Here is a 57157-nt window from a genome sequence, read left to right as displayed (position 1 = left end):
CAGGCCCCCTCGCTGGGTGGCGTGCAGGTTCCCCGCGGTGACGGCAGCACGATCGTGCGGCTGCGCTTCGGGTCCTCGCTCAACGACTTCGCCGACAAGATCGACGCGAACCCCGCGAGCCTCGTGACGGTGCTGTTCCACCTCGGTGAGATGGCGACCGCCACGCAGTCCCTCGACGAGGACACGTTCAACACGCTGGCAGCCGAGCTCGGCTACCGGATCGAGATGGTCTCCGCCGAGGAGGAGGACCGCGAGCTGCTCGGGTCCTTCGACATCGACCTCGAGGCCGAGCTCGCCGAGGAGAGCGACGACCAGCTGACCGCGCGTCCGCCGGTCGTGACGGTGATGGGTCACGTCGACCACGGCAAGACCAAGCTGCTCGACGCGATCCGCTCGGCGGACGTCGTCGCAGGCGAGGCCGGTGGGATCACGCAGCACATCGGCGCCTACCAGATCCGCACCGAGCACGAGGGCATCGACCGCGCGGTCACCTTCATCGACACCCCGGGTCACGAGGCCTTCACGGCCATGCGTGCACGTGGTGCGCAGGTCACCGACATCGCGATCCTCGTGGTCGCGGCCGACGACGGCGTGATGCCGCAGACGATCGAGGCGCTCAACCATGCGCAGTCGGCCGGCGTGCCGATCGTCGTCGCGGTCAACAAGGTGGACAAGGAGGGGGCCAACCCCGCCAAGATCCGCCAGCAGCTCACCGAGTACAACCTGGTCGCCGAGGAGTACGGCGGCGACACGATGTTCGTCGACATCTCCGCGCTCAAGCGCACCGGTATCGACGAGCTCATCGAGGCCGTCCTGCTCACCGCCGATGCGGCGCTCGACCTGCGGGCCAACGCCGACAAGGACGCCCGTGGCGTCGCGGTCGAGGCCAACCTGGACAAGGGCCGCGGCGCTGTCGCAACCGTCCTGGTGCAGTCCGGCACGCTGCACGTCGGCGACTCGATCGTCGCCGGCACGGCCTACGGCCGGGTCCGTGCGATGTTCGACGAGCACGGCAACACCCTCACCGAGGCCACCCCGGCACGCCCGGTCATGGTCCTCGGTCTGACGTCGGTGCCCCGCGCCGGTGACACCTTCCTGGTGGCGCCGGACGACCGCACCGCGCGCCAGATCGCCGAGAAGCGAGAGGCAGCCGAGCGTGCTGCGCTGCTGGCCAAGCGTCGCAAGCGGATCAGCCTCGAGGACTTCACCCAGGCTCTGCAGCTGGGCAAGGTCGAGACGCTCAACCTCGTCCTCAAGGGCGATGTCTCGGGTGCCGTCGAGGCCCTCGAGGATGCCCTGCTCAAGATCGATGTCGGCGAGGAGGTCGATCTGCGCGTCATCCACCGTGGGGTGGGTGCCATCACGCAGAACGACGTCAACCTGGCGACCGTCGACAACGCGATCATCATCGGCTTCAACGTCAAGTACGCCGAGCGCGTCGAGGAGCTCGCCGAGCGCGAGGGTGTCGACGTCCGGTTCTACTCGGTCATCTACCAGGCGATCGACGACGTCGAGTCGGCCCTCAAGGGCATGCTCAAGCCGGAGTACGAAGAGGTGCAGCTCGGTACCGCCGAGGTGCGCGAGATCTTCCGGTCGAGCAAGTTCGGCAACATCGCCGGCTCGCTGGTGCGCTCCGGCACGATCCGGCGCAACAGCAAGGCCCGCGTCCGGCGCGGGAACGACATCGTCGCGGAGAACCTGTCCATCGAGTCGCTCAAGCGGTTCAAGGACGACGCGACAGAGGTTCGCGAGGGATACGAGTGCGGTATCGGGCTGGGGTCGTACAACGACCTCCAGGTCGACGACGTGGTCGAGACCTACGAGCTGCGCGAGAAGCCGCGCAGCTGACCTGAGGCCAGGGGGACGATGCCGCCATGTGCGTGGCGTCGTCCCCCTGGCGCTCGTACCGGACCAGCAGGAAGGAACGTCATGGTCGACCACCCCAGGGCCCGCAAGCTGGCCGAGCGGATCCAGAAGATCGTCGCGCAGATGCTCGACACCAGGGTCAAGGACCCGCGACTCGGCTTCGTCACCGTCACCGACGTCCGGGTGACCGGCGACCTGCAGCACGCGTCGATCTTCTACACCGTCCTCGGCGACGAGGAGGCTCGGACGGCCAGTGCGGCGGCGCTCGAGAGCGCCAAGGGGCTCATCCGCTCCGAGGTGGGCAAGCAGACCGGCATCCGCCTGACCCCGACGCTCGAGTTCATCGCCGACGCCGTCCAGGAGACCGCTCAACACCTCGAGGACGCGCTGCGGGCAGCCGCGGCGCGCGATGCCGAGGTCGCTGCGCTCGCCTCCGCGGCGACCTACGCCGGTGAGTCCGACCCGTACCGGCGTCCGGCGCCGGACGAGGACGAGTCGGGCGAGGACGAGTCGGGCGACGAGCCCGCCGACGGGTCCGGCCTCGCGCCGTCGATCGGCACCGTCGAGCCGTCCGCGCACTGACGTGGCGACCGACGGCCTGGTCGTGGTCGACAAGCCGGCCGGTCTGACCAGCCATGACGTCGTGGCACGGGTGCGACGGCTCGCCGGTACCCGCAAGGTCGGTCACGCCGGGACGCTCGACCCGATGGCCACCGGAGTCCTGGTGCTCGGCATCGAGCGGGCCACCCGGCTGCTGACCTTCGTCGTCGGCGCGGACAAGGAGTACCGCGCCACGATCCGCCTGGGTGTGAGCACCACCACGGACGACGCCGAGGGCGAGGTCCTGACCTGCGCCGATGCGTCCGGTGTCGACCGGGCGGCGATCGACGCGGGGATCGCCGTGCTGACCGGGGCGATCGACCAGGTGCCGAGCTCGGTCAGCGCGATCAAGGTCGACGGTCGACGGGCCTACGCCCGGGTGCGGGCCGGCGAGCAGGTCGAGCTCGCCGCGCGGCCGGTCACGGTGCGCAGCTTCGACGTCCACGATGTCCGCAGGGTCCCCGCCGAGCCCGGTGGCGGGTCACCGGCCGTCGACGTCGACGTCACGGTGGTGTGCTCGTCCGGCACCTACGTCCGGGCACTCGCGCGTGACCTCGGGGCCGGTCTCGGCGTCGGGGGACACCTCACGGCACTGCGACGCACGCGCGTCGGTGGCTACGGCCTCGACGTCGCACGCACGCTCGACGAGCTCGCTGCGGACTTCACCGTCCTGCCCGTCGCTGACGCTGCCCGGGCCATCTTCCCGGCCCGTGAGCTCGACGAGGCCGAGGCGCGGGCGCTGTCCTACGGCAAGCGCCTGCCGACCGCACCCTCCGGTCCGGCCGGGACGGCGACCAGCCCGGTGGCGGCGTTCGCCCCGGACGGCACCCTGGTCGCGCTGCTCGCGGACGACGGCGAGGGTTCGCGGCCGGTGCTCGTGCTCGCGCCCGCCTGACACACCGACGGCGGCCGGCCACGAGCGGTCGGTGATCGGTGGCAGGCTGGTGCCCGCCGCAGAGCCGTGCAGCCGCAGAGCCGTGCAGCCGCAGAGCAGTACCCCCACAGAGCAGTACCCCCGCAGGACGCGGCGAGGAGCCGCAGATCAGGAGCACGCGTGCAGCGCTGGACCGACCTGAGCCAGGTCCCGGCCGATTTCGGGCCGTCGATCGTGACGCTCGGGAACTTCGACGGGGTGCACCGCGGGCACCGGACCGTGCTGACCCGGATGGTTGCCGACGCCCGAGCGGTCGGCGGTGCCGCGGTCGCCGTGACCTTCCACCCCCACCCGGCCCAGGTGCACCGGCCGGAGTCCGCACCCGACCTGATCACCGGGATCGCCGACCGGCTCGAGCTCCTCGCCGAGACGGGCCTGGACGCCGTCCTCCTGCTCGAGTACAGCCTCGACTTCGCGCAGACCACGCCGGAGGACTTCGTCCGGCGCTACCTGGTCCAGGGCCTGCGCGCGAGCACTGTCGTGGTCGGTCACGACGTCCGCTTCGGTCGGGACAACGCCGGCGACCTCGCGACGCTGACCGCGCTCGGACGACGGTACGGCTTCGAGGTCGAGGTCCTGCAGGACGTGCACGGCGACCTCGCGGGTCCGGGTGCCCGACGCTGGTCGTCGACCTGGGTGCGCGAGCTGCTCGCCGAGGGGGACGTGGTCAGCGCCGCACGGATCCTCGGCCGGCCGCACCGCGTGCGCGGCGTCGTCGTGCACGGGGACGCGCGGGGCCGGGGCCTGGGCTTCCCGACCGCGAACCTGTCCCAGGACCTGACGGGCATGGTGCCTGCGGACGGCGTCTACGTCGGCTGGCTGCGGCGGGTCGACCATCCGTCGGACCAGCCGGACGGGTACCTCCCGGCGGCGATCTCGGTCGGGACCAACCCGACCTTCGACGGTCTGCAGCGCAGGGTCGAGGCGCACGTGCCGAACCGGACGGACCTCGACCTGTACGACGAGGAGGTCGTCGTCGAGTTCGTCGACCTGCTGCGGCCGACGGTCCGCTTCGACTCGGTCGAGGCCCTCGTCACGCAGATGGACCAGGACGTGGCTCAGACGGTGCAGCGCCTGGCCGGCGGGCCCCTCGTGGTGCACCCCTCGGTCGCTGACTGAGGTCATCGACTGGTAAGGTGCAAGCGCCGTCAGATCGGCCGCGGATACATAGCGCCCGGGTGGACATGCCCCGTAGCACCGCGCAACGAGTTCCCAAGGAGATCCTGTGCCCCTCGATGCCGCCACCAAGCAGCAGATCATGACCGAGTACGCAACGACGCCGAACGACACAGGTTCTCCTGAGGTCCAGATCGCGATGCTGACGCAGCGCATCAAGGACCTGACCGAGCACCTCAAGGAGCACAAGCACGACCACCACTCGCGTCGTGGCCTGCTCCTGCTGGTCGGCCAGCGCCGTCGGCTGCTGGGCTACCTGCAGAAGGTGGACATCAACCGCTACCGCAGCCTGATCGAGCGTCTCGGTCTGCGCCGCTGATCGTCCCGGACCAGCCCGGACCCGGACGGGTCCGGGCTGGTCCGGTGTCAGGCCCGGATGGGCCGCCGCACGGCAGCCGAACGCTGGACCACAGCTGGATGCTGCACCACAACTGAAACCAGTACAGCCCGGAACCGGCGTCCGGTCCTCGGTAGTGGCTCGCGGATCATGTGATCCGAGGACCTCGATCGAAGACCGCAACCTGAAGCCGGGCACTTCGATATGAGGAGGGGATCCCATGGAGGGACCCGAGATCCAGTTCGCCGAAGCCATCATCGACAACGGTCGATTCGGCACCCGCACCGTCCGTTTCGAGACCGGTCGTCTCGCTCGTCAGGCCGCCGGCTCCGCCGTCGCGTACCTGGACGGCGACACGATGCTGCTGTCGGCCACCACGGCCGGTCGGCACCCCAAGGAGCAGTTCGACTTCTTCCCTCTGACGGTTGACGTCGAGGAGCGCATGTACGCGGCCGGGCGCATCCCCGGATCGTTCTTCCGCCGCGAGGGCCGCCCGTCCACCGAGGCGATCCTGGCCTGCCGGCTGATCGACCGCCCGCTGCGCCCGACCTTCGCCAAGGGCCTGCGCAACGAGGTCCAGGTCGTCATCACGGTGATGGCGCTGCACCCGGACGACGCCTACGACACGCTCGCGATCAACGCCGCGTCGCTGTCCACCCAGCTCTCGGGCCTGCCGTTCACGGGGCCGATCGCCGGCGTGCGCATCGCGCTCGTCGACGGCCAGTGGGTCGCCTTCCCGCGGTTCAGCGAGAAGGAGCGCGCCGTCTTCGACATGGTCGTCGCCGGCCGCGTCGTGACCGCGGAGGACGGCACGCCGGACGTCGCGATCATGATGGTCGAGGCCGAGGCCACCGTCGGCTCCTGGAACCTGATCAAGAACGAGGGCGTTGCGGCACCGACCGAAGAGGTCGTCGCCGAGGGCCTCGAGGCCGCCAAGCCGTTCCTGCGTGCGCTGTGCGAGGCGCAGGCCGACCTCGCCGCGAGGGCCGCCAAGCCGACCCAGGACTTCCCGCGCTTCCTGGACTACCAGGACGACGTCTACGCGGCGATCGACGCCGAGGTCGCCGGCCCGCTCGCCGAGGCCCTGACCATCGCGGACAAGCAGACCCGTGAGACCCGCCTGGACGAGATCAAGGCCACCGCGATCGCTGCCCTGAAGGACGGGTTCGACGGACGTGAGAAGGAGCTGTCGGCCGCCGTCCGCGCCGTGACCAAGAAGCTCATCCGCCAGCGCGTGCTGCGTGACGGTGTGCGCATCGACGGTCGTGGCCTTGCCGACATCCGCACCCTGTCCGCCGAGGTCGAGGTGCTCCCGCGGGTGCACGGCTCGGCCCTGTTCGAGCGTGGCGAGACCCAGATCCTCGGGGTCACGACGCTGAACATGCTGCGGATGGAGCAGCAGCTCGACACGCTCGCGCCCGAGACGCGCAAGCGCTACATGCACAACTACAACTTCCCGCCCTACTCGACCGGTGAGACCGGCCGCGTCGGTTCGCCCAAGCGTCGCGAGATCGGCCACGGTGCGCTCGCCGAGCGGGCCCTGATGCCGGTGCTGCCGTCGCGTGAGGACTTCCCGTACGCGATCCGCCAGGTCTCCGAGGCACTCGGCTCGAACGGCTCGACCTCGATGGGCTCGGTCTGCGCGTCCACGCTGTCGCTGCTCAACGCCGGCGTGCCGCTGCGCGCCCCGGTCGCGGGCATCGCGATGGGCCTGATCTCCGACACCGTCGAGGGCCAGACGCGCTACGCAGCGCTGACGGACATCCTCGGTGCCGAGGACGCCTTCGGCGACATGGACTTCAAGGTCGCCGGCACGCGCGAGTTCGTCACGGCCATCCAGCTGGACACGAAGCTCGACGGCATCCCGGCCTCGGTCCTGGCCGGTGCGCTGACCCAGGCGCGCGACGCCCGGATGTTCATCCTCGACGTGATGAATGAGGCGATCGACGTCCCGGACGAGATGTCGCCGTACGCGCCGCGGGTGATCAGCGTGCAGGTTCCGGTCGACAAGATCGGTGAGGTCATCGGGCCGAAGGGCAAGATGATCAAGGAGATCCAGGAGCAGACCGGTGCTGACATCTCGATCGAGGACGACGGGACCGTCTACATCGGCGCGACCGACGGACCGTCGGCCGAGGCTGCGCGGACGATGATCAACGCGATCGCCAACCCGCACATGCCCGAGATCGGCGAGCGCTTCGTCGGCACAGTGGTCAAGACGACGACCTTCGGTGCGTTCGTGTCGCTGTCACCCGGCAAGGACGGCCTCCTGCACATCTCGCAGATCCGCAAGCTCGTCGGCGGCAAGCGCGTGGAGAACGTCGAGGACGTGCTGGCTGTCGGCCAGAAGGTCCAGGTCGAGATCGGTGAGATCGACCCGCGCGGCAAGCTCTCGCTGCACGCCGTGATGGACGAGAACGCCGAGGCCGACGCTGCAGAGCAGACCGAAGGCTCTCAGGCCTGAGGTGCCCCTCGACCTCCCACTGAGCGGCCCGGGGCAACCGGGCAGTGACGTGACCGCCGGGCAGGACGGCGGCGCCATCGTGCGCCGTACCGTCCTGCCCGGCGGTGTTCGCGTCCTGACCGAGTCGATGCCGGGCCTCCGCTCGGCCACCGTCGGGGCATGGGTCGGCGTCGGCTCGCGCGACGAGCGCGACGGCCACCACGGCTCGACCCACTTCCTCGAGCACCTGCTCTTCAAGGGCACGTCCCGGCGCAGCGCGATGGACATCGCCGAGGCGTTCGACGCGGTCGGTGGTGAGGCCAATGCCGCGACCGGCAAGGAGCACACCTGCTACTACGCGCGGGTGCTCGACGCCGACGTGCCGATGGCGATGGACGTGATCGCGGACATGATCACCTCGGCCCGCCTGGACCCGGACGAGCTCGAGATCGAGCGCGGGGTGATCCTCGAAGAGCTCGCCATGAACGACGACGACCCGTCGGACGTCGTGCACGAGCAGTTCTCCGAGGCCGTGCTCGGTGCGCACCCCCTCGGCAGGCCGATCGGGGGCACCCCCGGCACGATCAAGGCCGTGCCACGGGACGCCGTGTGGGCGCACTACCGCGAGCACTACGGGCCCACCAGCCTCGTGGTCACGGCGGCTGGCGGGATCGACCACGACGCCCTGTGCGGACAGGTCTCGCAGGCCCTGGCCGCCGGTGGATGGGAGCTCCCGGCCGACGGTGTGCCCGGCGGTCGGCGCGACCTGGTGGCCGACGCCTCGGCAGCGGCCGGCGTCCCCACGGCCGGTACCGAGCTCATCGTGCACCGGACCACGGAGCAGGCCAACGTGATCATCGGCGGCACGGGGCTCACGGCGACGGACGAGCGCCGGTTCACCCTCTCGGTGCTCAGCGCCGTGCTGGGCGGCGGGATGTCGTCGCGGCTGTTCCAGGAGATCCGCGAGAAGCGGGGCCTGGCCTACTCGGTCTACTGCTTCGCCTCGGGTCACGCCGACACCGGGATCTTCGGCCTCTATGCGGGCTGCACCCCGGCCAAGGTCGACGAGGTGCTCGACCTGCTGAGCCAGGAGTGGGAGCGGCTGGCCTCCGACGGGATCACGGCTGCCGAGCTGCAGCGCAGCATCGGTCAGCTGTCCGGTGGCCTCGTGCTCGGCCTGGAGGACACCGGCTCACGGATGAGCCGACTCGGCAAGGCCGAGCTCGTGCACGGAGAGCTGCTCTCCCAGGGTGAGTCCCTCGAGCGCATCCGGGCGGTCACCGTCGCGGAGGTCCAGGAGCTGGCCGCCGAGCTCGCCGCGCGACCGCGATCGATCGTCAAGGTCGGTCCGTTCGGTGCCTGAGCGCTGAGATCATCGTCGGATGGCAGCCGAGAGCGGCGGGACCCGCGGGTCGGGGACGGACGAGGAGCTGGTCTACCGTCGACGTCCGCCCCCGTCGGGGTCCGAAGACCTGATCGAGCACCTGTGGGTCGTCCGGGCGCCGGCGTCGGACATCCCGCGACGTGAGGTCCTCATCCCGAACGGCCGGCCTGTGGTCGCGGTGCCGCTGGCCCGCGCGGGTGTCCGGATCGACGTCCGGACGGGCCGAGGGCGTCCGAACGACGGGTTGGTCTCGGGTGTCGCCGTCGACCCCGTCGTCCTCGTGCAGCGGGGGCCGTCGTGGTACATCGGTGCGCAGCTCACGCCGACTGCCGTGGTTCGGCTCACCGGATCCGACCCGCTCGTGGACGCGGTCGCGCCGGCCTCAGACGTCCTCGGTGTCCTGCATCTCGTGGACCGGCTCCGAGCAGCGCAGGATCCGCTCGCACTGCTCGCGACGATGATCCTGGCCCAGGCAGCGCGGACGGGCGTGGCTGTGCCGGTGGCGCGCGCCGCCGCGGTCCGCGCTGCCGTCGCCCGGGCCGACGCCGAACGGGGGATGGTCACGGCCGTCGAGCTGGCCAGGACCGCCGCTGTGGCCCCGAGCACTCTGCGTCGCTGGTTCCTGCACGATGTCGGCGTCGGACCGAAGGCGTTCCTGGCGATCATCCGGTTCTACCACTTCGTCGGCGAGCTCATCGCACCGGACCAGGTCGGCACCGTGGCCACGCTCGCGGCACTCCAGGGGTATGCCGACGCCTCGCACGCCGCACGCGAGGTCCGCAGGTTCTCGGGCCTCGCACCGGGTGACCTCCGCCGACGGCAGCACGGGATCGCCGCGCTCATGCACGCACCCGGTTCGGGCGACCACGGTGCGACGCAGCACCCGCGCGATTTGTCCGCGCCTGGGCACGGCGACCCTTCCTAGGATCGAGAGGTCAAGCATCGAGGGTTGGCGGGTGACCCCGCAGGACCACGGTCCACGCCGTCCGTCGAACGTCGAGGCCCGTCCCGGTACGCCGCCGGACCGAATCAAGGAGGCCCCATGGGAACCATCGTCCACGTCGAGATCACCGCCGAGGACCCCGCCGCGTCGGCCCGGTTCTACGCCCACGCCTTCGGCTGGGCGACCGTCGAGTCGCCGTTTGCACCCGGCTACCACCTCGCGAAGACCGGCCCGGGGCAGGGCATCGACGCCGCCCTGATGTCGCGCAGCTGGCAGGCGCAGCCCGCGATCGCCTGGATCCAGGTCGACGACCTCGATGCTGCCCGGTCGCGTGTCGTTGCCGCCGGTGGCGGGCTCGCCGGTGACGTCGACGAGATCCCCGGCCAGGGCAGGGTCTGCTACGTCACCGATCCGGAGGGGACGGTCCTGGGGATCAAGGAAGTCGCGAGGAGCTAGGGCGTGTCTCCCTAGTTGAGCGGGTCTGGGCGTTGATGCTGGTCGGGTGAGTCGTAGGCAGGAACTCAGTGAAGCCCAGTGGGAGCGGATCGCACCGCTGATGCCGCAGGTCAGGGGCCGTTCTCGACCGTTTCGGGATCACCGGCAGGTGGTCGAGGGCATCGTGTTCCGGTATCGCTGCGGGCTCGCGTGGCGGGACGTGCCCGAGCGGTTCGGGCCGTGGCAGACGCTCTGGAAGCGCCACAAGCGGTTCAGCGCGGACGGCACGTGGGACAAGATCTTCACCTCACTGCTGGCCGAGGCCGACGCTGCCGGGGACATCGACTGGGCGGTCAGCATCGACTCCACGATCAACCGTGCCCATCAGCACGCGACGACCCTGCCGCGCCTCACAGGGGGATCTGCCGAATCACACGAATCTGCGGACCGAGCCCGGTGATCATGCGATCGGGCGGTCCCGCGGCGGGTTGAGCACCAAGATCCACCACGCCGTGGACGGCAAGGGACGGCCGTTGGCGGTCCTGATCGGCCCAGGTCAAAGCGGTGACGCACCGATGTGCCTGCCCGTGCTGAACGCGATCCGGGTCCCACGCCCGGGTCCGGGTCGCCCGCGCACCCGACCCGACGCGGTCCTGGCCGACAAGGCGTACTCCTCGCGGGCGATCCGCACCGAGCTGCGCCGCCGCGGCGTCGTGGCGGTCATCCCCGAGCCACGCGACCAGCAAGGCAACCGCAAGCGCCGCGGGCGCCGCGGTGGACGACCGGTTACCTACGACCCCGTTCTCTACAAGGGCCGCAACGTCGTCGAACGCGCCTTCTGCCTGCTCAAGCAGTGGCGCGGGCTCGCCACCCGCTACGACAAGCACGCCATCAACTACCGCGGCGCCGTCATCCTGGCCGCCATCCTCACCTGGCTACGCACGTAGACGCAGAGTCACCTGACGGTGGGCAGCCGTGGTCTGCAGCATCAGTCCGACCGGGTCGTCACGGTGACGGCGCCCCCTGTGAGGGACCGGTCCAGGCAGCCCAAAACCCGGCGGACATCCTCCTCACGCGCCCCACGTGTGAAGGTGGCCGTCGCACTGGAGGCGGGCATGTCGGCGGTCATCAACGCCTCTGCGACGGAGTCGTCCTCGAAACACCCGGCCCACTCGCCCTGCGGGTAGCCGATGCCGACGACCCAGACGTCGTCCTCTCCGGCTTCCGGTATCTCCGCCGGCACCCCCGCCGCGCATCCAGCAAGGAGCGCCACCACAACCATCAGCGGGAGTCCGCCCGCAGCGGCGACCTGCCGACGTCTGGCACGCATACCTACCTCCCGCCCTCACAGCATCCATGTTGTCGAACGCCGTCCGCTTGCAGCTACGCCACGCCGCACTTGGGAGACACGTCCTAGGTCGCCTCGTCCCCGCGCAGAGCACAGCCCCGGTCCCGGCCCGATCCGGTCCAGAGGTCCGGTCCCGGCCGGAACCGCTAGGGTCGTTCACCGTGAGCGAGCAGAGTGCTGAGCAGGCCGACCGGAAGGCACCGTCGCACACGGTGGCCCCGATCCGGGTCGCCGTTCTCGGTGCGGCGGGCCGGATGGGCAGGACCGTGTGCGCCGCTGTCGAGGCTGCCGCCGATCTCGAGCTCGTCGCCCGGGTCGACGCCGGTGACGACCCTGCCCTGGCCGCAGAGTCGGGAGCCACGGTCGCCGTCGACTTCACCGTCCCGTCCGCGACCGAGGCGAACGTGCACGCGCTGATCGACGCGGGTGTGCACGCCGTCGTCGGCACCACCGGCTGGGACGACGCCGCGCTGCGCCGGGTGCGCGTCCACCTGGACGGGGCGCCGTTCGTCGGCGTGCTGATCGCGCCCAACTTCGCCATCAGCGCCGTCCTGGCGATGGTCTTCGCGGCCAAGGCCGCCCCGTGGTTCGAGTCGGCGGAGGTCGTCGAGCTGCACCACCCGGACAAGGTCGACGCGCCGAGCGGGACGGCCCGCCACACCGCGACCGGGATCGCCGCCGCGCGACGCGCGGCGGGTCTCGGCCCGATGCCCGACGCGACCGCACAGCAGCTCGACGGGGCACGGGGGGCCGACATCGACGGCGTCCGGGTGCACGCCGTGCGGCTTCGCGGCCTGGTGGCGCACGAGGAGATCCTGCTCGGCAACGCCGGTGAGCTGCTGACCCTCCGGACCGACTCCTTCGACCGGGTCTCCTTCATGCCCGGGGTCCTGCACGCCGTCCGGCAGGTCGGTCGCCGGCCGGGCCTCACGGTCGGCCTCGAGCACTACCTCGACCTCGGCTGACCGGGCGGATCCTGCGATGCGACGCTCACTGCTCGGTGCCCTCGCCCTGACCGGCCTGCTGCTCGTCTACCTCGTGGCGGTGGCCGGCCGCGGTCTCGCGCTGGTGCGGACCGGCGAGCCGATCGGCGTCGCCCTCGGAGCCGCCGTCCTGATCCTGCCGCTCCTCGGCCTCTGGCTGATCGCCGCCGAGTGGCACCTCGCGGTCACGGTGCAGCGGATGGCCGACCGGCTCGCCGCGGACGGCGCCCTCCCGGTCGACGACCTGCCCCGCACCCCGGCCGGCCGGGTCGACCGCGCCGCCGCCGACGACGCCTTCACGCTCGCCCGGGCCGGCGTCGATGCCGAGCCGGGGGACTGGGCCGCCTGGTTCCGGCTGGGCTTCGCCTACGACGCCGCTCGCGACCGGCGTCGGGCCCGTGCGGCCCTGCGTGCGGCGGCACGCCTGTACCGCTCGGCCTGACCGTCGCCGGACACGCGGTCGGCCGTGGCGCCGCCAGGACTGTGCCTGCCACGATGACGCCATGACGATCCGGTACCCCGCCCCGCTGCGCCCTGGCGACCGGATCGGCGTCACCGCACCGTCGGCCGGGGTCGCCGCCGATCTGCGTCCGCGGCTGGACGTCTGCCTCGAGCACCTGCGGCGCCGCGGCTACGAGGTCGTCGGGACCTGCATGGACGGCACCGGGGTCGTCAGCGCGCCGGCACGGGAGCGCGCCGAGGAGCTGACCGCGATGCTGACCGACCCGCGGATCGCCGCTGTCGTACCGCCGTGGGGCGGCGAGCTGGCGGTCGAGGTCCTGCCGTACCTCGACCTCGCGGCGTTGCGCGCTGCGAAGCCGACGTGGCTCGTCGGCTACTCGGACATCTCGACGCTGCTGCTGCCGCTGACAACGCTGACCGGGACGGCGACGCTGCACGGTCAGAACCTCATGGACACCCCCTACCGTGTGCCGACGCCGCAGCTGTCCTGGCTCGACGTGGCAGCCGCGCCGGCCGGCTCGAGCCTCACGCAGGGGCCGTCGTCGCGTCACCGGGCACAGGGCTTCGACCGGTGGGAGGACGATCCGGAGATCGCCGCGTACACCCTGGACACCCCGGGGAGCTGGTGCCCGCTCGATCCCGGAGCGGGTGACCTGCAGGTCTCGGGCCGGCTTGTCGGTGGGTGCCTCGAGACGGTGTCGATGCTGGCGGGGACACCCTTCGGGGACCTGGGGGCGTTCGCGAGCGAGCACGCGCCCGAGGGCCTGATCGTCTACCTGGAGGCTGCGGAGGCGGGCGCACTGACGGTGGCCCGCGACCTGTGGCGGCTGCGTCTGGCCGGTTGGTTCGACCACGCGACGGCGGTGCTCGTCGGCCGGACGCGCGCGCCGGACGACGGCGGGTTCACGCAGCGCGACGCGGTCCGCAGCGCCCTGGGCGACCTGGACGTCCCGGTGGTGCTCGACGTCGACTGCGGGCACGTCCCGCCGCACCTCGCCCTGGTGAACGGGGCGCTCGCCGACCTGACCGTCGGGACGTCGGGCGCCGAGCTCCTCCAGCACCTGCGCTGAGGGACGGCGCTGCGCTGAGGGCCGAAGCCGCGTTGAGGGCCGGCCCTGCGCTGCGGGTCGGTGTCGGTCCGCCGGTCAGATCTCGGCGACCCAGCGCCGCTCGGTGACCGGCCGCGTCCGGTCGTCCGGCCCCGCGCCGACCCCGAGCTCGCGCTGGGCACCGTCGGGGCCGAGCCCGGCCCCGCCCAGGAACTGCTCGCGGGCGTCGTCGCCGTCGAGCACCCACGTCTGCACGTGCCGCGCGCCGGACTCGCGGGCCAGGTCGACGCATGCGGCCAGCAGACGCGAGCCGTGCCCGCCACGCTGGTGGTCCGGGTCGACCTCGAGCGCGGCGATCTCCACGCCGTCCTCGACCGGCAGGGCGGCGGCGAAGCCGACGACGCGGGCGCCGTCGCACGCGACGAGGACGTGGTGCGCCGGTGACGGCGGAGCGGTGATCGCGCGCGCCCACTGCTCCCGCACGGCCGCCACGTCCAGGTGTTCGAGCAGCTCCGCCCCGAGCAGGGTGGCGTGGGCCGAGCGCCACGCCCTCAGCTGCACCCGGGCGATCGCCGCGTCGTCCGGTGCGATCGACGGGCGCACCGAGACGTCTGCCTGCTCACGGAAGAGTGCCACCGGCGCAGGTTATCAAGGCGGTGGTCGACAGCGGCCTCACGTCAGCGCCCGGACCACCGCGGCGACCACGGCGGCGAGCACCACGACGACGATGAACGGTGCCCGCAGGGCGAGCGCGAGGGCCGCGCACGCCAGCGCGACGAGCCGGGCGTCGACCACCACCCGGCCGTCGCTGGTGAAGGTCTGCACCGCGACGAGGGCGCCGAGGAGGGCGACCGTGACGAGGCTCGCGATGCGGGCGACCCTGGGCTGCGCGAGCCAGTGCTCCGGCACCCGGTGGCCGACGAGCTTGATGGCGAAGCAGAGCAGGGAGGCGGCGACGACGGCCACCCAGGTGGCGAGGTAGCCGCTCATCGGACCACCCGTTCCGGGTCGCGGCTCAGCCGGGGCCCGGGTCCGCGCCAGCCCGCGGCCACCGCGACCGCTGCGGCTGCCAGGACCGGTACCCCGGCCGGCGCGACCGGCGTCAGCAGCAGGGCCACGACGACGGCGCCCGCCGCGACGAGCTGGGCCGTGCGGCTCGCCAGGCGGGGCCAGAGCAGTCCGAGGAACGCGGCCGCTGCCGCGGCGTCCAGTCCCCAGCGGGTCGGGTCGCCGAGAGCGTCGCCCACGACAGCACCGGCGACGGTGAACACGTTCCACAGTGCGAAGACGCCGAGCCCGGTCCACCAGAAGCCGGTCTGTGCCGCTGCCCGGTCCGGCTGGGCGGTCGCCACGGCCATCGACTCGTCGATGGTGAGCTGGGCGGCCGCCCACCCTCGTGGGCCGCGGCCACCGACCAGCGGGGCGAGCGCAGCGCCGTAGAGGGCGTTGCGGGCGCCGAGCAGCCCCGCGGTCGCCACGGCGGCCCCCGCGCCTCCGCCGGCGCCGAGCACACCGATGAAGGCGAACTGCGAGCCACCGGTGAACATCAGCAGGCTCAGCGCCATCGTCTGCCACAGGTCGAGTCCTGCGGTGACGGACAGCGCACCGAAGGAGATCCCGTACACGCCGGTCGCGGCCGAGACCGACAGGGCCTGCCGCACGGCGACGGCGCGGCCGACTGGCGGCTCGTGCTCCGCGGGGCCGGGAGCCGGCGGGCGGTCGTCGGGGTCGGTCACAGGGCGACGTAGATGCTCTCGAGGTACTCCTCGATCCCGGCCTCCCCGCCCTCGCGGCCGAGCCCGGACGACTTGACGCCGCCGAAGGGCGCGCTCGCGTCCGAGATCATGCCGCGGTTGACGCCCAGCATCCCGGACTCGATGCGCTCGGCGACCCGGAAGACCCGCCCGACGTCCCGGGTGTAGGCGTAGGCGACCAGGCCGAACTCGGTGCTGTTGGCCAGGTCGAGCGCCTCGTCCTCGGTGCCGAACGTGACGATCGGGGCCACCGGGCCGAAGATCTCCTCGCGGACGGCCCGGGCCGCGGGGTCGACGCCGGTCAGGACTGTCGGGTTGTAGAAGGAGCCGCGCCCGGCCGGCCGGTCCCCGCCGATCGCCACGCGGGCGCCGCCGTCGACCGCCTCGGCCACGACCTCGGCCACCCGGTCGACGGCACGGGACTCGATCAGGGGCCCGACGGTCGTCCCCGGTGCCGAGCCCGGGCCGACCACCAGGTCGCCGAAGGCCGCAGCGAGGCCCTGCGCGAACTCGTCGGCGACGGACTCGTGCACGAGGAACCGGTTCGCCGCGACGCAGGTCTGTCCGGCGTTGCGCATCTTGGCCGCGACGGCGCCCTGGACGGCGGCCGGGATGTCGGCGTCGTCGAACACCAGGAACGGTGCGTTGCCGCCCAGCTCCATCGAGGTCCGCAGGACGCCCTGGGCGGCACCGCGCAGCAGCACCCGGCCGACCTCCGTCGATCCGGTGAAGGAGAGCTTGCGCAGCCTCGGGTCGGCGAGCAGGGGCTCGGTCAGGGCGCCGGAGGACGACGTCGGCACGACGTTGATGACCCCGGCCGGCAGGCCGCGGGCGGCGAGCTCGCTGCGCACGACCTCGGCGAACAGTGCGGTGGTCAGCGGGGTGAGACCGGCCGGCTTGACCACGACGGTGCAGCCCGCCGCCAGCGCGGGTGCGATCTTCCGGGTCGCCATCGCCAGCGGGAAGTTCCACGGTGTGATGAGCAGCGCAGGTCCGACGCCGCGCTGCAGCACGAGCTGCCGGTTCGTGCCGGCGGGCGCGGTGCGGACCAGCCCGTTGATCCGGACCGCCTGCTCGGAGTACCACCGGACGTACTCGGCGCCGTAGGTCACCTCGGCCCGTGACTCGGCGAGCGGCTTGCCGCCCTCGGCGGTGATCAGGGCCGCGAAGTCGTCGATCCGGGCGACGACCTGCTCGAAGACCGCCCGCAGCAGCTCCGCGCGGTCGCGGGGTGCGACGGCGCGCCAGGCCGGCAGGGCCTCGTCCGCTGCGGCCAGGGCGGCGAGACCGTCGGCCGGCGTCGCGTCCGCCACGTCGAAGAGCTCTGCGCCGGTGGCCGGGTCGTGCACGGCGAACGTGCCGCCGCCGGTCGCCCGGCGCCAGTGACCGCCGATCAGCAGGCCGGTCGGCAGGTGCGCGGCGAGGGTCGCAGGAACCGGCGATGGGTGCGTCGTTGCCATGCGTCAGTATGAACCCAGGCCGGGCCCTGGCCTCTACGATGGCGCCATGTCGGGACCGGTGAGCACCCAGTACGAGGACCTCCTGCGCCGTGTGCTCGAGGAGGGCGTCGCCAAGGCGGATCGCACCGGGACGGGGACCCGCAGCGTCTTCGGTCACCAGATGCGCTTCGACCTGAGCGCGGGCTTCCCGCTGGTCACGACCAAGCGGGTGCACCTGAGGTCGATCGCCTACGAGCTCCTGTGGTTCCTCCGAGGTGAGTCGAACGTCGCCTGGCTGCAGGAGCACGGCGTCACGATCTGGGACGAGTGGGCCGACGCCGACGGCGAGCTCGGCCCGGTCTACGGCGTGCAGTGGCGTTCCTGGCCGACGCCGGACGGCGGGCACGTCGACCAGATCGCCCAGCTCGTCGAGGGCATCGCGCGGGACCCCGACTCGCGCCGGCACATCGTCTCGGCCTGGAACGTCGCGCAGATCCCCGCGATGGCCCTCGCTCCGTGCCACGCGTTCTTCCAGTTCTACGTCGCCGACGGACGGCTGTCCTGCCAGCTGTACCAGCGCAGCGCCGACCTGTTCCTCGGTGTCCCGTTCAACATCGCCTCCTATGCGCTGCTCACCCACATGGTCGCCCAGCAGACCGGCCTCGAGGCGGGCGACTTCATCTGGACCGGCGGCGACTGCCACATCTACGACAACCACACCGAGCAGGTCCGCGAGCAGCTGAGCCGCGAGCCGTACCCGTTCCCCGAGCTGCGCCTGCGCCCGGCTGCCTCGATCTTCGACTACACCTATGAGGACCTCGAGGTGGTCGGGTACCAGCACCACCCGGCCATCAAGGCGCCGATCGCCGTCTGAGGAGCGCTGCACCCATGAGCATCTCGCTGGTGTACGCCCAGTCGGCCGATCGGTGCATCGGTGTCGACGGCGCCCTGCCCTGGCACGTCCCGGAGGACATGGCCCACTTCCGTGAGCTGACCAACGGCTTCCCGGTGGTCATGGGCCGCACGACCTGGGACTCGCTGCCGGAGCGGTTCCGTCCGCTGCCCGGACGGCACAACATCGTGCTCAGCCGTCGGGCCGGCCTCGTCCTGGCCGGTGCCGACGTCGTGCCCGACGTCGCCTCGGCTCTCGCGCTGGTGGCCGGCCGCGACGCCTGGGTGATCGGCGGGGCGCAGGTGTTCGACGCCTTCGTCCCGGCGGCCGACCGGCTCGAGCTCACCGAGATCGACGTCGTCGTCGGTGCCGGCACGCCCGCGCCGCTGCTCGATCCCGGCTGGGTGCTGGTGGCCCGAGACCCGCAGGAGGGCTGGGCGACGTCGACGACGGGACTGCGGTACCGCTTCCTGAGCCTTCGCAGGGAGCCCGGTGGCGACCTCGTCGACGATCCCGCGACCGGCCGCGTCGGCGGTCGGACGCGTCGGCGCGACGACCCCGCCGAGCGGTAGTTTGTCGGCCATGCCGCTCACGACGTCCGCTCGTCCGTTCGGGTCCCTGCTCACCGCGATGGTCACGCCGATGGCCGCCGACGGCTCGGTCGATGTCGCTGCCGCGGCGCGGCTCGCCACGCACCTGGTGGACCATGGTCACGACGGCATCGTGCTGAACGGGACGACGGGGGAGGCGCCGACCACCCACGCACCGGAGAAGTCCGACGTGATCCGCGCCGTGGTCGAGGCGGTCGGCGACCGTGCGGTGGTGCTGGCCGGTGCCGGCTCGAACGACACGCTGCACGCGGTACGGATGGCCGAGCAGGCGGCCGAGGCCGGCGCCCAGGGACTGCTCGTGGTCTCGCCGTACTACTCGCGGCCCTCGCAGGAGGGCATCTACCAGCACACGGTCGCCGTCGCCGATGCGACCGAGCTGCCGGTGATGCTCTACGACGTCCCCGGACGCACGGTCGTGCGGTACTCGCTGGACACCCTCGAGCGGCTCGCGGGCCACCAGCGGATCGTGGCGGTCAAGGACGCGACGGGTGACGCGCAGGGCGCGCTGCGTGCCATCGAGCGCACCGGCCTCGCCTACTACGCGGGGGACGACGGGCAGCTGCTGCCGTTCCTCTCGGTGGGCGCCGTCGGTCTGGTGAGCATGGCGGGGCACCTGGTCGGCAACCAGCTCGCCGCGGTGATCAGGGCGTTCGACGCGGGGGACACGGCGGGCGCCCGCGCGACGTTCCTGTCCGTGCTGCCGGTGATCGACCTGATCTGCGGCAGCGGGAACGGCGCCCTGCGGTCGAAGCTGACGCTCGCCCTGCTCGGGCTCATCCCCGGGGCGACGATGCGCCTGCCGCACGCCGCCGCGGACGACCGCGAGGTCGCCGAGGTCCGCGCGGCGCTCGTGGCGGTCGGGCTGCTGGCGCCGACGGAGGCCTGATGTCGCACCCGCACCCCGATCTCGAGCTGCCGCCGGAGCTCGCCCCCGGCACGCTGCGGATCGTCGCGCTCGGCGGCCTCGGCGAGATCGGCCGCAACATGGCAGTGCTCGAGCACGAGGGCCGGCTGCTGATCATCGACTGCGGGGTGCTCTTCCCGGAGGACCACCAGCCCGGCGTCGACCTGATCCTGCCGGACTTCGACTACATCGCCGACCGACTGGACGACGTCGACGCCCTGATCCTGACGCACGGTCACGAGGACCACATCGGCGCGGTCCCCTACCTGCTGCGGATGCGGCCGGACATCCCGCTGATCGGTTCGCTGCTGACGCTCGCCTTCGTGGAGGCCAAGCTCAAGGAGCACCGGATCACCCCGCTGAGCCTCGTCGTCGAGGCGGGGCAGATCGAACGGTTCGGCACGTTCGAGTGCGAGTTCGTCGCGGTGAACCACTCGATCCCCGACGCGCTGGCGGTCGCTGTCCGCACCCCGGCCGGGACCGTGCTGCACACCGGCGACTTCAAGATGGACCAGCTCCCGCTGGACGGCCGGGTCACCGACCTGCGGGCCTTCGCGCGGCTCGGCGAGGCGGGCGTCGACCTGTTCATGGTCGACTCGACGAACGCCGAGGTCCCGGGCTTCACGACGCACGAGCGTGAGATCGGCCCGGTGCTCGACGGGATCTTCGCCAACGCCGAGCAGCGGGTGATCGTCGCGTCGTTCGCGTCGCACGTGCACCGGGTCCAACAGGTGCTCGACGCGGCCCATGCGCACGGTCGGCGGGTCGCGCTCGTCGGCCGGTCCATGGTCCGCAACATGACGATCGCCGCGGAGCTCGGCTACCTCACGGTGCCCGACGACGTCCTGGTCGACGCCCGCGCCGTCGACGCCCTGCCGGCGCACGAGGTCGTGCTGATGTGCACCGGCTCGCAGGGTGAGCCGATGGCTGCCCTGTCGCGGATGGCCAACCTCGACCACCGGGTGCGGGTCGGACGAGGTGACACGGTCGTGCTCGCCTCCTCGCTGATCCCCGGCAACGAGAACGCGGTGTTCCGGGTGATCAACGGTCTGATGCGCCTCGGTGCGACGGTCGTCCACCAGGGCAATGCGCGCGTGCACGTCTCGGGGCATGCCAGCGCGGGCGAGCTCATGTACTGCTACAACATCCTGCGACCGCGCAACGTGATGCCGGTGCACGGCGAGGTGCGGCACCTGGTGGCCAACGCAGCGATCGCGGTCCGGACCGGCATCCCGGCGGACCGCGTGATCGTGGCCGAGGACGGGGTCGTCGTCGACCTGGCTCACGGCGTGGCGCGGGTCGTCGGTGCCGTTCCGTGCGGGTACGTCTACGTCGACGGCTCCAGCGTCGGGACGATCACCGACGCCGAGCTCAAGGACCGCCGCATCCTCGGTGAGGAGGGGTTCATCTCGATCTTCGTCGTGGTGGACTCGGCGACCGGCAAGGTGATCGCCGGCCCGCAGATCCACGCGCGTGGTTTCGCCGAGGACGACGCCGTCTTCGAGTCGATCCAGCCCGAGCTGGTCGCCGCGCTCGAGGACGCGGCGATGGGTGGGAACGTCGACACCTACCAGCTGCAGCAGATCGTGCGCCGCCTGGTCGGTCGGTGGGTCTCCGGTCGGCTGCGGCGCCGACCGATGATCATCCCGGTCGTCGTCGAGGCCTGAACGTCGGGCTCCGGGCGGGCACGGGTGCCCGCCCGCCGGGAGCGCCCGCCCCGAGCGCCGGCTCCGCGACGCGCGTCGTCGGCAGGGACGCCGCGGCGGACCCGCCGACGATCAGCAGGGTCGCGACAGCGACGCCCAGTCCCAGCGGCTCCTGCAGCACCGCGGCGCCCAGGGTCACCGCCACGACCGGGTTGAGGTACGCGACAAGGGTCGAGCGGGGTCCGCCGACCTCGGAGATGAGCCGGAAGAAGAGCACGAAGGCCAACGCCGTGCAGACCAGGCCCAGCGTGGCGAGGGCGGCGACCGCGGCCGGGCTGACCGTCGGAGCCGGCCCGGAGAACGCGACGACCGGCCCGTAGACCAGGGCCGCGACGCCGAGGCAGGCCGTCGTCAGGACGGACGCCGGGACTCCCTGCAGGGCGCGCTCGGCCACGACCGGAGCGATCGCGTAGCCCAGCGCGCCGAGGAGCACCTCGATCACGGCCCACGCGTGGCCGTCGGTCAGGCCCGGTCCGGTGAGGACAGCCACACCGCCGAGCCCGATCAGGAGTCCTGCCCAGCGCACCGCACGGACCGGTTGCCGGTCACCGACGAGGCGCCCCACCAGCACGGCGAGGACGGGTACGGTCGCGACCAGCAACCCGGTCGTGGAGCTCGCGATCGTCTGCTCGGCGTCGGAGAAGAGCAGCCACGGGCCGACGATCTCGAGCCCGGCGAACAGCAGGACGGCGGGCCATCGACCGCGCAGGGCCGCGAACCCCGCCCCGCGCAGGGCGAACGGCAGGAGAACGGCCGCGCCGATCGCCGTGCGTGCCAGGACGACCGTCGCGGGCGAGACCTCGGCCACGGCGACCTTGATCAGGAGGTACGGGATGCCCCAGATGACGCCGAGCGCGGCGAGCAGCAGCCATCCTCTGCGGGTCACGGCCCTCACCTCCTCGTGCCGAGCCTCGCACCGCCGTCCGACACGGACCACGGTGCGGCCATCAGGCCGTGCCGGCCGTGCCGAGGGCGCGCGCGTAACGTTCCGCGCGGTCTGCGTCGTCACCCGGGACCAGTCCGCCGAGCTCGAGCCCGACCAGCCCGTGCACGAGGGCCCACAGCACCAGCGCCTGTTCGAGCGCGTCGGCGTCGGCCTCGCTCCGGTCGAGTCCTGCGTCGACCAGGACGCGCAGCACGGCGTCACGCAGCACGGTGAACGTCGGTCGGGCGATCGCCGGGGTGTCGTCGTCCCCCCGGGCGTCGGTGCCTGAGACCTCGAACATGACGCGGTAGAGGTGCGGGTCGCCGACGGCGCTCGCGCGGTACGCGGCACCGAGGGCGAGGAGGTCAGCCCGTGGGTCGCCGGTCCGGGGCACCGCGCCGAGGTGCGCGGCGAACCGCCGGAACGCCTCGTCGCCGACGGCCGCGACGAGGGCGTCGCGGCTGCCGAACAGGGCGTAGACGGCCGAGGTCGACGTACCGGCCCGGTGTGCGACGTCGCGCACGGTGAGCCCGGCCGCTCCGGACACCGAGATGACCTGGGAGGCGATCTCGAGCAGGCGGGCGCCGAGGGCGTCGTCGTGCAGGCGAGGGCGGGGCACGCCATCATCCTAGGGTTGACGAAGGTTTACGGACAGTGTTCTGTAACGCTGTTCACGCTGCGAACCGGGGCCGGACCGCTCGTCGGGGGGTGACCGGGTGGAGCTCGGAACGGGTGGCCGCCCGGCTGGTTCACCGCTGCCGACGGCTGCACCGGACGACACGGGCAGGTCGCGCCTGCGCGGACACGCCGGAGAGCACAGGTACGTTGGCAGCATGGCGACCCGCACGTCCGCTCCCCGGTCAGCCGCGACGGGGCGCAACGCGTCCGCACGCTCCGCGGCCCCGCGGGGCGGCGGCTCCTCGCGCCCGGGCAACCGGTCGTCGAGCAGCAAGGCACCGGCGCCCCGTTCGCTGCCCGCGCGGCTGGTCCGTGGTGCGTGGATGGGCGGCGCCCACCTGGTCGGCGGGACGGCCCGCCGGATCGGGCGCGGGGCGCGTGACCTCGACCCTGCCCACCGCCGGGACGGCCTTGCCTTCACCCTGGTCGGCCTCGCGGTCGTGGTCGCCGCACGTGAGTGGTGGGCGCTGTCCGGCTCCGCCGGCGAGGTCATCCACGCCGTCGTCGCCGGGACGTTCGGCGTCGTCGGCCTCGCCGTGCCGCTGTTCCTGCTCGCCGCAGCGTTCCGCCTGATGCGCCACCCCGACCGTGTCCAGGCGAACGGGCGGATGGGTATCGGCCTGAGCGCGATCGTCGCCACCGTGTGCGGGCTCGTGCACATCGCCGACGACCTCCCGTCGCCGAGCGACGGCTTCGGGCCGGTCCGCGCGGCCGGCGGTGTGGTCGGCTACCTGATCGGCACCCCCCTGGAGACCCTCGTCACGGCCTGGGTCGCCGTCCCGCTCCTGGTGCTGCTCGGCATCTTCGGCGTGCTCGTCCTCACCGCGACCCCGGTGCACATGGTCGGCCAGCGACTGCGCGCCGGGTACCTGTGGCTCACCGGCGGCCGGCACGCCGAACCGGAGGAGCCGAGCATCGCCGACCGGCCGACCCTCGCGCAGGAGCAGGAGACGGCCGGACACCGCGTCGGCCGCGGGCGCCTGGGCCTCGGCCGCAAGCGGGCGGCCGACAGCGGGACGGTGCCCGCCATCGGCGCCCTCGCCGGGGACGAGGCGTTCGAGGCAGCAGCCCTGACCGAGGCCGTCGCGCACGACCCGGGTGCCGTCGTCGTCGACGGGGCCGACGCGCTCGGCCTGACCGACGACGTCGCCACGACCGTCCTGCCGGCCGCCGGCAAGGAGCTCACCGCACCGCGCACGTCCGGCGTACCGCGGGGTGAGCAGCCGATGCTCGGCGGTGAGGTGATCTACACGCTGCCGCCCGAGGAGGTCCTCGCCAAGGGGATGCCTCACAAGGTGCGGTCGGCCGCGAACGACCGTGTCGTGGAGGCGCTGACCAGCGTGCTCGAGAGCTTCGAGGTCGACGCCCAGGTCACCGGCTTCAGCCGAGGTCCGACGGTCACCCGTTACGAGGTCGAGCTCGGCCCAGGGATCAAGGTCGAGCGGGTCACCGCGCTGAGCCGCAACATCTCCTACGCGGTCGCCAGCGCCGACGTCCGGATCCTCTCGCCGATCCCGGGCAAGTCGGCGATCGGGATCGAGATCCCGAACGCGGACCGCGAGACGGTCTCGCTCGGTGACGTGCTGCGCTCGTCGGCGGCCCGGCGCAGCGAGCACCCGATGATGATCGGGGTCGGCAAGGACGTCGAGGGCGGCTACGTCGTGGCCAACCTCGCCAAGATGCCGCACCTGCTCGTCGCCGGTGCGACCGGCGCGGGCAAGTCGAGCTTCGTGAACTCGATGATCGCCTCGATCCTGATGCGCGCGACGCCGGACGAGGTCCGGATGATCCTGGTGGACCCCAAGCGGGTCGAGCTGACGGTCTACGAAGGCATCCCGCACCTGATCACCCCGATCATCACCAACCCGAAGAAGGCTGCCGAGGCCCTCGAGTGGGTCGTCCGTGAGATGGAGTCGCGCTACGACGACCTCGCGATGTTCGGCTACAAGCACATCGACGACTTCAACGCAGGCGTCCGTTCCGGCAAGGTCAAGCCGCTGCCCGGCAGCGAGCGCAAGATCGCGCCGTACCCGTACCTGCTGGTCATCGTCGACGAGCTGGCCGACCTGATGATGGTCGCGCCCCGCGACGTCGAGGCGTCGATCCAGCGGATCACCCAGCTCGCGCGGGCCGCCGGCATCCACCTCGTGCTGGCGACCCAGCGTCCGAGCGTCGACGTCGTCACCGGGCTGATCAAGGCGAACGTGCCGTCCCGGCTCGCCTTCGCGACGTCCTCCCTGACCGACTCGCGCGTCGTGCTCGACCAGCCAGGTGCCGAGAAGCTGATCGGTCAGGGTGACGCGCTCTTCCTGCCGATGGGTGCCGCCAAGCCGATGCGCGTGCAGGGTGCGTGGGTCACCGAGAGCGAGATCCACGCCGTCGTCGCGCACGTCAAGACGCAGCTCAAGCCGAACTACCGCGACGACGTCGCCGTGGTCGCCACGCGCAAGCAGGTCGACGAGGACATCGGCGACGACCTCGACCTGCTCCTGCAGGCAGCGGAGCTCGTCGTGACGACCCAGTTCGGCTCGACGTCGATGCTGCAGCGCAAGCTGCGCGTCGGCTTCGCCAAGGCCGGACGGCTGATGGACCTGCTCGAGTCGCGCGAGATCGTCGGTCCGTCCGAGGGGTCGAAGGCACGCGACGTGCTCGTCGCGCCCGACGACCTGGCCGGGACGCTCGCCATGCTGCGCGGTGACCCGGAGCCGGACGTCTTCGACCAGGCAGAGGGCGACGACGACGACTCCGACGGTGAGCGATGGGCTCGACAGGGGGACTGACCGGCGCCGCGAACCTGGCCATCGCTGCGGCGGTCCTCCTCCTGGTGGTCCTGGTCGTCGTGGGGCTCCGGCTGCGGTCCGCGAGCCGCGTGCTGGCCGAGCAGCACGGGGCGTCGGTCGCGCTGGCGCGGCGGCTCGCCGGGGTGATGGCTGCCGGCCGCGACGGCATCGTGCTGCACTCGAACGCCGGTCGGGTCATCGCGGTCAACGACGCCGCGGCCAGGGTGCTCGACGCCGCGCCGAACGACCTCGTCGGCCGCGCGATCGACGAGCTGCCGGTGCGGTGGGTCAACGACGCCGGAGAGCAGGTCCAGTCGGCGGCCGTGTTCGCCCGGCGGCACGCGGTGCCCGACGAGCGGATGGTCGACGGACCCGTGCTCGTCCCGTTCGTGGTCGGGGCAGCGCCGGCCACCGGTGCGCCGGTGCGCTGGGTCCAGGTGAGCACCCGCCCGGTCCCGACCGCCGACGGCGGTCACGAGCTGCTGACGGCGTTGGCCGACGTCACCGGGCCACGCGAGATCCGCGCGGCCCTTGCCCGCTCGGAGAAGCAGTTCCAGGCGGCGATGGAGAACGCCCCGATCGGCATGGTGCTCGCCGACCCGCAGTGGCGCATCGAGCAGGCCAACGCGGCGTTCGCCGAGCTCCTCGGCGCAGAGCCGGCCACCCTGATCGGCCGGGACATGTCGGCCCTGTCCCACCCGCAGGACCGCGCCGCCGAGCGGGCACACATCCAGCGGCTGCTGGCCGGCGAGGGCCACCGGTTCACCCTCGAGAAGCAGTACCGCCGGGCGGACGGGCAGGCTGTGTGGGCCGTGCTCGACGTCGTGCTCGTGCGGACGCCTGACGGCGTGCCGGACCACTTCGTGGCCCAGGTGCGCGACATCACCGAGTCGCGCATGCAGTCCGAGATGCTGTCCCACCGGGCGATGCACGACCCGCTGACCGGTCTGGCCAACCGGGCGATGATGCAGGAGGCGCTGCAGGCCGCGCTCGAGCAGCCCGACGCCGCCGGCCGGGTGGCGGTCCTGGTGATCGACCTCGACGAGTTCAAGCAGATCAACGACCGGTACGGGCACCCCGCCGGCGACGAGGTGCTCGTGCACGTCGCGGGCGTGCTGCGCGCCGCCACGGCCGGGCGCGGTCTGGCAACCCGGCTCGGTGGTGACGAGTTCGTCGTGATCGTCCAGGACAACGACGCCGGCCGGGTCGTCTTCGAGGTCGCTTCGGGGATCCACAACGGCCTGCGCGACCCGGTACGCACCCAGCGGCGCCGCCTGCCGGTGCGGGCGAGCATCGGCATCGCCGTCGCCGAGCACACCCTGCTCGCCGGTGGGGCGATGGGCGTGCTGGCGGCCGCCGACGCCGCCCTGTACCGGGCCAAGGCGGCGGGTCGTGGCCGGACGGAGGTCTACGAGCCGTCCATGTCGACGACCGCAGCGACGCGGCTCGGGGCGGCGGCCGAGCTCGGCAGGGCGATCGACGCCGGCCAGCTCGTGCTGCACTACCAGCCGATCGTCGACCTGGCCACCGGTGACGTCGTGGGCCACGAGGCACTGGTCCGGTGGCAGCACCCGGAGCGCGGCCTGCTCCTGCCGGGCTCCTTCCTGCCGACGGCGGAGGAGACCGGCCTCGGCGTGGCGCTCGGAGCCGACGTCGTGACCCAGGCGGCCGCGTACCTGGCCCGCAACGAGGCGAGCGGGCACTGGGTCTCGGTCAACGTCTCGGCGGACCAGCTCGGCGACGGCGAGTTCGTGGCCCGCCTCCTGTCGGAGGTCGCGCGCTGCCGGCTCGCCCCGGGCCGACTCGTCGTCGAGCTCACGGAGGCGAGTCTTGTCGCGTCGGGCACCCGCATCCGGCACGAGCTCATGGAGCTGCGCGCTGCCGGTGTGCCGGTGCTCCTGGACGACTTCGGCACGGGCGTCTCGCCCCTGTCGTACCTGCGTGACCTCCCGGTCAACGGGGTCAAGCTCGACATGTCCTTCACAGCGGGGATCCCCGACGACCCGGCGGCGGCGCGGGTGAGCCGGGCCCTCGGTGCGCTCGCCAGGGAGATGGAGATGATCACGATCGCCGAGGGGATCGAGATGCCGGAGCAGGCCGAGTTCCTGCGCCGGTGCGGCTGGCGCTACGGGCAGGGTTGGCTGTTCGGTGCGGGGGAGTCGGAGCCCGTGGCGGGGTTGAGCCTGTAGCAGGGTCCCGACGCGTGGGCCGCCGGTACCTGGGCCGGGGTGCTCAGCCCGCGGGTGGGGCCGACGGCGCGTCGGGTGCGACGGGAACGTCCGGCACGTCCGGCACGGCCGGGTCGGCCGGCGCCGGCCGGGCGACGACGATCGGTGCCGGTCCGGTCGGTTGTGGTGGGCCGAGCCGCTCAGGCGCCTCGACGCCGACAGCCTCGACGACCCGCGCCTGACGAGCGACCAGGTCCGCGGGTGTCAGTGTCCCGGCGCCCTGCCCCGCTGCCACGGCCGGGGTCAACGGCTGCACGAGGTGACCGCCGTGTCGATCGACGGTCACGGACGTCCACTCGACACCCGTGACGGTCGCCGGACCGTCGATCGGCTTGCGGAAGGTTGCGGTCATCAGGAGTCCGGAGTCGGTGCGCGCGACGCAGCAGGCGGCGTCCTGGTTGGAGATGAGGTTCCCGAGGCCGTACGCCACCCACATGCCCTCGCCGCGCGGGCCGCCGGCGATCTTGCTGATCGGCTGCGGGACGTGGGCGTGGTGCCCGATCACCAGATCGATGACGCCGGACGCGGCGAGCTCGGCAGCGACCCGCACCTGGTCCTCGGTGGCCTCGGAGACGTACTCGACGCAGCAGTGGATGCTCGCCACCACGATGTCGGCACCTGCCGCGCGAGCAGCGATCGCCTGCTGGACGAGCGCGGCCGTGTCGATGAGCGTCACCGACCACGGCGCGTCCGCCGGGACCGGCAGACCGTTCGTGCCGTACGTCGCGGCGATGTGCGCGACCCGGATCGTCTGCTCCTGTCGCACCAGCTCATACACCTGCGGGGGCTGCGGCCTCCTCGGCCGTGCGCGCGGTGCCGACATGACCGAGCCCCGCGGCATCCAGGGCGTCGAGGGTGGTGACCACGCCGGCCAGCCCGCGGTCGACGCTGTGGTTCGACGCCGTGGAGCAGCCGTCCCAGCCGTTGGCGGCCAGCGACGCGGTGATCTCGACCGGCGCACCGAACATCGGGTAGCCCGACGTCGGCGTCCCCGGCGGCGCGATGGGCACCTCGAGGTGGCACAACGCGAGGTCGGCGCCGGCGACCCACGGCTGGATCGGGGCGAGCAGCGGAGCGAAGTCGTACCCGTCCGCCGTCCGGGCGGAGCCGATCACCGGCTCGTGCAGCAGGACGTCGCCGGCTGCGACGAGGGTGAAGACGGCGTCCGGCGGCCGGGTGGGTGTCGGTGTCGGGGTGGGCGTCGGGCTGCGCGTCGGCTCGGCCGCGGCCGGTCGTGGCTCCCCGGCGGGCTGGTCGCTGTGGCCGGCGGCCAGCGGCAGGCCGGCGAACGCTGCGGCACCTGCCGCCCCGGCCACGAGCAGCGTGACGACGACCGCGAGCGCCCGGCCGAGGGCCGGTCGCGGTGCGTCCGACCGGGAGTGGCGCGTCACGAGACGCGACATTACCCCGCCCAGCGGGCCCGGCCGGTGGGCCGTCCGGCGCCGCGGCGTGCCACCCGGGTCTCGGGCCGCGTCGCGGACCGTAGGGTATGGGCGTGGTCGAAGCAAGGACGTCGGTCCTCAACATCCCCAACGCCGTGACCGTCGCCCGGGTGCTCCTGGTCCCTGTCGTGGTCGCAGCGCTGCTGACCGACGACGGCTCAGGGAGCTGGCGATGGGTCGCGGCCGGCATCTTCGCCCTGGCAGCGGCGACCGACCGGCTCGACGGGTATCTCGCGCGGCGGCTGGACCAGGTCACCGACTGGGGCAAGCTCGTCGACCCCATCGCCGACAAGCTGCTGATCGGCGCAACCCTCGTGACGCTGTCCTGGCTCGGCGACCTGCCCTGGTGGGTCACGGTCGTCATCCTCGTGCGTGAGCTCGGCATCACCGTGATGCGCTTCGCCGTCCTCCAGTACGTGGTGATCCCGGCCTCCCACGGGGGGAAGGTGAAGACCGTGCTGCAGTCGTTCGGCATCGGGCTGTTCGTGCTCCCGTTGCACCTGCTGCACCCCGTCGTGACAGTCGTCGCGTGGGTCGTGATCGTCGTGGCGGTCATCCTGACGGTCGTGACCGGGGTCGACTACCTCAGGCGTGGCTGGTCCGTCCGGCAGGCGGCGGCATGAACGGTGAGCCCTGCGGCCCGTGCGACGCCGGCCGGCTGGTCGCCCTCCTGACGAACGCCGGTCGCACCGTCGCCGTCGCCGAGTCGCTCACCGGTGGTTCGGTGACGGACGCCATCGTCGCGGTGAGCGGCGCCTCCCGCTGCCTGCGCGGCAGCGTCGTGGCCTATGCGACGGACCTCAAGGCAGGGCTGCTCGGCGTGCCCCAGGAGCTCATCGACCGGCACGGCGCGGTGAGCCCACAGGTCGCCGCCGCGATGGCCTCCGGTGTCCGCGAGCGTCTGGGTGCCGACTACGGCATCGGTACGACGGGCGTCGCCGGCCCGGCGCTCCAGGACGGTCAGCCACCGGGGACGTACCACGTGGCCGTCGAGGGGCCGTGGGGCGGCGAGGTCGTCTCGATCCGCCCGGAGGTGGGAACCCCGAGCTCCCGTCCCGGCGTGCGGGACGCAGCACGTGATGCCGCGCTCGCGCTCGCGCTGCGCCGGGCGGCGCACGACCTCCACGGGACAGGCCACCACGGGACCGATCTCCACGGGACCGATCTCCACGGGACCGACCTCCACGGGACCGACCACCACGCTCCGCCGCACTGAGCCGACCGACCCGGACCTCGGGAACACCGGCCCGGCCCGCCGCGTTGCACAGACGTGACGACGAACCGGACCACCGCGCGAAGCGGTCGCGAACGTATCGCCCATGAAGCTGTCCGCCCCGCGGGGTACGGTAGGAGTTCTTCGGGACGTTCACGTTCCGGGGTTGTTCGGCCGATAACACTGTCAGGACCAGGTTCACCGCGAGATGCAGCAGCAGCCCGAGCCGGGGTCGGTCGACCCGGATCCGCACAGATGGAAGGAGGTCGTCCGATGGTCGTCCTGCGACGCGAGATCGGCGACGTCCTTCGTGGTGCCCGCCAGCGCCAGGGCCGGACCCTGCGCGAGGTCTCGTCGGCTGCGCGCGTCTCGCTCGGGTACCTGAGCGAGGTCGAACGCGGTCAGAAGGAAGCCTCCTCCGAGCTCCTGGGCTCGATCTGCGACGCGCTCGCCGTGCCGCTCTCGCTCATCCTGCGTGAGGTCAGCGACCGGATCGCCGTGGCTGAGGGCCTCACGATCCCTGACACCGTCCCGGCCGACCTCGCCGCCTACCTCGGCCGCGGGAACCAGAACGGCCCGTGGTCGCGCCGCGCCGAGCTCACGCCCGTCGGCTGACCCTCGCCGGGCCCTGGCAGCCCGGACAGTAGAAGACCGGCCGCTGCATCGGGGCCGCCCGTGCCTGGCCGACGGCGACCGGGGTGCCGCAGCGCCGGCAGGGCTGCCGGAGCCTTCCGTGCACCCACGTGGTCAGTCCCCGCCTGTCGTCGCCTGTCGCCGTCGGATGCTGGGCCACGACGCTGCGCTCCATCAGGACGCGCGCGGTCATCAGGAGTGACGCCGGGTCTGCCACGTCCCGCCCCGCGGTCCACGGCCACAGCCGGCGCACGAAGAGCGACTCCGCCATGTAGATCGTGCCGAGGCCTGCCACGACGGTCTGGTCCAGCAGGACCTCGGCCACGGGTGTCGACCCTCGGTCTGCGAACCGCTCGAGGGCCACCGGCAGCCCGGCCGTCGGGAACGCGTCGCCGAGGACGTCCGGCCCGAGGTGCGCGATGAGGGTGTGCTCGTCACGGGTCGCCACGACGTCGAGCATGCCGAGTCGATCGCCGACCGCCGTCCAGTCGGTCGAGGCCAGCACCGCCCGGACGAAGGGCCCGCGCGCGCTCGAGCCCGCGGAACCCGTGCGCGCGATCTGCCACGAACCGTCCATCCGCAGGTGGGTGTGCAACGAACGCCCGTCGTCGAAGCGGGTGAACACGTGCTTCCCGTAGGACTCGGTGCCGATGACCGTCGTCCCGGTCAGGTCGACCGATGCGGCGCTCGGCCAGCGGAGCTCCGCCCTGACCAGCACCGAGCCGGTCAGGGCGCGGTCGAGCGACCTGGCCGTGCGCTTGAGGATGTCGCCCTCCGGCATCAGCGCTCACCCGACGCGGGACGCAGGCGGAGCCCCCGTGGCGTGGTCCCGAAGCCCGCCTCGGCGAGCGCCTTCGCCGCGGGGGTGCCGAGGGTCACCCGGTCGAGCAGGTCCACCCCGTCCAGGCGGTACAGGGTCAACCGGCCGAGGCGCCCGGTGCGTGCCGTCGCGGCCAGGGCGCGGGCCGCGGCCGCGAGCATCGCGGGACGCGCATCGAAGGAGAGCAGCGTCCGGCCACCGCGTTCGACGTAGAGCACGAGGCAGCCCCCGACCAGCACGACCACCGCACCGGCCTTCCGGCCCGGTCGGTGACGTGCCGCATCGGCTGTCGGCGGACCCACCACCGCAGCGGCGACGCTGTCGGCCGGGGCGGAGGTCGCAGTGGACGCACCGTCGCCAGGAACGGCACCGGCACCAGGAACCGCACCGTCACCCGCGGCCTGCCGTGGCCCCTGGTCGGGCCAGGCGAGTGCCGCGCCGTACGGGTTGGCCGGGTCGGTCGCGGCGAGCACGAACGTCGGGCCGGGGATCGTCTCCGGACCGGACGTGCTGACCCCGTCGTCGCCGACCCCGTCGTGGCCGGCCACGGCGCCGGCGTCGACGCGCAGCTCGTCGACCGCGCCGGGCATGGCGAACTGCGACCCGCCGAGGTGCTCGACGAAGTAGCCACGGCGGACCTGCCCGGCCTGCTCGAGGGCTGCCAGAACGCGGTAGACGGGTCCGAACTGCCCACCGATGCCCTCGGCCGGAGCGACCGCGCGGGTGAGCACCCCGTGCCGGTCGAGCAGCTGGGCGGCCAGCGCATGTGCCCGGACGGTCGGGTCGGTCTCGCGGTCGGGCAGCAACGACCAGCGCCCGACGGCGTCGGCCCGCGCGCTCGCGAGCGGCGGGCGACCCGGCGCGCCCGCCCGGCCGATGCGCGCCGGCCGCAGTGCGAGGCTGCCGAGCGACCGCCCGCGGGGCACCGATCGTCGCGCCGGGTGGGCCGTCCCACCCGCACCCCGCCCGGTCCCGGCACCCAGCCGCGAACGCAGCGGGGCGAGACCGTCGTTGGACACGTACCCGGCCCAGACCAGGTCCCAGAGCACCTCGGCGACCTGGCTCTGCGACGGCTGCGGCGAGCCGATGGCGTCGGCGTCGCGTTCGCCCGCAGCACCGAGGATCTCAGCGACGCGTGCCGTCAGGGGCTCGAGGAAGAACGCGCCGTGGCCGACGAGCGCTGCCAGCACCGCCTCGTGGGCGGGGGTGTCGAGGACGGTGCCCGTGCGCTCGACGGGAACCGGCAGGGTCAGGTCGGCGGTCGCGGCCTGGTGCAGGCTCACCAGGCCGTCCCGGGAGGCGAGCGGGGCGTGGCCGGCCCAGAGAACCTCGCCGGCGGCGGTCAGCTCGTCGAGCATCTGCGGTGCGTAGTCGACCACCCGGGCCGGCAGGACGAGGGTCTCCAGCGCCGAGGCGGGGACGGTGGCTCCCGCGAGCTGTTCGACCACGCGAGCCAGTCCGTCGATGCCGCGCAGCCTGCTGCCTCGTGACCGTGCGGCGCTGCCTGCGGCGCGCGTGCCGGCCGGCTCGCCCTCCCGACGTGTGCCGCCCGGGTCGCCGTCCTGCTCGAGGAACCCGGGGTCGGCGAGCTCGGCGACGCCCTGCCACCGCGGAAGGAAGACACCGAGCGTCTGCTGCGGGACCGGCTCGACCTCGGCCCGCAGCGCAGCGAGCGACCGCCGCCGGAGCGTGCGGAGCACCTCGGTGTCGCAGTAGTCCTCCGCGGTACCGCCCAGGACGTCCGGACGCAGCCGGCCGCAGGCGAGCAGGCCGGCGCTCTCCAGCCGCCCCAGGACCTCGGCCACGACGGCGACCCCGATGCCGAACCGGCCGGCCACCTGGGTCGCGGTGAACGGACCGTGCGTGCGTGCATGGCGTCGGACGAGGTCGCCGAGCGGGTCGGGCACGACCTCGGTGAAGTCCTCCGGCACGCCGACCGGCAGGGCGACGCCGAACGCGTCGCGCAGGCGTCCGGCGTCCTCGACGGCCGCCCAGTGCCAGGCGCCGGCCGGACCGAGCCGCACCGAGATCAGCCGTCGGCTGCGTTCGAGCTCGGTCAGCCATCCGGTGAGCTCGGCCCGGGCATCGGGCCGTGTGCGCTCGGCCACGTCGGCGTCGGTCAGCGGTCCGTGTCGACGTACGACGTCCGCGACGTCCTCGGCGTGCCGTGCCTGCCGCTCGGGGGCCGTGCCCATGAGCTCGGCCTCGGTGCGCAGCACGGCGTCCGGGTCGAGCAGGTCGGCGAGCTGCGACGAGCCGCCGTGGCCCAGCAGCTCGGCCAGCAGCGTCGGGTCCAGGGTCAGGGCAGCAGCCCGTCGCTCCGCGAGGGGCGCATCGCCGTCGTACAGGAACTGGGCGGTGTAGCCGAACAGCAGCGACTGGGCGAAGGGGGACGGTGACGTCGTCGTGACCTCGACGACGCGCACCCGGCGGGCCACCACGTCACGCATGAGCTCCGTCAGCGCCGCGACGTCGAAGTCGTCCTGCAGGCACTCCCGTGCGGCCTCGAGCAGGATCGGGAACTGCGGGTACTGCGACGCCACGGCGAGCAGCTGCGCCGAGCGCTGCCGCTGCTGCCACAGGGGCTGACGCTTGTCCGGACGGCGTCGGGGCAGGAGCAGCGCGCGGCCGGCAGCCTCGCGGAACCGCGCGGCGAACAGGGTCGAGCCGCCCAGCTCTTCGCGCACCGCCCGCTCGACCTCGTCCGGGTCGACGAGCAGGTCGGCCAGCTCGATGGCCGGGCCGTCGTCCGGCTCGAGCCAGCGGGCGCCCGCGGTGTCCCAGGTCCCGCCACCGGCGGCGACCATGTCCGGCAGGCGGAGCACGATCCCGTCGTCCGAGTGCAGCGCAGCGGCGTCGAGGCCGTAGCGTTCGCGCAACCGTGCGGCGAGCACGAGCGCCCACGGGGCGTGCACCTTCGCGCCGTAGGGGGAGTGGACGACGATGCGCCAGTCGCCGATCTCGTCCCGGAAGCGTTCGACGACGATCGTCGCGTCGTCCGGCACCTGTCCGGTCGCGTCGCGCTGCTCGGTCAGGTACGCGACCAGGTTGTCGGCCGCCCACGGATCGAGGCCTGCCGCTGCGGCCCGTGCCCGGGCGGCGTCGGCCGGCAGGGCGGCGAGCTCGCGCACCCATCGGCCCTGGGCGCGGCCCAGCTCGGCCGGACGACCGCGCGCGTCGCCCTTCCAGAACGGCAGTCGCCCCGGCAGGCCCGGTGCAGGGCTCACGACGACCCGGTCGGGGGTGATCTCCTCGATCCGCCAGGTGCTCGAGCCGAGCGTGAACGTGTCACCGACCCGGGACTCGTAGACCATCTCCTCGTCGAGCTCGCCGACGCGCTTGCCGCCCCGGATCCGGGTTCCGCCGGGGCCGATGCCAGGGTCCGCCTGGACGTCGCCGCTCTCGGACCCGGTGGCCAGGAAGACGCCGTACAGGCCACGGTCGGGAATGGTGCCGCCGCTGGTGACCGCGAGCCGCAGCGACCCGGGGCGTCCGGTCAGCACACCGGTGCTCCGGTCCCACACGATCCGTGGCCGGAGCTCGGCGAACTCCTCGCTGGGGTACCGACCGGCAAGCATGTCGAGGACGGCGCGCAGGGTCGCGTCACCGAGCTCGGCGAACGGGGCGGACCGGCGCACGAGCGTCGCGAGCTGCTCCACGGTCCAGTCGTCGACCGCGACCATGGCGACGATCTGCTGGCTGAGCACGTCGAGCGGGTTGGCCGGCACATCCAGTCGCTCGATGAGGCCCGCACGCATCCGTTCTGCGACGACGGCGGCCGGGACGAGCTCGCCGCGGAAGGTCGGGAAGACCACCCCGCGGGACACCGCACCCACCTGGTGCCCGGCCCGGCCGACGCGCTGCAGCCCGGACGCGACCGACGGTGGCGACCCCACCTGGACCACGAGGTCGACCGCCCCCATGTCGATGCCCAGCTCGAGGGACGAGGTCGCGACGACCGCGGGCAGCCGGCCGGCCTTGAGCTCGGACTCGGTCCGGGTGCGCTCGGCGCGGCTCATCGAGCCGTGGTGGGCGCGGGCCAGGATCGTCGACGCGTCGGAGGTCGGCACGCCGACGGCTGCGCCCGACTGCGCGGTGACCTGCGCCGGGTGCAGGCTCCCGGGGTCGGGCAGGTCGGCGCCGAGACGCTCCGCCCAGACCTCGTTCATCCGCGCCGTCAGGCGTTCGGCGCCACGTCGGGAGTTGGTGAACACCAGCGTCGAGCGGTGGGCCGCGACCAGGTCGACGACCCGCTCCTCCACGTGCGGCCAGATCGACCGCCGGGCCGGGCCGCCCGCGGCCGAGCCGGTCAGGTCGCCCTCGGTCGACGCCCGGCGGCCGGCTGCTCCCGGCTGCCGGCCCGGACCGCTGAGGGCACCGAGGTCGCTCAGGTCGGGCACCGGGACGACGACCCGGATCTCGATCTCCTTGGTCGCCGGGGGCTGGACGACGGTGACCGAACGGCCGCCGTCGTCAGGCCCGCGCACACCGCCGAGGAACCGCGCGACGGCCTCCACCGGACGGACCGTCGCCGACAGCCCGATCCGCTGGATCGCGCGACCTCCGGGGTTCCCCGGGGCGCCGTCCGCCTCGCGCCGGGTCTCGAGCAGCGCGTCGAGCCGTTCGAGGCTCAGGGCGAGGTGCGCACCGCGCTTGGTCCCTGCCACGGCGTGGATCTCGTCGATGATCACCGTCTCGACGCCCGCGAGACCCGCGCGGGCGGCGGAGGTCAGGATCAGGAACAGCGACTCCGGGGTCGTGATGAGCACGTCCGGTGGCCGGGTTGCGAAGGCGCGGCGCTCGGTGGGTGGCGTGTCACCCGTGCGCACGCCGACCCGCACCTCGGGGAACGGCACCCCCAGGCGGGTCGCGGCCTGGCGGATGCCGACGAGCGGCGATCGCAGGTTGCGCTCGACGTCCGCAGCGAGCGCCTTGAGCGGCGAGACGTACAGCACCCGGCAGCGGTGGGCCGCGTCCTGGGGCGGTGGCCCGACCGCCAGGCGGTCCAGGGCCCACAGGAAGGCCGCCAGCGTCTTCCCGGAACCGGTCGGTGCGACGACCAGGGCGTGCTCGCCCGCCCCGATGGCCGCCCACGCGCCCGTCTGGGCCGCCGTCGGCCGCTCGAAGGCGGCGTCGAACCAGGCGCGGGTCGCCGCCGAGAAACCCGCCAGCGGGTCGGCGCCGGGCTGCGCTCTGCTCACCGGGCCATTGTGACCGGTGCATCGGACACGCGAGGCCGCGGGGCGTGGCGGACCCGCGGCTGCGCATCGTGGCCCCGGCTGCCCGAGGGCGACGCGCATGGCAGGCTGAGCCGGTGCGCTACAGCGAGTTCTGGGAGCTGGTCACCGACGTGTTCGGGCCGCAGATGGGCCGGACCTTGGCGACCGACCAGGTCATCGGCGCCCTGGAGGACCGCACGTGCGTCCAGGCGCTCGCTGCCGGCGAGGACCCGAAGGCCGTGTGGCGTGCGCTGTGCGACGCGATGCAGGTGCCCCAGTCCGACCGCTGGGCGGCGCCGGCCCGCCGCGAGCCGAGAGGTTGAGCCGTCGGTGCGCCGATCGTCGAGGAGGTCGGCCGATCCTCGTCGGTGGAGCGGTGTGTCGGTGACTGTGTCCCCGCGCCGGGGTAACGTCTCGCCGTGCCCTCCGCTGCTGTGCCGACCAAGCCGATGATCGAGGCCCGTGGCCTGGTCAAGATGTTCGGCGACTTCACCGCCGTCGACTCGATCGACGTCGAGGTGCGCCCGGGGGAGGCCTTCGGGTTCCTCGGACCCAACGGGGCCGGGAAGTCCTCGACGATGAAGATGATCGGCGCCGTGTCCCCGCCGACCGCCGGCACCCTGCGCATCCTCGGGATGGACCCTGCGCGGTCCGGTCCGCAGATCCGGGCCCAGCTCGGCGTCGTGCCGCAGCGGGACACCCTCGACGAGGAGCTCACCGTCGAGGAGAACATCTGGGTCTACGGCCGCTACTTCGGTCTGTCCCGGGCGGTCGTGCGCCGGCGCGCGGCCGAGCTGCTCGAGTTCGCCCAGCTCACCGAACGGTCCGGATCGCTCGTCGAGCCGCTGTCCGGCGGCATGAAGCGCCGCCTGACGATCGCACGGGCCCTGGTCAACGACCCGAAGATCCTGCTGCTCGACGAGCCGACGACGGGGCTGGACCCGCAGGCCCGGCACGTGCTCTGGGACCGGCTGTTCCGGCTCAAGCGCGAGGGCGTGACGCTCGTGCTCACCACCCACTACATGGACGAGGCCGAGCAGCTGTGCGACCGCCTCGTGGTGATGGATCACGGCCGGATCGTGGCCGAGGGCTCGCCGCGGTCGCTGATCGAGCAGCACTCGACCCGCGAGGTGCTCGAGCTGCGGTTCGACGCGGACGACCACGCCCACCACCTGGCCGACGTCGAGGGCCTGGCGGAGCGGATCGAGGTCCTGCCCGACCGCCTGCTGCTCTACACCCGCGACGGCGAGGCAGCGCAGTCCGAGGTCGCGCGGCGCGGGCTGGACCCGCTGTCCGCCCTGGTGCGCCGCTCGACCCTCGAGGACGTCTTCCTGCACCTGACCGGCCGGACGCTGGTGGACTGAGATGGCCGTCGCTGACACCGAGGTCCTGGCACCGACCCGCACCGGGCGGACCACCGGCGGCTGGCAGGCCGTCGCGGCGCACTGGCTCATCAAGTACCGCAGGGTCTGGCTCGGCACGGCGATCACGAGCTTCCTGTCGCCGCTGCTGTACCTGGCCGGGATGGGCTTCGGCCTCGGGCTGCTGGTCGACCGCGGCGCCGGCGGCATCGGCGGGGTGCCGTACGTCGTGTTCATCGCGCCGGGTGTGCTCGCGGCGACGACCCTGCAGGTCGCCGCGGGCGAGACGACCTTCTCGGTCGTCGGTTCGATCAAGTGGACGCCGATCTACCAGGGCATGCTCGCGACGCCGCTCAAGGTCCGTGACGTCGTGGTCGGGCACCTCGCCTACGTCCTGGTCCGGGTCACGCTCGCGGCCGTCGTGTTCTTCGCGGTCGCGGCACTGTTCGGCACCGTGCGCTCGCCGTGGGGCGTGGTCGCCGTCGGTGTCGCGACCCTGGGCGGGATGGCGTTCGCGTCCTGCTGCTACGCGTACTCGGCGAGCCTGACGAACGATCAGGGCCTCGTGCTCATGTTCCGCTTCGTCGTGATGCCGATGTCGTTGTTCTCGGGGACGTTCTTCCCGATCGAGCAGCTGCCCGGCTGGCTGCAACCGGTCGCGTGGGCGACGCCGCTGTGGCACACGGTCGATGCGTGCCGCGCCCTGGTCCTCGGGACGGCGACGGTCGGTGGCGTGCTGGGGCACGTCGCCTACCTCGCACTGTGGCTGGTCGGTGGCTACCTGATGGCCGTCCGGGTGCTCCGTCGTCGGATGGTGGTCTGAGTGGCCGGGCCGCAGAGCCGGGTCGTCCCGGTTCGGTCGCCGATCGCGGACCCGCCCCGGCCGCCGTCCGTCGTGCGCCGACTGGTCGAGGCGCTGCCGCTCCCCGCTGGGGCCGGCATGGCGCGGATGCTCGTCGAGCGCAACTACCGCTCGTTCCGGCGCACCTGGTCGATCATCGTCTCGGGCTTCTTCGAGCCGGTCTTCTTCCTGTTCTCGATGGGCGTGGGGATCGGCGCCCTGGTCGGCGACGTCGATGCCGGTGGCGGGCGGATGGTCAGGTACGCGGTCTTCGTCGCCCCGGCGCTGCTTGCCGCGTCCGCGATGAACGGTGCGGTGTTCGACTCGACGACGAACGTCTTCTTCAAGCTCAAGTACGCCAAGCTCTACGACTCGGTGCTCGCCACGCCGCTGGGGCCACGGGACGTCGCCGTCGGTGAGATCAGCTGGGCGCTGCTGCGGGGCCTGGTGTACTCGGCCGCCTTCCTCGTCGTCGCCGCGCTCGCCGGCGCGGTCACGTCGTGGACCGCGATCCTTGCCGTCCCGGCGGCGAGCCTGATCGGCTGGGCCTTCGCCTCGATCGGCATGGCCACGACGACGTACATGCGCACCTGGGCGGACTTCGACTACGTGCAGCTCGCCATCCTGCCCATGTTCCTGTTCTCGGCGACCTTCTTCCCGCTGGGCACCTACCCGCCGGCGTTGCAGGCCGTCGTCCAGGCGACGCCGCTGTACCACGGGGTCGCGATGGTGCGTGACCTGATGTTCGGGCAGGTGGGGTCCGGGATGTGGGTGCACGTGGCGTACCTGACCGCGATGGGCTCGCTCGGCACCGTCTGGACCGCCCGCCGGATCGAGACGCTCCTGCTGCGCTGACGGTCGATCCGGCCCCGGGATCCGTGCGGTTCGGACGGCGGGCCGGGCCCCGGCGTGTCGGGGCGCATCCTGCGGCTCTCTCGAACAGGTGTTCGGGTAGGCTGTCAACAGGTGCTGCGGAACACTCCGCATCCACAGGCCGCACAGGCGGTCCGGAGGATGTCAGGGGCGGGGCGTAGCGTCACCACGAGCACGACACACACGTGAGAACGCAGGCGCCGCCCGTCGGTGCCGACAACAGACCTGACTCCTGGTGGGCGGCTCGCCGCCCCATGATCATCGAGGTGACACATGGCTGCTCCCGCAGACCGCGCCAAGGCCCTTGAGGCCGCGCTCGGACAGATCGACCGCCAGTTCGGCAAGGGGTCGATCATGCGCCTCGGTGACGAGGGGCGCGCCCCGGTCGAGGTCATCCCCACGGGCTCGATCGCCCTGGACATCGCCCTGGGGATCGGTGGCCTGCCCCGTGGGCGGGTCGTGGAGATCTACGGCCCCGAGTCGAGCGGCAAGACGACCCTCGCGCTGCACGCCGTGGCGAACGCGCAGAGGGCCGGCGGGATCGCGGCGTTCATCGACGCCGAGCACGCCCTGGATCCCGAGTACGCCAAGAAGCTCGGCGTCGACACCGACGCACTGCTCGTCTCCCAGCCGGACACCGGTGAGCAGGCGCTCGAGATCATGGACATGCTCATCCGCTCCGGTGCGATCGACATCGTGGTCATCGACTCGGTCGCCGCGCTCGTGCCCAAGGCCGAGATCGACGGGGAGATGGGCGACAGCCACGTGGGCCTGCAGGCCCGGCTGATGTCCCAGGCCCTGCGCAAGATCGCCGGAGCGCTCAGCAACTCGGGCACCACTGCCATCTTCATCAACCAGCTGCGCGAGAAGATCGGCGTGTTCTTCGGCTCGCCGGAGACGACGACAGGTGGCAAGGCACTGAAGTTCTACGCATCGGTGCGCCTGGACATCCGGCGGATCGAGACCCTCAAGGAGGGCACCGACGCGGTCGGCAACCGGACCCGGGTCAAGGTCGTCAAGAACAAGATGGCACCGCCGTTCAAGCAGGCCGAGTTCGACATCATCTACGGCGTCGGGATCTCCCGCGAAGGCGGCCTGATCGACATGGGCGTCGAGCAGGGATTCGTGCGCAAGTCCGGTTCCTGGTTCACCTACGAGGGCGACCAGCTCGGCCAGGGCAAGGAGAACGCGCGCGCCTTCCTGCGCGACAACCCGGACCTTGCCAACGAGATCGAGAAGAAGATCAAGGAAAAGCTCGGGGTGGGCGCGCGCGTCGATGCCCCGGCAGTACCGGATGCGGGCGTCGACTTCTGACCGTGCCGATGGCTGAGAGGAGGCAGGCGTGACCACCTCCTCTCGCCGTCGGCGGACCTCGGCTCAGGAGCCGCCGGAGGCGGGCGCCTCGGCGGTGGATCCCGAGCCGGATCCGGAGTCGTTCGCACGGTCCATCGCACTGCGTCAGCTCACCGGGGCACCGCGCAGCCGCCACCAGCTGGCCGAGGCCCTGGCGCGGCGCGGGGTCGAGGATGCCGTCGCCGGACGGGTCCTGGACCGCTTCACCGAGGTCGGCCTGATCGACGACGCCGCCTATGCGGAGATGCTGGTGCGCTCCCGGCGCGAGTCCAGGAGCCTGGCCAGGCGCGCGCTGGCCGTCGAGCTGCGCCGCAAGGGCATCTCCGTCGAGGACGCGGAACCGGCGCTGGCGACGGTCGACGACGCCGCCGAGGAGGCCTCTGCCCGGGAGCTCCTGCGACGCCGATGGCGATCCGGACCGGACGCCGACCCCCGGGTCCAGACACGGCGCGCCATCGCGATGCTCGGGCGCAAGGGGTACCCGCCGGGCCTGTCGTCGAGGCTGGTCCGCGAAATGGTGGACGATAGGGGTAGCGAGCCGTGGGATCCTGCGGTGACGGACGACTGATCCGGCCGTGCAGGCCCGGGAGGAGGTGCGATGGAGCAGCTCGCCATCGTCCTGTTGCTCCTTCTCGCCAGCCTCGTCGCTCTGCTCCTCGTCCTGCTGGCGCGCCGCGAGGCGTCCGCCAACCGTGCCCAGGCGGCACAGGACGTCAGCTCGATCAAGGCGGCGGCCGAAGTGATGCTCGCGGACGCCAAGCGTCGCGAGGAGCGGCTGACCGAGCGCGAGAAGGAGATCAGCGCGGAGCGCCGCGAGGTCCGGACCCTGCACGAAGCAGCCGATCGCCGCAGCCTGGAGGCCCAGCAGGACCGCACCGCGGCAGCGGCCGCAGTCGGTGACGCCACCGCACGGGCGAGCGAGCTCCTGGAGTCCGTCTCCGGCCTGTCCGCCGAGGAGGCGCGGGCCGAGCAGATCAGGCTGGCGACCGAGCGCGCCGCCCACGACGCAGCGGCCGGCATCCGTCGGCTCGAGGCCAAGGCGCGGCGCACCGCGGACGAGCGTGCCCGGCAGGTCGTCGCGACGGCTGTCCAGCGCATCGCCGGTCCGACGAGTGCGCAGAATGTCGTGACGGTGGTGGCGCTGCCGGCCGAGGAGATGAAGGGCCGGATCATCGGCAAGGAAGGGCGGAACATCCGCACCTTCGAGGCGCTCACCGGCGTCAACGTGATCATCGATGACACCCCGGACTCGGTGACGCTCTCGAGCTTCGACGCCGAGCGCCGCGAGGTCGCAGCGGTCGCCATGGAGGCGTTGATCGCCGACGGTCGGATCCACCCCCAGCGGATCGAGATCGCCTACGCCGAGGCGCTCGCCGGCGCCGACGAGCGGGCCGTCACCGCAGGCCACGACGCTGCCGAGCGGGCCGGTGTGACGCGGCTGCACCCTGAGCTGATCGAGACGCTCGGCCGCCTGCGGCTGCGCTCGAGCTACGGCCAGAACGTCCTTGCCCATCTGGTCGAGTCGGCCCGGATCGCTGCCGCGATGGCAGCCGAGATCGGGGCCGACGTCGAGGTCGCCCGGCGGGCCGCCTTCCTGCACGACATCGGCAAGGCGCTGAGCGCCGAGCTCGGCGGCACCCACGCGACGGTCGGCGCGGCTCTCGCGATGCGACTCGGTGAGCCGCCGGTCGTGGTGAACGCGATCGCGGCCCATCACGACGAGGTGCCGATGGAGTCCGTCGAGGCCGTCCTGGTGCAGGCTGCGGACGCGTGCTCGGCAGCCCGGCCCGGTGCCCGCCGTGAGGAGCTCGACCAGTACATCGAGCGGATGGACACCCTCGAGTCGCTCGTCGCCTCGCACGACGGCGTCCGGCGCGCGGTCGCGATGTCGGCCGGTCGTGAGGTGCGGGTGATCGTCGAGCCCGACCTGGTCGACGACGCCGCGATGCCCGAGCTCGCCCAGGGGATCGCGCGTCAGATCGAGAAGGACCTGTCCTACCCCGGCGAGATCGTCGTGACAGTGATCCGCGAGCTGCGCGCGACGGCCACCGCGGGCTGAACTGGCCACAGCTGTGCTGCGCCGGGCCCACGCCGGTCGGCCGGGCCCACGCCGGCGCGCCGGGCCCACGCCGGTCAGCCGGGCCCACGCCGGTCAACGGGAAGGCCCACCGAAGGTCGGGGCGCGGGTCACCTCATCGGGTGCCGGCGGTGCCGACGAGGTCCGCATGGTGCGGCGCTGGGTCCAGCGGGCAAGCCACGACAGCGAGATGTTGACGGTCAGGTAGAGCCCGGCGCCCACGACGAACAGGGCGACGTAGTACTGGTTCCCGAAGAACTGCCCGTTGTTCTTGATGGACTGGAGCAGCTCGGCGTAGCCCACGATGAAGCCGAGCGAGGAGTCCTTGAGCAGGACCACGAGCTGTGCGATGAGGCTCGGCATCATCGTGCGGACGGCCTGCGGGAGCAGGATCGTGAGCAGCGTCTGGCTCCGGGTCAACCCGATGGCGTAGGCCGCCTCCGTCTGACCCTTCGGCAGCGAGGCCAGCCCGGCGCGCAGGATCTCCGCGATGATCGCCATGTTGTAGACCGTCAGGCCGAAGACGACGGACTCGAAGGCGCTCCAGCCGAAGCCGATCAGGCCGAAGAACATCATGAGCAGCACGGGCAGCCCGCGGAACAGCTCGATCACCACGACCGCCGGACCCCGCTGCCACCGGTGGCGCGCGGTCCGCCACACAGCGAGCACCAGGCCGAGCACGAGCGCCACGGGCGCAGCAACCGCAGCCGCACGCAGCGTCGCCCCCAGGCCACGGACGACCATGGACTCCCACACGGCTGCGGCCGTCTGGCCCTTCGGCGGGTCGAACAGGACGTCCCAGCGCTCGAGGTCCAGGACTCCGCGCCCGGCCGCGAACCAGAGGCCGGATCCGAGCAGGGCCAGCAGCAGGACGCCGCCGACGACGGAGCCGATCAGCTCACGCCGCCGCGCGCGGGGCCCGGGGGAGTCGTAGAGGATCGCGCTCATCGGGCGAACGCCACCTTCCGCTCGATGCGGCTCGCGAGAGCCCCGGCGGGGATGGTGATGGCGAGGTAGAACAGCGCCACCCCGACCAGGACCCACAGGCCGCTCGCCGCGTTGGTGACGCCGAGGCGACGCCCGGTGCCCACCAGCTCGACGGCGATCAGGCCGAAGCCGGCCGCGACCGACGTGTTCTTGGTCAGGGCGATGAAGACGTTGATCAGCGGCGGGACGACGCTGCGGACGGCCTGCGGCAGGACGACCTCGACCAGGGTCTGGCCGAAGGTGAGCCCGATGGCGCGCGCCGCCTCCGCCTGGCCGACTCCCACGCTGTTGATGCCTGAGCGGATCGCCTCGCACACGAATGCCGCGGTGTAGGCCGAGAGGCAGATGACCGCCGTCCAGAAGCCCAGCGGAGCGAGGATGCCGAAGTAGGGCGCGACGAAGACCATGAAGAAGAAGACAAGGGTCAGCGGTGTGTTGCGCAGGAGCTCGACGTACGTGGCCGCGAACGCCCGTAGCGGACGCAGCGGGGAGACCCGCAGGGCCGCCAGGAGCAGCCCGGCCAGGAGCGCCAGCGCGGCGGACCACAGGGTCAGCTGGAGCGTCACCATGAACCCCGACAGGTAGGTCGGGAGGTTGTCGATGATGACGTCCACGGCGGGGGTTCCTCCGTTCGAGGCTCGGGCCCGGCGGGAGCCCGCGTCGTGTCCGAGGACAGCGGCGCCGGCGCCCGCCGGTCTCACCCGAGGCAGGGGCGGGTGATCAGGGCATCAGTGCCCGGTCGGCGACCGGTCGGCCGGTAGCCGACTCAGTACCTGTCGACGGCGGGCGGCTCGGGGGTGGGCAGCACGGTGCCGGCCGTCGCCTCCCACGCCTCGGTCCAGCTGCCGTCCGCGTAGAACTCCTCGAGCGCGTCGTTGATCCACATCCGGAACTCGTCGTCGTCCTTGGCAAGGCCGATGCCGTAGGGCTCCTCGGTGAACGGTTCGCCGCGCACCTCGAGCTCCGGGTCGTCGGCGGCGAAGCCCGCCAGGATCACGTTGTCCGTGCTCACCGCGTCGACCTGACCGTTCTTGAGCGGCTCGATGCACTCGGAGTAGGTGCCGAACGGCACGACCTCGGCGTCGGGGAAGTTCTCGAGCAGGTTCGCCTCGGGTGTCGACCCGGAGACCGTGCAGACCTTCGTGCCTGCGAGGTCGTCGGGGCCCTGGATGTCCGCGTTCGAGACGAGCGTCAGGATCGACTGGCCGGCCTCGTAGTACGGCCCGGCGAACGAGATGCGCTCCTTGCGGTCGTCGTTGATGGTGTACGTCGCCACGACGATGTCAACCTGGTCGGTCTCGATGAACGCCTCGCGGTTCGCCGAGACGGTCTCGACCCACGTGATGCCGTCCTCGTCGATGCCGAGCTTCCCGGCGATCAGCTTGGCGATCTCGACGTCGAAGCCCACCGGGACCTGGTCCGGCCCGACGAGCCCGAACAGCGGCTGGTCGAACTTGGTGCCGACGGTGATCGCCCCGGCGTCGGCGAGCTCGGCCATCGTCGAGCCCTCGGGGAACTCCGCCGCCCCGGTCGGCTCCTCGGTCATCTCCTCGTCGGCCGTGCCTGCCGGCTCGTCCTCCGGGGTGTCCCCGCTGCCGCAGGCGGCCAGGGTGAGTGTCGCCGCGGCCAGTACCGCGATCGTTCCTCGTCGTGAACGCATGGTCGTCTCCTTCCGGTTCGTGCCCCGCCGTCTCGGTGGCGACGGGTCCTCGCTGTCGGTTCTCCGGTCCTCTCCGTCCGTCAGGCTGGGTCGGTCAGGCTGCGTCGGTCACGTTCAGTGGGTCAGGCTGGGCCGATCACGTTCAGTGGGTCAGGATCTTGGACAGGAAGTCCTTGGCGCGGTCGCTGCGCGGGGCGGTGAAGAAGACCTCCGGCTGGGCCTCCTCGACGATCAGGCCGCCGTCCATGAAGACGACGCGGTTCGCGGCCTTGCGCGCGAAGCCCATCTCGTGGGTCACGACGATCATGGTCATGCCGTCCCGCGCCAGGGCCACCATGACGTCCAGGACCTCGTTGATCATCTCGGGGTCGAGCGCCGACGTCGGCTCGTCGAAGAGCATCACCTTGGGCTTCATCGCCAGCGCCCGCGCGATCGCGACGCGCTGCTGCTGGCCGCCCGACAGCTGCGCCGGCAGCTTGTCCGCCTGGTCGGCCACGCCGACCCGCTCGAGCAGCGTCATCGCTGCCTCCCGGGCGTCGGCCCGCTTCATCCCCTTGGCCTTGATCGGCCCGAGCGTCACGTTCTCCAGGACGGTCTTGTGCGCGAAGAGGTTGAAGGACTGGAAGACCATGCCGACGTCGGCGCGGAGGTGGGCCAGGGCCTTGCCCTCGGCGGGCAACGGCTGCCCGTCGACGGTGATCGTGCCCGAGTCGATCGTCTCCAGACGGTTGATCGCGCGGCACAGGGTCGACTTGCCGGAGCCCGACGGGCCGATCACCACGACGACCTCGCCGCGGTGCACGGTCAGGTCGATGTCGCGGAGCACGTGCAGGGCGCCGAAGTGCTTGTTGACCTTCGCCAGGACGACGAGCGGCTCACCCGGGGCGGTCGGATCCTGGGCGGCCGTGGGCGCCGGTTGCTGGTGAGCCATCTGCTGACCGTAGAGGGGTCATGTTTCCTCTGCCCACCCGAGCGGATCACAAGTTGGCAACAAAGGGTCAAGAGCGGCTATCGAATCGACCTGCTCGGCGACGCCCCGGGGCGCCGTACCCTGGTGGTGATGACTGCGACCCTGCCCGCCGATCGGCCCGCGACCGTCCCTGAGGCCGCTGCGACGGACCTGCGCGCGACGGCACCGTCGGTCGCCCAGGGATGCCGGACGTACGTCGTGCGGACGCTCGGCTGCCAGATGAACGTCCATGACTCCGAGCACATGGCGGGGATGCTCGAGGCGGCCGGGTACGTCCCGGCGGCCCCGGACGACGCCGCGGCGTACCTGGCCGACGTCGTGGTGGTCAACACCTGCGCGGTGCGGGAGAACGCGGCCAGTCGCCTGTACGGCAACCTCGGTCAGCTCGCCTCGGTCAAGGCACGACGCCCCGGCATGCAGATCGCCGTCGGCGGCTGCCTCGCGCAGAAGGACCGGTCCGGCATCGTCGACCGCGCCCCCTGGGTCGACGTCGTCTTCGGCACGCACAACCTCGACGCCCTGCCGGTGCTGCTCGAGCGGGCGCGGCACAACACCGAGGCCCAGGTCGAGATCGCCGAGTCGCTGCAGGTGTTCCCGTCGACGCTGCCGACCCGACGGGAGTCTGTCTACGCCGGCTGGGTCTCGATCAGCGTCGGCTGCAACAACACGTGCACGTTCTGCATCGTGCCCCGGCTGCGCGGCAAGGAGCGGGACCGCAGGCCGGGGGAGATCCTCGCCGAGGTCGAGGCGCTCGTCGCGCAGGGCGCGATCGAGGTCACGCTGCTGGGGCAGAACGTGAACAGCTACGGCGTGGAGTTCGGCGACCGCGGCGCGTTCGCCGCCCTGCTGCGCGCGGTCGGCAGCATCGACGGTCTCGAGCGGGTGCGCTTCACCTCGCCTCATCCGGCGGCCTTCACCGACGACGTGATCGACGCCATGGCGCAGACCCCCACCGTGATGCCCCAGCTGCACATGCCCCTGCAGTCCGGCTCGGACCAGGTGCTGCGCGCGATGCGCCGCTCCTACCGGGCAGCGAAGTTCCTCGGGATCCTGGACCGCGTGCGCGCAGCCATCCCGGACGCCGCGATCACCACGGACGTGATCGTCGGCTTCCCGGGTGAGACCGAGCAGGACTTCGCCGAGACCCTGCGGGTCGTCGAGGCGGCACGCTTCAGCTCGGCGTTCACGTTCCAGTACTCGCAGCGTCCCGGGACCCCTGCTGCCGACCTGCCCGGCGGGATCCCGAAGGCTGTCGTGCAGGAGCGCTACGAGCGCCTGACGGCGCTGCAGGACGGGATCTCCGAGCAGGAGAACGCCCGTCAGGTCGGTCGGACGGTCGAGGTCCTGGTCGGCGAGGGCGAGGGCCGCAAGGACGGCGCGACGCACCGGCTCACCGGTCGTGCCGCGGACAACCGGCTCGTCCACCTCGCGCCGCCGGCCCACGCGGCCGCCCTGCGCGGGGAGCGCGGTGCGCCCGAGCTGCACCACGACCTGCCACGCCCCGGCGACCTGGTCACGGTCGAGGTCACCGGTTCTGCGCCGTATCACCTGGTCGCGGACTCCGGGCTGAACGGTGGTCGGTACGAGGTGCGCAGGACGCGCGCGGGGGAGGCGTGGGCGGCTCGGCAGCGGGCAGCGCGCGACGGGGCCGACGAGGGCCACGGGCACGGCGTCGTCGCCGGAGCGGGCCCGATCGCCCTCGGGATGCCCTCAGCCCGTCGCTGACCTGCCGCCCTCGTCCGGGACGAGATCACCCAGGGCCGCGAACAGCTGGACGCCGGTCCCCAGCCCGCACGCGACGAGCTGGGCGAGCTGGTCGTCGGTCACCCCGTGCTCCAGGTCGACCGACATCTCGCCGTACAGCGCGGTCTGCCCTTCCTCGGCGCGCAGGTAGGCCTTGGGCCACAGCCGCTCGCGGTTCCAGTCGTTGACGGTCAGCAGCGCCGCGCCCCATCGGTCCTGCGGCAGGGTCCGGCGCCAGCGTCCGCGCACCTGAAGCACCTCGTGCTGCTCGCCGAGTAGGAGGAACCAGAAGCGGTCACCGTCCCAGGTGCCGGTCAGGTCACCGTCCGGGTCCCGCTGCACGCGATAGCCGCGCCCGCGCAGGTACGCCTCGACGCGGCCGCTGTCGAGCGGCGTCGGCACCTCGGAGCCGCTCATGGCGCGGCCGATGCCGGGTCGGGGTACAGCTGGTCGAGGGTGTCGAAGAAGACGCTGGCGGCACTCAGCCCGCACTGCAGCAGCTGCCCGAGCTGGGCGTCGCTCACGCCGTGCTCGAGGTCGGTGGCGACCTCGCAGGTCACGTGCACCATCCCGTCGTCGCGCACGCGCACGTAGGCCTTGGGCCAGATCTTCTCCGCGTTCCACTCGTTGCAGATCTCGAGCACGTCGGTGAGCCGTTCGATCGCGAACTCACGATTCCACTGGCCGCGCACCTGGAGGATCTCCTGGTGCTCGCCGAAGAGGAAGAAGTGGAACAGGCGCCCGCGCCACAGACCGCCGACGTCGCCGTCGTCGTCGACGAAGTAGCTGTAGCCGTGCCGGCTGAACCATGACCGGAGGCGCTCGGTCGTCAGGGGGGACGGGATCGCCGGGTCCGGCGCACCGGCGCGCTGCTCGGGGGCCTGGCGGCTCGGACCGCCGAGCAGGCCCCGCAGCGGACGGTCACCTGGACCCGAGACGGTGCGTGGGCCATCCGCCTCGCGAACCCGGCGCACCCAGGAGAAGAGCCCCATCGCTGCACCATACCTGCGCGGCGGGCGTCGGCCCCTGGGCATCCGCCGGACAGGTACGGTCGGTGCGTGCTCCACGCTGCTGCCCTCGTGCCGGAGACGGCTCTCCTGGTGCCCGGTGCCGCTGGTGCCGCCGAGGTGCTCGCCGCCGAGCGGTCGGCCGCCCTCGGTGCCGTCGGCGATCTCGTGTCGGGGGGGCCGGACCGGGTCGTCGTGGTGGCGGCCGGCCGGCCGGGTCGTGGTCTGGTCGAGCACGAGGGCCCGGTGCGTGCCTCGCTCGGAGCCGCCGGGCTGGACGACGACGCCCTCGGCTGGTCGACCGGTCCCGACCGGCAGTCGCGGCCGGTCGTCCGGGACGTCGCGACGTCGGTCGCCCTGCTGCTGCTCGCCGAGGTGGGCTGGGCCGGGGCGGTCTCCGCGCTGGTCGTGCCCGCGCAGGACGCCGCCGCGCTGCGGGCCGTCGGTCGTGACCGCACCGCCGGGGCGGACCGGGTCGCGCTGCTCCTGGTCGGTTCGCTCAGCGCCCGCCGGGGCCCGGCCGGTCCGTTGGCGCAGGACGGACGGGCCGCTCCGTTCGACGACCGGGTGCTCGCCGACCTCGCGGACCTCGGCCCCGACGCCGTCGAACGCCTCGCGGCCGTGCCCGGCAGCGTCGCGGTGGAGCTCGCCGTGAGCGCCTGGGCCCCGTGGCAGGTGCTGATCGGTGCGACGGCCGCGCAGACCCTTGGTGGTCCGGCGATCCGGGGGGATGTCCGGCTCGTCTCGTCCCCGTTCGACGCCACGTATGCCGTCGTGGTGTGGGACCACCCGGCCGGTGGACGGCACGGGGACCTGACGGACGAGTCGCCGCCGGAGCAGGCATGACCGCGACCGGCAGGACCACGACGCCCGTCGTCGCGCTGGTCGGGCCGACGGCCACGGGCAAGTCCGACCTGGGGCTCGCGCTCGCCGAGCGGCTCGGTGGGGAGATCGTCAACGCCGACGCGATGCAGCTGTACCGGGGGATGGACATCGGGACGGCCAAGCTGTCGCCGGCGGAGCGCCGCGGGGTCGTCCACCACATGCTCGATGTGCTCGACGTGGACGAGGACGCCTCGGTCGCGGCCTACCAGCGGGCGGCCCGCGCGGACCTGGCGGTGATCGCCGCCCACGGTGGGCGGCCCGTCGTGGTCGGTGGTTCCGGCCTGTACGTGCGCGCGCTGCTGGACCGGATGGAGCTCGCTCCGGTGGACCCGGTCGTCCGTGCCCGGCTCGAGGCCAGGGCACGGGAGGTCGGACCTGGCCTGCTGCACGACGAGCTCGCCGCCGTCGACCCCGATGCGGCGGATCGCATCGGCCGGGCCAACACACGGCGCATCGTCCGTGCCCTCGAGGTGATCGAGATCACCGGCCGTCCGTACACCGCGACGCTCCCCGAGCAGGTGTACGCCCGGCCCACCGTGCAGATCGGTCTGGACTGCGCACGCGACGTGCTGGACGAGCGGATCGAGCACCGCGTGGCACACATGTGGGCCCGCGGCCTGGTCGACGAGGTGGGCGGCCTCGCCGGGCGCCGGATGGGCCGGACGGCGGCACGTGCGGTGGGCTACGCGCAGGTGCTCGCCCTGCTTCGCGGGGAGGTCACCGAGCCCGAGGCCCGCGCCGCGGTGATCGCCGGGACGCGGCGCCTCGCCCGCAAGCAGATGGGGTGGTTCGGGCGGGATCCCCGGGTGCACTGGCTCGACTCCCGCGCCCCGGAACTGGTCGACCGGGCCCTCGACCTCGTCGCGCAGGCTGATGCCGGACGTCTCGTCGATCCCGGCGTGCGCCGTCGTACGCTCGGGTCATGACCTCGTCCGCCGACCTGCGTCCCGACCGTGGCGGTCGCACGCTCGCCGTGACCAAGGGCCACGGCACCCAGAACGACTTCGTGCTCATCGCTGATCTCGACGGCTCGCTCGACCTGACGCCGCACCTTGTCCGGGGACTGACCGACCGCAGGGCAGGGGTCGGCGGTGACGGGGTGATCCGGCTGGTCGCGAGCTCCGCACTGGCTGCCGGCGCGGCCAGCCTGGTCGAGGACCCCGCCGCGCGATGGTTCATGGACTATCGCAACGCCGACGGCAGCGTGGCGGAGATGTGCGGCAACGGCGTGCGGGTGGTCGCGCGCTTCGCGGAGCGGCTCGGGCTGTGGGACGGCACCGCCGAGCTGGTCCTCGGCACGCGGGCCGGGGTCCGGCGGGTACGGCGCGAGCCGGCAGCGGACGACGCCGATGACGCCGACGACTGGTATGCGGTCGACATGGGTCCCTGGCACCTTCCCGGCGGCCAGGCGGCCGTCGTCGCAGGCATGGACGCCGAGGTCGTCGTCGCGGGACTCGCGGTGACCCGGCCGGCGCTGAGTGTCGACCTGGGCAACCCGCACACCGTGCTGGCCCTCGCCGACGTCGACGAGCTCACGTCCGTCGACCTGACCCGAGCGCCGACGGTGACACCGACGCCTGCGCACGGGACCAACGTCGAGCTCGTCGTACCCCTCGGTGAGACCACGACGCCGGACGGCGAGGTCGTCGGGCAGGTGCGGATGCGGGTGCACGAGCGCGGGGTGGGCGAGACCATGTCCTGCGGGACGGGTGCGTGTGCCGCCGCGCTCGCGGTGCGGACCTGGGCAGGTGCCGGTGCGCCGGACACCTGGACCGTGCAGGTCCCCGGCGGCATGGTCCGCGTCCGTGTCCTGGACGGCGGGCACGTGGAGCTCGCCGGCCCCGCCGTGCTGGTCGCGGACGTGGTTGTCGACCTCGATGCCCTGAGCTGACCCGACTCGACCCGACTCGACCTCGGCGGCACGGCGGACGTGGCCGGGGCGGCGGCGGGCTCAGGCCGGGCTGACCCGCAGGACGCGGAAGCCCTTGGCGCTGGCGACCCGCTCGGTCGGCAGCCCCAGCTCCGTGACGATCCAGCGCTGCAGGGAGTCGGCGCCCAGGTTGCGCTGGACGACCAGGTGGGCCTGGCCCTCGGGCGTGAGGCGGCGGAGCCACCGTCCGAGCATCCCGTGCAGCACCTCCTTGCCCACCCGGATCGGCGGGTTGGACCACACGGCCGCGAAGAGCACGTCGTCCGGTACGTCGTCCGGACCGACCGCGACGACGTTCTCGAGCCCCAGGTCCCGGATGGTGTGCCGGAGCAGGTCGAGCGCGCGCGTGTTGACGTCCACCGCCCAGACGGTCGCACCCGGCGCCAGGAGGGCCAGGGTCACGGCGATCGGGCCCCAGCCGCAGCCGAGGTCGAGCAGGTTCCCCGCGGGCGGCGGTGCCGGGACCGAGCGCAGGAGCACCTGGGTGCCGAGATCGACCCGGCCGGGGGAGAAGATGCCCGAAGCCGTCTGCACGGTCAGGTCGCGGCCTGCGAGGTGCACGTCGAGCGTGCGGCGCTCGGCGGCGGAGGCGGGCTCCGCCGAGAAGTAGTGGTCGCCGTCCGACGGCGCGCTGTCGGCCGGGGCGCTGTCGGCGTCAGGACCGGGGGGCATGCTGGGCACGGTCGGCACTGTACCGAGCGTCGGGCCACCGTCCGGCACCGTCGCGCACCGTCGGGCACCTGTCGGCACCCGCCGGCGCCGGTATTCGTTCGCGGGCGCACCGCGTGCGTGCAAGGCTTGTCACCTGACGAGAGGTACTGATGACCCTGCCTGAACCGCAGCCCCACGACGCCCGTGACCTTGCCGACGCCGTCGTCGCCCGCGTGCTGGCCCGTGCCGGGACCGTCCTGGATGCCGGCGAGACGCGCCGCAGCGACACGGACGGCGACCAGATGGAGCGCGAGGACCGCGCGGCGCTGCGCCGTGTCCGCGGTCTGTCGACCGAGCTCAGCGATGTCACCGAGGTCGAGTACCGGCAGCTCCGGCTGGAGAAGGTCGTGCTCGCAGGCATCTGGAGCTCGGGCACGGTCGCCGATGCCGAGGTCTCGCTGCGCGAGCTCGCGGCCCTCGCGGAGACGGCCGGCTCGGAGGTGCTCGACGGCATCCTGCAGCGCAGGTCGACCCCGGACCCCGCGACCTTCCTCGGCTCGGGCAAGGCCACCGAGCTGGCCGAGGTGGTCGCCGCCACCGGGGCCGACACCGTCATCGTGGACGCCGACCTCGCTCCGTCGCAGCGCCGCAGCCTCGAGGACATCGTCAAGGTCAAGGTCATCGACCGGACGGCGTTGATCCTGGACATCTTCGCCCAGCACGCGAAGTCGCGGGAGGGCAAGGCGCAGGTCGAGCTCGCTCAGCTGGTGTACCTCCTGCCGCGGCTGCGTGGCTGGGGCGAGTCGATGTCGCGGCAGGCCGGTGGTCGGGTCGCGGCGGGTGCCGGCATCGGGTCGCGTGGTCCCGGCGAGACCAAGATCGAGCTGGACCGGCGACGGATCCGGACCCGGGTCGCCAAGCTCAAGCGGGAGATCGCGGCCATGGAGCCGTCGCGGGCGACCCAGCGGTCGTCGCGCAAGCGCCACAACGTGCCGTCCGTCGCGATCGCCGGCTACACCAACGCCGGCAAGTCGAGCCTGCTCAACCGCCTCACCGGAGCCGGCGTCCTGGTCGAGAACTCCCTGTTCGCGACGCTCGACCCGACGGTGCGGCGTGCCCGGACACCCGACGGTCGCCAGTACACGCTCGCCGACACGGTCGGCTTCGTCCGCTCCCTGCCGACCCAGCTCGTCGAGGCCTTCCGGTCGACGCTCGAAGAGGTCGGCGATGCCGACCTCGTGCTGCACGTCGTCGACGTCTCGCACCCCGACCCCGAGGGGCAGGTCGCGGCGGTCCGCGCGGTCCTCGCCGAGATCGAGGGCGCCCGCGAGATCCCCGAGCTCGTCGTGCTCAACAAGGCCGACGTCGCCGATCCCGACGTGGTGGCACGGATGCGTCGGCGCGAGCCGCACTCGATCGTCGTCTCCGCCTACACCGGGGAGGGGTTCGCCGAGCTGCAGGAGATGATCTCCGCCGAGCTGCCGCGTCCCCGTGTCTCGGTCGACGTCCTCGTGCCGTACGACCGGGGTGACCTCGTCAGCCGTACCCACTCCGAGGGTGAGATCGACGTCGAGGAGCACACCGAGCACGGCACGCTGCTCCGCGCGCGGGTGGATGCGGACCTCGCGGCCGAGCTCAGGACGGCATCGGTCGGCTGACCGGGAGGACGCGGCGACGTTCTAGGCTTCCGTGGTGACTCCGCCGACCGATCCGCCAGTCCCGGGGCCCGTCCCGGGCCCGACGTCGACGGTCGGCGAGCTGCTCGATCGGGCCGTCACCACGCTCGGCGGTCGGCGCCGTGACGGGCAGCACGCGATGGCACAGGCAGTCGCCGACGCGATCGACGCCCGCGAGCACCTGCTCGTCCAGGCCGGCACCGGTACCGGCAAGTCGCTGGCGTACCTCGTCCCAGCCGTGCGGCACGCCGTCCTGGCCGACGAACGCGTCGTGATCTCCACCGCGACCCTCGCGCTCCAGCGGCAAGTCATGACCCGCGACCTTCCGCTCGTCGCGGCCGCGGTCGCGCCGCAGCTCCCGCGTGCACCGCAGATCGCCCTGCTCAAGGGCTGGCACAACTACCTGTGCGCGCACAAGGTCGCCGGTGGCTACCCGCCCGACGAGCCGGTCACGCTCTTCGAGGCGCTCGGTGAGGGACCGGGTGCGTCCGACCACCCGTCGGCGGTGGGCGGCGACGGGTCGGCGGCCGACGGCGGTCCGGGGGACGGGTCCGGTCCCGGCGCGCTCGGACGTCAGGTGCTGCGGCTGCGCGAGTGGGCGGCCGAGACGACGACGGGCGACCGTGACGACCTGGTGCCCGGGGTGCCGGACCGTGCGTGGCGGCAGGTCTCGGTCCGGTCGATGGAGTGTCTCGGGCCCCGCTGCCCGGTGCTGGCCGACTGCTTCCCCGAGCACGCCAGGGCTCGTGCTCGTGAGGCCGACGTCGTGGTGACCAACCATGCGATGCTCGGGATCGCGGCGAGCGGGTCACCTGGGGTCCTGCCGGAGCACGAGGTGCTCGTGGTCGACGAGGCCCACGAGCTCGCCGATCGTGTGACGGCGCAGGCGACGGTCGAGCTGTCGGTCGCGACCGTCGAGCATGCCGGACGGTTGGCCCGTCGCCACGGGGGTGTGCCGACCACCGATCTGGACAGCGCGGCGCAGGCGCTCGGCCAGGTGCTCGCAGAGCTCCCGGAGGGTCGGTTCCGCAGCGGCCTGCCACCGGCCGTGGTGACCGCCGTGGCGGCCGTGCGGGATGCCGCGCGGGGCTTGATGACGGCGCTCAAGCCGGAGGCGACCCAGAGCGCACCGGTCGCGGAGGGCGGTCTGAAGATGGCCGTCTCGGCGGTCCTCATCCTGTTCGAGATCGGCGAGCGGATGACCGGCGACGCTGCGGCGACCGGACGGGACGTGATCTGGTGCGCGCGCGGCGACGAGGGCTGGGGACGGTCCGGGGCCTCGAGGCTGCACGCCGCACCGCTCGCGGTCGCGGGGCTCGTCAGGACCCACCTGTTCACCGGCCGCACCGCAGTCCTGACCTCGGCGACCCTTGCCCTCGGCGGCAGCTTCACGCCACTGGCCCGGGCCGTCGGTCTCGATCCCGAGCTGGCGCGCCGCGACGACGCGGACACCCCCGCGACCACCGCCAGGGCAGCCGCGGACCCGGACCCCGCGGCGCCGCGGCCCTGGCGGGGGATCGACGTCGGCAGCCCGTTCGACTACCCGCACAGCGCGATCCTCTACATCGCCCGCCACCTCCCGGCACCGGGGCGCGAGCCGACGACCGAGGCCCAGCTCGACGAGATCGCCGAGCTCGTCACCGCGGCGGGCGGGGCGACGCTCGGCCTGTTCTCCTCGAGACGGGCGGCGCTCGCGGCCGCGGAGGCGATGCGGACCCGGCTGGACGTGCCCGTCCTGTGTCAGGGTGACGACCAGCTGCCGACGCTGGTGCGCCAGTTCATCGCCGACGAGGCGACCTGCCTGTTCGGGACGCTGTCGCTCTGGCAGGGTGTCGACGTCCCTGGCCCCACCTGCCGCCTCGTCCTGATCGACCGGATCCCGTTCCCGCGGCCCGACGACCCGGTCCGCTCTGCGCGCACCGAGGCCGTCGAGGCGAGC

53 protein-coding genes (2 of these 53 only partly in view) are annotated in these 57157 nt (G+C 72.7%); 35 read left to right on the top strand and 18 right to left on the bottom strand.

Annotated elements, in window-relative coordinates; all coding sequences use genetic code 11:
• From infB to K415_RS0119900, 10 genes are all read left to right on the top strand, one after another.
• A protein-coding gene (infB, locus tag K415_RS0119950; protein ID WP_024288789.1) for a translation initiation factor IF-2 crosses the window boundary here: on the top strand, positions 1-1848 show its 3' portion. The gene continues 978 nt to the left of window position 1, outside the view; only the last 1848 of its 2826 coding nucleotides appear in the window; its start codon lies beyond the left edge, outside the window; its stop codon occupies positions 1846-1848.
• 81 nt (positions 1849-1929) lie between these two features.
• A complete protein-coding gene (gene rbfA, locus K415_RS0119945; RefSeq protein ID WP_024288788.1) occupies positions 1930-2448 on the top strand; it encodes a 30S ribosome-binding factor RbfA in 519 nt (172 codons plus the stop codon).
• A gap of 1 nt (position 2449) precedes the next feature.
• Complete coding sequence (gene truB, locus K415_RS0119940; RefSeq protein ID WP_024288787.1) at positions 2450-3361, top strand: tRNA pseudouridine(55) synthase TruB; 912 nt, start codon at positions 2450-2452, stop codon at positions 3359-3361.
• A gap of 159 nt (positions 3362-3520) precedes the next feature.
• Complete coding sequence (locus K415_RS0119935) at positions 3521-4519, top strand: bifunctional riboflavin kinase/FAD synthetase (RefSeq protein WP_024288786.1); 999 nt, start codon at positions 3521-3523, stop codon at positions 4517-4519.
• Positions 4520-4625: 106 nt separating this feature from the next.
• Positions 4626-4895, top strand: a complete 270-nt coding sequence (gene rpsO / locus K415_RS0119930; RefSeq protein WP_024288785.1) for a 30S ribosomal protein S15 — start codon at positions 4626-4628, stop codon at positions 4893-4895.
• Positions 4896-5133: 238 nt separating this feature from the next.
• Positions 5134-7377, top strand: coding sequence for a polyribonucleotide nucleotidyltransferase (locus K415_RS0119925; protein ID WP_024288784.1), 2244 nt, complete (start codon positions 5134-5136; stop codon positions 7375-7377).
• Position 7378: 1 nt separating this feature from the next.
• Complete coding sequence (locus K415_RS0119920) at positions 7379-8719, top strand: pitrilysin family protein (RefSeq protein ID WP_024288783.1); 1341 nt, start codon at positions 7379-7381, stop codon at positions 8717-8719.
• A gap of 19 nt (positions 8720-8738) precedes the next feature.
• Positions 8739-9665, top strand: coding sequence for an AraC family transcriptional regulator (locus K415_RS23110; protein WP_024288782.1), 927 nt, complete (start codon positions 8739-8741; stop codon positions 9663-9665).
• Positions 9666-9782: 117 nt separating this feature from the next.
• A complete protein-coding gene (locus K415_RS22265) occupies positions 9783-10139 on the top strand; it encodes a VOC family protein (RefSeq protein WP_024288781.1) in 357 nt (118 codons plus the stop codon).
• Between the two features lie 46 nt (positions 10140-10185).
• Positions 10186-11065, top strand: a protein-coding gene (locus K415_RS0119900) for an IS5 family transposase (RefSeq protein ID WP_197024758.1) whose coding sequence is annotated in 2 segments (ribosomal slippage) — positions 10186-10545 and positions 10547-11065 — 879 coding nt in all. Because the reading frame shifts where the segments join, the coding sequence is not laid out codon by codon here.
• A gap of 41 nt (positions 11066-11106) precedes the next feature.
• Here the strand turns inward: K415_RS0119900 and K415_RS0119895 are convergent.
• Positions 11107-11400, bottom strand: a complete 294-nt coding sequence (locus tag K415_RS0119895; protein WP_024288545.1) for a hypothetical protein — start codon at positions 11398-11400, stop codon at positions 11107-11109.
• Between the two features lie 278 nt (positions 11401-11678).
• Here K415_RS0119895 and dapB point away from each other — a divergent pair, with 278 nt between their 5' ends.
• From dapB to K415_RS0119880, 3 genes are all read left to right on the top strand, one after another.
• Positions 11679-12431, top strand: coding sequence for a 4-hydroxy-tetrahydrodipicolinate reductase (gene dapB / locus K415_RS0119890; RefSeq protein WP_029664232.1), 753 nt, complete (start codon positions 11679-11681; stop codon positions 12429-12431).
• A gap of 16 nt (positions 12432-12447) precedes the next feature.
• Positions 12448-12891 carry a hypothetical protein gene (locus K415_RS0119885; RefSeq protein ID WP_024288779.1) on the top strand — a complete coding sequence of 148 codons (444 nt, stop codon included), beginning with the start codon at positions 12448-12450 and terminating at the stop codon, positions 12889-12891.
• Between the two features lie 61 nt (positions 12892-12952).
• Complete coding sequence (locus K415_RS0119880; RefSeq protein WP_024288778.1) at positions 12953-13981, top strand: S66 peptidase family protein; 1029 nt, start codon at positions 12953-12955, stop codon at positions 13979-13981.
• Between the two features lie 75 nt (positions 13982-14056).
• On the opposite strand, the gene K415_RS0119875 is transcribed toward K415_RS0119880, so the two are convergent.
• The 4 genes from K415_RS0119875 to K415_RS0119860 are packed head-to-tail and all read right to left on the bottom strand — an operon-like array spanning position 14057 to position 17174.
• Positions 14057-14596, bottom strand: coding sequence for a GNAT family N-acetyltransferase (locus K415_RS0119875; RefSeq protein ID WP_024288777.1), 540 nt, complete (start codon positions 14594-14596; stop codon positions 14057-14059).
• Between the two features lie 36 nt (positions 14597-14632).
• Positions 14633-14950 carry an AzlD domain-containing protein gene (locus tag K415_RS0119870; protein WP_024288776.1) on the bottom strand — a complete coding sequence of 106 codons (318 nt, stop codon included), beginning with the start codon at positions 14948-14950 and terminating at the stop codon, positions 14633-14635.
• Positions 14947-15696 (bottom strand): AzlC family ABC transporter permease, encoded by a 750-nt coding sequence (locus K415_RS0119865; RefSeq protein ID WP_024288775.1) that lies wholly within the window; start codon positions 15694-15696, stop codon positions 14947-14949. The genes K415_RS0119870 and K415_RS0119865 overlap by 4 nt, the downstream gene beginning before the upstream one ends.
• Entirely contained in the window at positions 15693-17174 is a 1482-nt protein-coding gene (locus K415_RS0119860) for an NAD-dependent succinate-semialdehyde dehydrogenase (RefSeq protein WP_024288774.1), read from the bottom strand. The genes K415_RS0119865 and K415_RS0119860 overlap by 4 nt, the downstream gene beginning before the upstream one ends.
• A gap of 46 nt (positions 17175-17220) precedes the next feature.
• Between K415_RS0119860 and K415_RS0119855 the strand changes: the two genes are divergently transcribed.
• From K415_RS0119855 to K415_RS0119840, 4 genes are read left to right on the top strand one after another with little or no spacing between them, the layout of a single operon-like run.
• Entirely contained in the window at positions 17221-18027 is an 807-nt protein-coding gene (locus K415_RS0119855; RefSeq protein WP_029664230.1) for a thymidylate synthase, read from the top strand.
• Positions 18028-18041: 14 nt separating this feature from the next.
• On the top strand, positions 18042-18617 hold the full coding sequence (locus K415_RS0119850; RefSeq protein WP_024288772.1) for a dihydrofolate reductase: 576 nt from the start codon (positions 18042-18044) through the stop codon (positions 18615-18617).
• A gap of 10 nt (positions 18618-18627) precedes the next feature.
• On the top strand, positions 18628-19542 hold the full coding sequence (gene dapA, locus K415_RS0119845) for a 4-hydroxy-tetrahydrodipicolinate synthase (protein WP_024288771.1): 915 nt from the start codon (positions 18628-18630) through the stop codon (positions 19540-19542).
• Positions 19542-21227: a ribonuclease J gene (locus K415_RS0119840; protein ID WP_024288770.1), complete on the top strand. Its 1686-nt coding sequence runs from the start codon at positions 19542-19544 to the stop codon at positions 21225-21227. Before dapA ends, K415_RS0119840 begins: the two co-directional genes overlap by 1 nt.
• On the opposite strand, the gene K415_RS0119835 is transcribed toward K415_RS0119840, so the two are convergent.
• Positions 21202-22152, bottom strand: coding sequence for a DMT family transporter (locus tag K415_RS0119835; RefSeq protein WP_024288769.1), 951 nt, complete (start codon positions 22150-22152; stop codon positions 21202-21204). The genes K415_RS0119840 and K415_RS0119835 overlap by 26 nt on opposite strands.
• Positions 22153-22213: 61 nt before the next feature.
• Positions 22214-22810: a TetR/AcrR family transcriptional regulator gene (locus K415_RS0119830; RefSeq protein WP_024288768.1), complete on the bottom strand. Its 597-nt coding sequence runs from the start codon at positions 22808-22810 to the stop codon at positions 22214-22216.
• Positions 22811-23024: 214 nt separating this feature from the next.
• Here K415_RS0119830 and K415_RS0119825 point away from each other — a divergent pair, with 214 nt between their 5' ends.
• Positions 23025-25649, top strand: coding sequence for a DNA translocase FtsK (locus K415_RS0119825; RefSeq protein ID WP_024288767.1), 2625 nt, complete (start codon positions 23025-23027; stop codon positions 25647-25649).
• On the top strand, positions 25628-27838 hold the full coding sequence (locus K415_RS0119820; RefSeq protein ID WP_024288766.1) for a bifunctional diguanylate cyclase/phosphodiesterase: 2211 nt from the start codon (positions 25628-25630) through the stop codon (positions 27836-27838). Before K415_RS0119825 ends, K415_RS0119820 begins: the two co-directional genes overlap by 22 nt.
• 43 nt (positions 27839-27881) lie before the next feature.
• Here K415_RS0119820 and K415_RS24955 read toward each other — a convergent pair whose 3' ends face one another.
• Both K415_RS24955 and K415_RS24950 read right to left on the bottom strand, forming a co-directional pair.
• Positions 27882-28643: a CapA family protein gene (locus K415_RS24955; protein ID WP_255347163.1), complete on the bottom strand. Its 762-nt coding sequence runs from the start codon at positions 28641-28643 to the stop codon at positions 27882-27884.
• 4 nt (positions 28644-28647) lie between these two features.
• Entirely contained in the window at positions 28648-29268 is a 621-nt protein-coding gene (locus K415_RS24950) for a CapA family protein (protein ID WP_255347162.1), read from the bottom strand.
• Between the two features lie 98 nt (positions 29269-29366).
• Between K415_RS24950 and pgsA the strand changes: the two genes are divergently transcribed.
• The 3 genes from pgsA (at position 29367) to K415_RS0119800 (ending at position 31147) form a co-directional block, all read left to right on the top strand.
• Complete coding sequence (gene pgsA, locus K415_RS0119810; RefSeq protein WP_029664226.1) at positions 29367-29942, top strand: CDP-diacylglycerol--glycerol-3-phosphate 3-phosphatidyltransferase; 576 nt, start codon at positions 29367-29369, stop codon at positions 29940-29942.
• Complete coding sequence (locus tag K415_RS0119805) at positions 29939-30535, top strand: CinA family protein (protein ID WP_155859536.1); 597 nt, start codon at positions 29939-29941, stop codon at positions 30533-30535. Before pgsA ends, K415_RS0119805 begins: the two co-directional genes overlap by 4 nt.
• Positions 30536-30805: 270 nt before the next feature.
• On the top strand, positions 30806-31147 hold the full coding sequence (locus tag K415_RS0119800; RefSeq protein ID WP_024288763.1) for a helix-turn-helix domain-containing protein: 342 nt from the start codon (positions 30806-30808) through the stop codon (positions 31145-31147).
• Here K415_RS0119800 and K415_RS0119795 read toward each other — a convergent pair.
• The gene (locus tag K415_RS0119795) at positions 31131-31946 is read right to left on the bottom strand and encodes a DNA-formamidopyrimidine glycosylase family protein (protein WP_024288762.1); all 816 of its coding nucleotides are present in this window, start codon (positions 31944-31946) and stop codon (positions 31131-31133) included. The two genes, K415_RS0119800 and K415_RS0119795, sit on opposite strands and share 17 nt — an antisense overlap.
• Positions 31946-37285: a DEAD/DEAH box helicase gene (locus K415_RS22255; protein ID WP_081785119.1), complete on the bottom strand. Its 5340-nt coding sequence runs from the start codon at positions 37283-37285 to the stop codon at positions 31946-31948. Before K415_RS22255 ends, K415_RS0119795 begins: the two co-directional genes overlap by 1 nt.
• Positions 37286-37299: 14 nt before the next feature.
• On the opposite strand from K415_RS22255, the gene K415_RS0119785 reads away from it, so the two are divergent.
• The 7 genes from K415_RS0119785 (at position 37300) to rny (ending at position 43691) form a co-directional block, all read left to right on the top strand.
• Positions 37300-37527: a DUF3046 domain-containing protein gene (locus K415_RS0119785; protein ID WP_024288760.1), complete on the top strand. Its 228-nt coding sequence runs from the start codon at positions 37300-37302 to the stop codon at positions 37525-37527.
• A gap of 126 nt (positions 37528-37653) precedes the next feature.
• Positions 37654-38568 carry an ABC transporter ATP-binding protein gene (locus K415_RS0119780; protein ID WP_029664223.1) on the top strand — a complete coding sequence of 305 codons (915 nt, stop codon included), beginning with the start codon at positions 37654-37656 and terminating at the stop codon, positions 38566-38568.
• Between the two features lies 1 nt (position 38569).
• Positions 38570-39388 (top strand): ABC transporter permease, encoded by an 819-nt coding sequence (locus tag K415_RS0119775; RefSeq protein ID WP_024288758.1) that lies wholly within the window; start codon positions 38570-38572, stop codon positions 39386-39388.
• A complete protein-coding gene (locus K415_RS0119770) occupies positions 39389-40261 on the top strand; it encodes an ABC transporter permease (RefSeq protein WP_024288757.1) in 873 nt (290 codons plus the stop codon).
• A gap of 291 nt (positions 40262-40552) precedes the next feature.
• Positions 40553-41593 (top strand): recombinase RecA, encoded by a 1041-nt coding sequence (recA, locus tag K415_RS0119765; RefSeq protein WP_024288756.1) that lies wholly within the window; start codon positions 40553-40555, stop codon positions 41591-41593.
• 28 nt (positions 41594-41621) lie between these two features.
• Positions 41622-42200 carry a regulatory protein RecX gene (locus tag K415_RS0119760; protein ID WP_024288755.1) on the top strand — a complete coding sequence of 193 codons (579 nt, stop codon included), beginning with the start codon at positions 41622-41624 and terminating at the stop codon, positions 42198-42200.
• A gap of 30 nt (positions 42201-42230) precedes the next feature.
• Positions 42231-43691: a ribonuclease Y gene (gene rny, locus K415_RS0119755; RefSeq protein WP_024288754.1), complete on the top strand. Its 1461-nt coding sequence runs from the start codon at positions 42231-42233 to the stop codon at positions 43689-43691.
• 93 nt (positions 43692-43784) lie between these two features.
• Here rny and K415_RS0119750 read toward each other — a convergent pair whose 3' ends face one another.
• From K415_RS0119750 to K415_RS0119735, 4 genes are all read right to left on the bottom strand, one after another.
• Positions 43785-44657, bottom strand: a complete 873-nt coding sequence (locus K415_RS0119750) for an amino acid ABC transporter permease (protein WP_024288753.1) — start codon at positions 44655-44657, stop codon at positions 43785-43787.
• Positions 44654-45310 carry an amino acid ABC transporter permease gene (locus tag K415_RS0119745; RefSeq protein WP_024288752.1) on the bottom strand — a complete coding sequence of 219 codons (657 nt, stop codon included), beginning with the start codon at positions 45308-45310 and terminating at the stop codon, positions 44654-44656. The genes K415_RS0119750 and K415_RS0119745 overlap by 4 nt, the downstream gene beginning before the upstream one ends.
• Positions 45311-45462: 152 nt before the next feature.
• A complete protein-coding gene (locus K415_RS0119740; protein WP_024288751.1) occupies positions 45463-46356 on the bottom strand; it encodes a glutamate ABC transporter substrate-binding protein in 894 nt (297 codons plus the stop codon).
• 142 nt (positions 46357-46498) lie between these two features.
• Positions 46499-47287: an amino acid ABC transporter ATP-binding protein gene (locus K415_RS0119735; RefSeq protein ID WP_024288750.1), complete on the bottom strand. Its 789-nt coding sequence runs from the start codon at positions 47285-47287 to the stop codon at positions 46499-46501.
• Positions 47288-47416: 129 nt separating this feature from the next.
• On the opposite strand from K415_RS0119735, the gene miaB reads away from it, so the two are divergent.
• Entirely contained in the window at positions 47417-49051 is a 1635-nt protein-coding gene (gene miaB, locus K415_RS0119730) for a tRNA (N6-isopentenyl adenosine(37)-C2)-methylthiotransferase MiaB (protein ID WP_024288749.1), read from the top strand.
• On the opposite strand, the gene K415_RS0119725 is transcribed toward miaB, so the two are convergent.
• Together K415_RS0119725 and K415_RS22250 are read right to left on the bottom strand one after the other, a co-directional pair.
• Positions 49037-49486 carry a YbjN domain-containing protein gene (locus tag K415_RS0119725; protein ID WP_024288748.1) on the bottom strand — a complete coding sequence of 150 codons (450 nt, stop codon included), beginning with the start codon at positions 49484-49486 and terminating at the stop codon, positions 49037-49039. The two genes, miaB and K415_RS0119725, sit on opposite strands and share 15 nt — an antisense overlap.
• Positions 49483-50061 carry a YbjN domain-containing protein gene (locus K415_RS22250; RefSeq protein ID WP_024288747.1) on the bottom strand — a complete coding sequence of 193 codons (579 nt, stop codon included), beginning with the start codon at positions 50059-50061 and terminating at the stop codon, positions 49483-49485. The genes K415_RS0119725 and K415_RS22250 overlap by 4 nt, the downstream gene beginning before the upstream one ends.
• 66 nt (positions 50062-50127) lie before the next feature.
• Between K415_RS22250 and K415_RS0119715 the strand changes: the two genes are divergently transcribed.
• Genes K415_RS0119715 through dapF form a run of 3 tightly spaced genes read left to right on the top strand, consistent with a single transcriptional unit; the run spans position 50128 to position 52852 of the window.
• Positions 50128-50922, top strand: a complete 795-nt coding sequence (locus K415_RS0119715; protein WP_024288746.1) for a hypothetical protein — start codon at positions 50128-50130, stop codon at positions 50920-50922.
• Positions 50919-51887, top strand: a complete 969-nt coding sequence (miaA, locus tag K415_RS0119710; RefSeq protein WP_024288745.1) for a tRNA (adenosine(37)-N6)-dimethylallyltransferase MiaA — start codon at positions 50919-50921, stop codon at positions 51885-51887. The genes K415_RS0119715 and miaA overlap by 4 nt, the downstream gene beginning before the upstream one ends.
• A complete protein-coding gene (dapF, locus tag K415_RS0119705) occupies positions 51884-52852 on the top strand; it encodes a diaminopimelate epimerase (RefSeq protein WP_024288744.1) in 969 nt (322 codons plus the stop codon). Before miaA ends, dapF begins: the two co-directional genes overlap by 4 nt.
• 60 nt (positions 52853-52912) lie before the next feature.
• Here the strand turns inward: dapF and K415_RS0119700 are convergent, their stop codons facing one another.
• The gene (locus K415_RS0119700) at positions 52913-53563 is read right to left on the bottom strand and encodes a class I SAM-dependent methyltransferase (protein ID WP_051481046.1); all 651 of its coding nucleotides are present in this window, start codon (positions 53561-53563) and stop codon (positions 52913-52915) included.
• A gap of 149 nt (positions 53564-53712) precedes the next feature.
• On the opposite strand from K415_RS0119700, the gene hflX reads away from it, so the two are divergent.
• The gene (hflX, locus tag K415_RS0119695) at positions 53713-55200 is read left to right on the top strand and encodes a GTPase HflX (protein WP_024288742.1); all 1488 of its coding nucleotides are present in this window, start codon (positions 53713-53715) and stop codon (positions 55198-55200) included.
• Between the two features lie 31 nt (positions 55201-55231).
• A protein-coding gene (locus K415_RS0119690) for an ATP-dependent DNA helicase (RefSeq protein ID WP_024288741.1) crosses the window boundary here: on the top strand, positions 55232-57157 show its 5' portion. It continues 255 nt past the right edge of the window; only the first 1926 of its 2181 coding nucleotides appear in the window; it begins with the start codon at positions 55232-55234; its stop codon lies off the right edge, out of view.

This window comes from Cellulomonas sp. KRMCY2, from assembly GCF_000526515.1.
Classification (GTDB): domain Bacteria; phylum Actinomycetota; class Actinomycetes; order Actinomycetales; family Cellulomonadaceae; genus Actinotalea.
This window is presented reverse-complemented; position numbering and strand designations above follow the sequence as displayed.

Bases quoted from the DNA above. Each gene is read 5' to 3' on its own strand.
- K415_RS0119780 (WP_029664223.1), top strand. From the start codon at position 37,654: ATGATCGAGGCCCGTGGCCTGGTCAAGATGTTCGGCGACTTCACCGCC.
- K415_RS0119725 (WP_024288748.1), bottom strand. From the start codon at position 49,486: ATGAGCGGCTCCGAGGTGCCGACGCCGCTCGACAGCGGCCGCGTCGAG.
- K415_RS0119800 (WP_024288763.1), top strand. From the start codon at position 30,806: ATGGTCGTCCTGCGACGCGAGATCGGCGACGTCCTTCGTGGTGCCCGC.
- rbfA (WP_024288788.1), top strand. From the start codon at position 1,930: ATGGTCGACCACCCCAGGGCCCGCAAGCTGGCCGAGCGGATCCAGAAG.
- K415_RS0119870 (WP_024288776.1), bottom strand. From the start codon at position 14,950: ATGAGCGGCTACCTCGCCACCTGGGTGGCCGTCGTCGCCGCCTCCCTG.
- K415_RS22265 (WP_024288781.1), top strand. From the start codon at position 9,783: ATGGGAACCATCGTCCACGTCGAGATCACCGCCGAGGACCCCGCCGCG.
- dapA (WP_024288771.1), top strand. From the start codon at position 18,628: ATGCCGCTCACGACGTCCGCTCGTCCGTTCGGGTCCCTGCTCACCGCG.
- K415_RS0119840 (WP_024288770.1), top strand. From the start codon at position 19,542: ATGTCGCACCCGCACCCCGATCTCGAGCTGCCGCCGGAGCTCGCCCCC.
- pgsA (WP_029664226.1), top strand. From the start codon at position 29,367: ATGGGCGTGGTCGAAGCAAGGACGTCGGTCCTCAACATCCCCAACGCC.
- K415_RS22255 (WP_081785119.1), bottom strand. From the start codon at position 37,285: ATGCGCGTCGCCCTCGGGCAGCCGGGGCCACGATGCGCAGCCGCGGGT.
- K415_RS0119885 (WP_024288779.1), top strand. From the start codon at position 12,448: ATGCGACGCTCACTGCTCGGTGCCCTCGCCCTGACCGGCCTGCTGCTC.
- K415_RS0119775 (WP_024288758.1), top strand. From the start codon at position 38,570: ATGGCCGTCGCTGACACCGAGGTCCTGGCACCGACCCGCACCGGGCGG.
- K415_RS0119740 (WP_024288751.1), bottom strand. From the start codon at position 46,356: ATGCGTTCACGACGAGGAACGATCGCGGTACTGGCCGCGGCGACACTC.
- K415_RS22250 (WP_024288747.1), bottom strand. From the start codon at position 50,061: ATGGGGCTCTTCTCCTGGGTGCGCCGGGTTCGCGAGGCGGATGGCCCA.
- K415_RS0119825 (WP_024288767.1), top strand. From the start codon at position 23,025: ATGGCGACCCGCACGTCCGCTCCCCGGTCAGCCGCGACGGGGCGCAAC.
- K415_RS0119805 (WP_155859536.1), top strand. From the start codon at position 29,939: ATGAACGGTGAGCCCTGCGGCCCGTGCGACGCCGGCCGGCTGGTCGCC.
- dapF (WP_024288744.1), top strand. From the start codon at position 51,884: ATGACCTCGTCCGCCGACCTGCGTCCCGACCGTGGCGGTCGCACGCTC.
- K415_RS0119750 (WP_024288753.1), bottom strand. From the start codon at position 44,657: ATGAGCGCGATCCTCTACGACTCCCCCGGGCCCCGCGCGCGGCGGCGT.
- K415_RS0119700 (WP_051481046.1), bottom strand. From the start codon at position 53,563: ATGCCCCCCGGTCCTGACGCCGACAGCGCCCCGGCCGACAGCGCGCCG.
- miaB (WP_024288749.1), top strand. From the start codon at position 47,417: ATGACTGCGACCCTGCCCGCCGATCGGCCCGCGACCGTCCCTGAGGCC.
- miaA (WP_024288745.1), top strand. From the start codon at position 50,919: ATGACCGCGACCGGCAGGACCACGACGCCCGTCGTCGCGCTGGTCGGG.
- K415_RS0119735 (WP_024288750.1), bottom strand. From the start codon at position 47,287: ATGGCTCACCAGCAACCGGCGCCCACGGCCGCCCAGGATCCGACCGCC.
- K415_RS0119925 (WP_024288784.1), top strand. From the start codon at position 5,134: ATGGAGGGACCCGAGATCCAGTTCGCCGAAGCCATCATCGACAACGGT.
- hflX (WP_024288742.1), top strand. From the start codon at position 53,713: ATGACCCTGCCTGAACCGCAGCCCCACGACGCCCGTGACCTTGCCGAC.
- rny (WP_024288754.1), top strand. From the start codon at position 42,231: ATGGAGCAGCTCGCCATCGTCCTGTTGCTCCTTCTCGCCAGCCTCGTC.
- K415_RS0119895 (WP_024288545.1), bottom strand. From the start codon at position 11,400: ATGGTTGTGGTGGCGCTCCTTGCTGGATGCGCGGCGGGGGTGCCGGCG.
- K415_RS0119850 (WP_024288772.1), top strand. From the start codon at position 18,042: ATGAGCATCTCGCTGGTGTACGCCCAGTCGGCCGATCGGTGCATCGGT.
- K415_RS0119880 (WP_024288778.1), top strand. From the start codon at position 12,953: ATGACGATCCGGTACCCCGCCCCGCTGCGCCCTGGCGACCGGATCGGC.
- K415_RS0119795 (WP_024288762.1), bottom strand. From the start codon at position 31,946: ATGCCGGAGGGCGACATCCTCAAGCGCACGGCCAGGTCGCTCGACCGC.
- K415_RS23110 (WP_024288782.1), top strand. From the start codon at position 8,739: ATGGCAGCCGAGAGCGGCGGGACCCGCGGGTCGGGGACGGACGAGGAG.
- K415_RS0119855 (WP_029664230.1), top strand. From the start codon at position 17,221: ATGTCGGGACCGGTGAGCACCCAGTACGAGGACCTCCTGCGCCGTGTG.
- recA (WP_024288756.1), top strand. From the start codon at position 40,553: ATGGCTGCTCCCGCAGACCGCGCCAAGGCCCTTGAGGCCGCGCTCGGA.
- K415_RS0119860 (WP_024288774.1), bottom strand. From the start codon at position 17,174: ATGGCAACGACGCACCCATCGCCGGTTCCTGCGACCCTCGCCGCGCAC.
- K415_RS0119820 (WP_024288766.1), top strand. From the start codon at position 25,628: ATGGGCTCGACAGGGGGACTGACCGGCGCCGCGAACCTGGCCATCGCT.